We start from the raw sequence: 56,834 nt of genomic DNA on the forward strand, positions 1-56,834 counted from the left end.
ACGTCGACGACGCCCTGACCGAGACGCTCGAGATGAACAACGTGAACTCGCTCTTCGGCCTGCACCGCCGGCTGCGGGGCGCGGCGATGGGCCACCTCGCCGTGTTCGAGATGACGAGCTCGATCCCCTCGCGCAAGATGACGCAGGGGCTCGAGCGGCTCGGCCTGGACGGCCCGATGTCGCTCTACTACGACGAGCACGTCGAGGCCGACGCGGTGCACGAGCAGCTCGCGGCGCGCGGCATCTGCGGGACCCTGGCCGAGGACGAGCCGGACCAGGTGCCCGAGATCCTCTTCGGCGCGTTCAGCTGCCTCGACACCGAGGCCCGCTTCGCGACCGCACTGCTCGCCTCCTGGGGACGCTGATGGAGGTCCAGGACTTCGACCACCCCGAGGTCGAGCTGTGCCCGCACGGCCCGATGCTGCTGCGTGGCGCGCGCACGGTGGTCGACGAGCACGGCACCGTCCACCCCGTCGAGCGTCCGGTCGTGGCGGTGTGCCGGTGCGAGAAGTCGAGCCGGATGCCGTGGTGCGACGGCACCCACAAGGTTATCCCGCGGAGCGGTCGATCCTGACCACGACCCCGCGGACGAACTGACGGACCTCGGACACCTCCAGCCCGTCGGTGCCGGGCAGCGCCGAGCGCACCTCGTCGGCCTGGCCGGTCGTCCCGAGCTGGAGCAGGGCGGTGCCTCCCGGGAGCAGGTGACCCGCGACGACCTCGAGGCAGGCGCGGGCCACGTCGAGGCCGTCGTCGCCGCCGTCGATCGCGGTGAGCGGGTCCTCGGGGAACCGTCCGGTCTCCTCGCGCGGGACCCACGGCGGGTCGGCCAGCACGAGCGCGAACCGCTCGTCGGGTCCCACCGCGTCCTGGAGCCGGGCGTGACGCACCTCGACGAGGTCGGCGAGTCCGGCCGCGGCGGCGTTCGCGCGGGCGAAGTCGCAGGCCACCTCGCTCGCGTCGACGCAGACCAGGCGGCGTCCGGTGCCGGCGACGGCGAGCAGGCCGATGTGACCGGCGCCCGCGCACAGTTCGAGCACGGGCCCGGCCGGTGCGTCCGCGAGCAGCTCGGTGCCCCACGTCGACTGCCCGGCGGTCCATCCGCGTGGTTGCAGCACCCGCTCGTCGTAGGTGATGGACAGGTGGCCGAACGTGGTGACGTCGGTCATCGGCGGGCTCCCGGGGCGAGGCGGCGGAGACGGGTGCGGTCGTGCCACAGCACGGCGTGGGCGGCGTTCGCGCCGGCGGAGCCGTGCACGCCGCCGCCGGGGTGGGCGGAGGCGGAGGCGAGGTAGAGGCCGTCGACGCCGGTGGCCGGTCGGCCTCGCATCGACGGGACGGGCCGGAAGAACAGCTCCTGGTGCAGCTGGGAGGTGCCACCGTTGACCGCGCCGCCGACGAGGTTGGCGTTGCGGGACTCGAGCTGGTGGGGGCCGAGCACCCGGCGCGCGAGCACGCGGTCGCCGAACCCGGGGGCGAGCGCCTCGAGGCGCGCCTGCATGCGGTCGGCGAACCGCTCGCAGTCGTCGTGGTCCCAGGCCCCGGAGACCTCGCCGGCGGCATCGGCGCGCGTGGCGCCCGGCTGCGGGACGTGCGTGTAGGCCCAGAACGACTCGGTGCCGGCGGGGGAGCGGGTGGCGTCGCTCGTCGTCATCTGCCCGGTCAGCAGGAACGGCCGATCGGGCACCACGCCGGAGCCCACCTGGGCGAGCGCCTGGGTCATCTCCTCCACCGAGTCGGCCACGTGCACGGTGCCGGGGACGGCGTCGGGACGGTTGCGCCACGGGACCGGACCCGAGAGGGCCCAGTCCACCTTGACGGTGCCGGGGTCGAGTTCGAAGTCACGCATGCCGCGCACCACGCCCGCGGGCAGCTCCGAGGCGGGCACGAGCCCACCGAAGAGGTGCGTGGCGGACACGTCGGCGAGCACGGTGGTGCAGGCGACGGCCTCCCCGTCGCGGGTGCGGACGCCGCGGACGCGACCGTCGCGGACGTCGACGGCGTCCACCTCGACCCCCGTCCTCAGCTCACCGCCCCGCGAGAGCAGCCGCGAGACCAGGGCGTCGGTCAGCTGCTGCGCACCGCCGCGCGGCACGGGGAACCCGACGGTCTGGCCCAGCATGGTCATCAGCACGCCGAAGACGCCCGACCCGGGCGACGTCAGCGGGAAGTCGGCGTGCCCGGCGTTGCCGGCGAGCAGCAGCGGCGCCGCGGGACCCGCGAACATCCTCCGGCCGAGCGAGGCGACCGGCGTCGCCAGCTGCTTCACCGTGTCGAGCCCGCCGGCGCGGACCATGGCCGGGACGAGGCGGGCTCCGGCGCGCACGGGTGGGAAGGGCGAGGTCAGCGCCTCGACGAGCGGGTCGCCGATCCGGTCCCACGTCCGGCAGAGGCCGAGCCATGCCTCGCCGTCGCCCGGGTGGAGGGCGTCGAGGCCGGCGGCCGTCAGGTCGCGGTCGCGGTGCAGGACGGCCCACTGCCCGTCGCCGAACGGGTGGCCCAGCACCGCGGGTGCGTGCTCCCACTGCAGGCCGTGCTCCTCGAGCCGCAGCGGGAGCATCGCGTGCGAGGCGACCGCGAGCGGGTAGAAGGCGCTGAACGTGTCGTGCACGAAGTCGGGGTGCAGCTCGCGGTCGCTGCGCACCGCGCCACCGGCCGTGGGCTGCGCCTCCAGCACCAGCACCCGCCGGCCCGCGTCGGCGAGCACGTTGGCGGCCACGAGCCCGTTCGGGCCGGCGCCGACCACGACCGCGTCGTACGTCACCTCGTGCGGCCCTCGACCACGTAGGCGAGGCGCTGGAGCGCCTCGACGTTGCGCACGTGGAGCTGGGCGTCGCGCAGGGGCTTGGGCATCAGCAGGGCGGGGCCACCGGTGGCGTCCTCCTCGATCGTGACGAGGGTGCCGCCGTCCTGGGGCTCGAGGTGGAAGTCGACCTGGGCGCGACCCGCGGGCCAGCCGCGCGCCTCGAGGCTGAGGTGGCGGTGGTCCTCGCGGGCGAGCACCTCGGTGGTGTCGTCGATCAGCAGCGGCCAGGTGCCGACGCTGTGGTGCAGCAGCGAGCCCACGGCCGGCCACGTGTCGTCCACGTCGCGCATCCGTGAGGCGCCGACGACGAACAGCGGGTAGAGCCAGCCGTCGGACAGCACCTCCCAGACCTGCTCGGGGGTCGCCTCGATCCTGCGCTGCGTGGTGCTCATGCGCTCTCCTCCTCGTAGGTCGCGTCCATGTCGACCATGTCGTCCACGTCATCCATGTCGACCCGTACCCAGTCCGGCCCGGTGCACCGCACCAGACCCATCGCGGCCATCGCCTCCAGCCACCCGGTCATCGGCCAGAAGCCCCAGCGGGCGTGGAAGGTGCGGCCGTTGCGGAGGATGTCGTCGAGGTGCTCGACCGGCGGGCGGCTGACGGGGTGGTGCTGGTGGTAGGCGCGCGCTCCACCGGTCACCGACAGGCCGAGCCCGCGGGCGACCACGGAGCGGCCGAGGTCGGTGTCCTCCGCGCCGTAGCCGGTGTAGTCCTCGCAGAACCCGCCGACGTGGTCCCAGGCCGGGGCCGACACGGCGAACGACAGCGACCAGAAGAGGTCCGGGTCGAGGTCGCGGACCACCTCTCCGGCGCGGGGCCGGGGCCGCCCGCGGTGCGGGTCGTCCCAGCCCGCGAGGTGGGCCGGGTGGTAGGGGTAGCCGGTGGCGGGCGGGGGCGGCAGGTAGGTGACCGGCCCCGACCACACGACCCAGGGATCGGCGGCGACGACCTCGGCGTAGGCCTCGACCAGGTGCTCGCCGGCGAGGCAGTCGACGTCGAGCAGGACGACCACCTCGGCCCCCCGGGCGATCGCGGTCCGGACCCCCTGGTTGCGGGCCGCCGCCAGCGGCAGCCGGCCGTCGGCGCGGCCGATGCGCTCCACCGTGCTCGACAGGCCGAGGTCCGTGCTCGGCACGAGGGACGGGTCGTCCATCGCGACGACGACGTAGTGGTCCGGACGGCGCGAGCCGAGGGCGAGCGAGCGGTGCTGGGCGGCCAGGTGCTCGCGGCGCCCGTGGGCGATCGTCACGACGGCGACCTCCGGACCGCTCACGCCGGCACCGCCACGGGGACGCGGCCGCAGGTGGCGAGCACGAGGTCGGCGAACCGGTCCGCGGCGCGGCCGTCGCACCACTGCTCCCAGCGCGAGGCGTCGAGCCCGGCGGCGCGCTCGAGCACGGCGCCCCAGCCGTGGTCGGGCCACCCTCCCAGCACGACGGCCGGCCAGCCGCGGGCAAGCACGCGACCCGTCGTGGCCTGCTCGTCGTGCGGGCGGTCCTGCGGCAGGACGACGGCGGGACGGCGGGCGGCGGCCGTCTCGGCGAGGGCGTTCTGCCCGGCGTGGGTGACGACGACGTCGCTGGCGGCGAGGGCCGCGGACGGGTCGGACACCCACGTCGCGCGGTCGGCGCCGAGGACCTGCCAGTCCCACCCGGGGGTGTCGGCGCGTGCCGCCGCGAGGCGCGCGGGGGTCACGTCGTGCCCGCCGCTGCCCAGCATGAGCGTGACCGAGCGTCGTCCCGAGCCGCGCGGCGCGGGCTGCCCGGCGGGGCGGACCGGGTGGCGCGACAGAGCGCCGACCGGCACCAGGCGCGCAGCCAGCGCGTCCGGGAGCCCGGGCGACATTCCCTGCGCCTCCCGCGGCCAGAACCCCACGAGGGCCTCGGCGGTGCCGAGGCCGAGCAGGTGGGCCGGGTCGTCGCGCCGTCCGGGGAGCACGACCCCGACGGTCGGCACCCCGTGCAGGCGGGCGAGCAGGAGGACCTCGACAGAGACGTCGACCACGAGCGCGTCGGGCCGCGCCTCCTCGATCCAGGCGGAGATGCACGCCGCGCGCGCCCGGGTGCCGTCGTGCCGCAGCGGCGCCCAGTGCAGGTGGCCGCGGGCGGTGACGTCGACCGGAGTGCCGTCGTCGTCGCGCGGCAGGGTGACCCAGTCGCCCTCCCAGGCCGCGGGTCGCGCGAGCGAGGACAACCCGGTGACCCGGGTGCCGACCGAGGCGAGGCGCTGTGCGAGCACGGTGGCGCGGTGCAGGTGCCCGCTCCCGACGTGGTGGACGTAGTAGCCGACGACGCGGCTCACGCTGCCGCCGCCTCGCCCGCCAGCGCGGCGTACTGCCGCAGGTAGCCCTCGACCATCGCGTCCGCGCTGCAGGTCGCCTCGGCGTGGGCGCGCACCGCGCCGCGGTCGAGGTCCCGTGCCGCGAGGACGGCGCCGGCGAGCGCCTCGACGTCGCCGGGCGCCGCCAGCACCCCCGACTCGGGGGAGAGCACCTGGGGCAGGCCGCCGCGGGCGAAGGCCGCCACGGGCGTGCCGCTGGCCAGGGCCTCCGCGGCGACGAGGCCGTAGGGCTCGTCCCACATCGGGGTCACGACCGCGACGGAGGCGGTGCGCACCACCTCGGAGAGCTGGGCCGCGGTGAGGTGGCCTGCGTAGTGGACGCCGTCGCCGAGGCGCGGTGCCACCTGCTCGGCGAAGTACGTGGGGTCCTGGGCTGCCGGGCCGGCCAGGACGAGCGGCACCCCGGCGGCGCGGCACGCGTCGATCGCGAGGTGCGGGGCCTTCTCGCGGACCAGCCGGCCCGACCAGACGGCCGGGCCACCGCCGTCGCCGACGGGCCAGTCGCGCAGGTCGAGGCCGTTGAGCACCACGTCGCTGTCCACGACGTGCCGCCACGCGGCCGCGGTCCAGTCGCTCACGGCCACGAAGCGCGGCGGACGCGGGCTCAGCGCGAGCGCGGACTCGAGCATCGGCAGGGGTGGGGTGTGCAGCGTGGTCAGGACCGGCACGTCGAGCGCGGAGGACATCGCCACCGGCAGGTGGTGGAGGCTGTTGTTGTGCACCACGTCGTAGTCGTCGGCACCGGTGCGGGCGAGCGAGAGCATCAGGCCGAGGTACGCGTGGTGGTCCACCAGCCACTCCAGCCCGGGCGCCCAGCGGTCGGCCATCGCCGCGTCGCTCACCTCGACGCGCGCCAGCGGGAGCAGCCGCACGCCGTCCGGCACCTGCGAGCCCTCGCCGGCGAAGAGCGTCACCTCGTGACCGCGCTCGGCGAGGCCCCGCGCCATCGTGTGGGTCATCGACTCGAGCCCCCCGGCGAACGGCTCGCGGATCGGGTAGCGGTTCGAGGCGATGAGGCAGACCCTCACTGCTGCCCGCCCGTGAGGGAGCGGTAGAGCGCGTCGTGCGCGGCGGCGACCTGCGCGCGCTGGATCCTCCGCTCCTCCACCGTCGGCCCCGGCTCCACGTGGCCGGAGTATGCCGCGCGCACCGCGTCGACGAGCCCGGCGGCGTCGAGGCCACGCTCGTCGTGGCCGTAGGACAGCACAGGTCCCTGGTCGGCGTAGTAGCCGCAGCTGGGGGCGATGACGGCGGTGCCGAGGTCGCGGCACGCCTCCATCCAGCCGCTGTGCGTGCCGAAGCGGTAGGGGAGGACGGAGACGTCGAGGGAGGAGAGGTAGGCCCAGAGCGCGTCGTCGTCGAGGAAGTCGTGCACGTGCAGGTCGATCTCGCCTCGCGCGGCGTGGTCGCGCAGCGCCTCGGCCAGGGCTGCGTCATAACGGGCGCCGCCGGGCTCGAGGACGTCGCGGTGCCCGTTGACCTGCAGCACCGCACCCGGTAGGTCGCGCACGGCGTCGACGAGCACCGGGACGAGGGGGTGCGGGTGCATGCCTGCGCGGAGGCTCTTCACGTGGAGGCCGACGCGGAACTCGCGTTCGCGCGCGCCCCGGCTGCGCACCTCGCGCATGGCGGCGGTGCGCCGCATCGTCTCGAACGGCACCACGTGGGGGTGCGGCACCACGAGCGCCTCGCGGCCCCACCGGGCGCGGATCTCGGCGGCGGCGCCCGGGGTGAGCGTGACGAGCGCGTCGGCCGCCGGAACCAGGACGTCGAGCTGCGCGTCGTGGGCAGCGCGGTCCTGGTGGTGCGGGTTGCGCAGGTCGTGGACGGTCAGGACCAGGGGCTTGCCGCGGCGGCGCAGCGCCGCGACGAGGTCCTCGAGCTCCGCGACGGTCCGCGCGTCGAAGCCGAAGTGGAGGTGGAAGACGTCGAAGTCGTGCTGCTCGACCCAGTCGGCCTCCAGCATCACCGGCGGCCACCACTGCTGGGACGCGGCGGCGACGCCACGCGGGCGGGGGTCGGGCAGGCGGAGGGGCCCGGACCCGTCCTCGGGGGCGATGTGGCGGACGTAGACGTGACCGGACGGCACCGAAGCGACCACGGTCCGAGAAGTACGCGGGCGCGGGACGGAAGGTGCCGGAGAAACGCCGGCACCGGCTTCGGAGATGCTCACGCCGGCGCTGTACCCCGTCGACGCGTCCGCATGCGCGGCGAGCGTGGTCAGCCGGGCAGCGCGCCCGTGTCGAGCACGTGCTCGGCGACCAGGCCGATCTTGCTGCGCCGGCTCCTGGCCGCGCCCCGCAGGGCGTTGAACGCCGCCACCGCATCGAGCTGCTGGCGCGCCATCAGGTAGCCGACGGCACGCTCGATCACGACGCGGTAGTCGAGGGCGTACTGGAGCTGGCGCGCGAGCTCACCGGCGGTGTGCGCCTGGAGCGCGGCCGTGAGGGTGGTCGCGATGACCTCGGCGTAGCGGGTGAGGGCCGCGACCTCGCTGTCGTCCCACTCGTGCTCGTCCTCGCAGTAGACGTCGAGGGTGCCGACGGGCACGCCGCCGAGGCGCACCGGGACGCCCAGCACGGCGCGGACGGGCAGGTCGGCCATCGTCTTGGCCAGGATCGGCCACCGGTCGTGCTCGGCGGTCACGTCGCTGCTCGTCACCACCCGCGAGGTCACGTAGGACTCGGTGCAGGGACCCTCGCCGGCACTGGCCTCGGTCTCCTCGAGGACCCTGCCGGGCCCGTCGCTGGCGGCGACGTAGCGCAGCAGGTCCTGCTCGTCGGCGATCATCAGGCCGGCTCCACCGATGCCGAAGAGGTCGACGCAGGCCTGGACGACGTTCTCCAGCACCGACACGACGCTCCCGTTGTCCTCGCGGGACGTGGCCAGGCGGCGCAGGCTCTGGGCGAGGGCGAGGTCGTCGATGCTCATGGGGACCGATCCTGCTCGACCGGGGGCCCGGATGGCCAGCCCGACGCGGGCAGGTGGGCGGCGAGCGAGCGCAGTGCCTCGTGGTCGGCCGGCCCGGCGGTGCCGTCGTGGACGCTCACGAGCACCCGCGCGACCGTGCGGACCTTGGTGTTGCTGTCCTGCGAGATCCGCAGGATCGTGCGCCAGGCCTGCTCGGTGCTGCACCGGAAGCGTGCCGAGAGCAGCCCGATGGCCATCCCGATGTCACGCTGGCTCAGCATCGCCTCGTGCAGCTGCGCGACCTCCTCACGGAGCCCGTCGTCGGGTCCGCCGGCGTCGCCGGGTACGTGTGTGCCGGACATCGTCACCTCTCCATGACGTAGGTCCGCGGACACAGGGCGGAGCGTGGTGCGTGCTCGGAAAGGCTACAAGAGGCGACCGACGCACCTCCCTAGGGGTGGATCGCGTGGCGCTGGTCTAGAGTTGACGACGGCTCGAGACCACGGGCCGACCCTCAGGCTCCTCCGAAGGGAGGGCTCGTGCAGGATCCCCGTGCGTCACACCGGCCGACCGCGACCTTCGACTTCGAGGGCACCGGCGACGCGGCTCGCCACTGGCTCGACCAGGCCTACGGCTCGTCCCTGGGTCTGCGCGGCCCGATGGGTCAGGTCCGCCACCGGCGGACGAGCACCGACGGCATCGACGTCGACCACCTGCTCGTCGACGCCCCCCTCACGTTCGACGCCGAGCCCCTGCCGGCGCTCGTCGTGGTGGACGTGCTCCACGGTGGGATCGAGTACACCCGCAGCGGCGCCACCGACCAGGCGGTCGACGGCGACACCCTGCTCGCCAGCGGGTGGGGACTCCCCTTCCGCGGCAGCGGACAGGGCTACGAGGTCCGCAACACGAGCGTCTCGGTGGAGATGCTCGACGCCGCGATCCGCGACATCGACCCCGACCGCACGGCCGACGACCTGGCCTTCGAGCGCTTCGTGCCGCACTCGCCCGAGGCAGGTGCGCGGTGGCGGGCCACGCTCGACGAGTTCCGCGCGAGCGCTCCCGTGGACGACGCACCCCTGCTGCGCGGTTCGGCCAGCCGGCTGCTGACCTACACGCTGCTCCACACCTTCCCGAACAACATCGTGCGCGGCACCGAGTCCGGTGACGTCGGGCGTGACCGCCGCGACGCCAGCCAGTCGACGGTGCGACGGGCGCAGGCCTTCATCGAGGGCCGGGCGGCCGACGACCTGTCCGTCGCCGACATCGCCGCCGCGGCAGGCGTGACGCCGCGGTCCCTCCAGTACGCCTTCCAGCAGCACCTCGGCTGCACCCCCCTGGCCTACCTGCGCCGCGTCCGGCTCGACCTGGTGCACCGGTCGTTGCGCACCGGTACGGTCGAGGCCGTCTCCGACGCCGCGGTGCGGATGGGGTTCTTCAACCCGGGACGGTTCGCCGCCGAGTACCGCAAGATCTACGGCGAGAACCCCCGTGACACGCTGCGTCGCGCCACCTCCTGACCCACAGTTCGTTTAGCGGCTGTCCCGCACGGGTGCCCGGTGGAAGAGTCGTCGGTGACTTGTTGGAGACCACGACAGGTTCGCTCTCCACAGGAAGGAACCCGTTGTGGTCCCCCTGTCGCTCGCATCCGATCCCGTCCGTGTCACGGACACCGACCGTCCCACGCCCGACCGGCTGATCCGGGACAACATCCCGGTCGCCCGCTCGATGGCCTCGCGCTACCGCAACCGCGGCATCGACCTCGACGACCTCGAGCAGGTCGCGATGCTCGGACTCACGAAGGCCGCCCACCGCTTCGACCCCGACGCCGGCCACGACTTCCTGTCGTTCGCCGTCCCGACCGTGCGCGGCGAGCTGCGCAAGCACTTCCGCGACTGCGGGTGGACGATCCGCCCGCCGCGCCGCATCCAGGACCTCCAGTCCCGGATCGGCCGCGCCCAGAGCGAGCTCGAGGCGGTGCTCCACCGCCCGGCGGACCCCGGCGAGCTCGCCGACCACCTCGACGAGCGACGCTCCGACGTCGTCGAGGCGCTCACCGCCGACGGGTGCTTCACCCCCACCTCCCTGGACGGCGCCGCCGGCGACGGCACGTCGACCCTCGGCGAGCTGCTCGGCTCGACCGATCCCGGCATGGTGCGCGCGGAGGCGCGGGTCATGCTGGCGCCCCTCGTGGCGGGCCTCGGGGAGCGTGACCGTCGCATCGTGCGGCTCCGGTTCGTCCAGGAGCTGACCCAGCAGGAGATCGCCGAGGACGTGGGACTCACGCAGGCCCAGGTGTCGCGGGTGCTCAGCCGGATCCTGGCCGAGCTCCGCAACGGCCTCGGCGACCTGGCCCCCGCCGCCTGAGCGGCGGGGGCCGGGTCCCCGGTCAGGAGTCGAACCCCAGCCCGGCCCGGTCGAGCACCCGGAGGAAGGCGTTGCGCCGACCCTCGCGGTGGTCGGCCCGGTCGAGCGACCAACGGGTGAGGTTGATGCCCGCGCTGGCCAGGGGCTCGGGGGGAAACGGCAGCGGGCGCTCGCGCACCATCCGCAGCGACGTCCGCTCCGTCTCCGCCCCCGCGAGCCGGTCCAGCAGCACCTCGGCGGCGAAGCGGGTCGCGCCCACCCCGAGACCGGTGAAGCCGGCCGCGTGGGCGACCCGGCCGCCGTGGCTGGTGCCGTAGAACGCGGTGAACTGCGTGCAGGTGTCGATCGCCCCGGCCCACCGGTGGCTGAACCGGACGTCCTCGAGCTGCGGGAACGTCGCGAGGAAGTGCGACGCCAGCCGCGCGTGGCTCTCCGGGCGGTCCTCGTGGCGCACGTGCACCTGCCCGCCCACGGGGTAGACCGCGTCGTACCCGCCCCACAGGATGCGGTCGTCGGCGGTGAGCCGGGCGTAGTGGAACTGGTTGGCCAGGTCGCCCAGGCCGCAGCGCCGCTGCCACCCGATCGAGGCGCGCTGCTCGGCGGTCAGCGGCTCGGTCACGAGCACGTAGTCGTAGACCGGCACCGTCATGAAGCGGTTGCGCCGCAGCAGCGACGGGAACACGTTGGTCGCCAGGGCGACGTCGCGCGAGGTGACGGTGGCGCGGTCGGTCGCGACCTCCACCGCGTCGCCGGTCCGCCGCAGGCCCGTGACGGTCGAGTGCTCGTGCACCTCCACGCCGAGCTCGGCGGCCACGCGGGCCAGCCCGAAGGCCAGCCGGGCGGGGTGCAGCAGCGCCGTGCCCTCGGTGTCGAGGGCGCCGGCGAGGAAGAGCGGGCTGTCGACCTCGGCGCGCACGCCGTCGCGGTCCAGCGCGCCCGGCGACTGCTCCAGCCACGCGACCTGGTGGTCCTCGACGGCCACCTCCAGGGTGCCCGTGCGCTCCCACTCGCAGGCCAGGTCGAGCTCACGCACGTCGGTCTCGAAGTCGTCGAGGTTCTGCGAGCCGAGCCGGGCCAGGTCGTCGTGCTCCTCGGGCCAGCGCGAGCGGCCGTTCTCCTCGCCGTGGGTCAGGGAGGCCTCGCAGAAGCCGCCGTTGCGCCCCGACGCCGCCCAGCCGACGGTCTGCGCCTCCAGGAGCACCACCCGCCGGCCGGGGTCGCGCCGCTTGGCGTGCACGGCCGACCACAGGCCGAGGTAGCCGCCGCCGACCACGGTCAGGTCGGCGCGGGTCGAGGCGGTCAGCGGCGGGTACGTCGCCCCGCTGCCGGCGTCCTCGAGCCAGAACACCGCCTGCCGGCTGCCGGCGAGCGCCCGCTCGACCAGGGCCGGGTCGGGGGCGTGGCGCTCGTAGGCGGTCCGGTGCGGGGCCACGGCGCGGAGCTCAGCCGGCGGCCGCGGTGAGCGCGGCGTCGAGGATCGCCAGGCCCTCGCGGGCCTCGTCGTCGCTCGTCGTCAGCGGCGGCACCACGTGGATCCGGTTGTAGTTGCTGAACGGCAGCATCCCGCGCTCCTGGCATCCCTTCACCACCGCGGTCATCGCCGGGCTGGAGCCGCCGTAGGGCGCGAGCGGCTCGCGGGTCGTGCGGTCGCTGACGAGCTCGAGCGCCCAGAAGGCGCCGGTGCCGCGGACCTCGCCGATCCACTCGTGCTTCGCGGCCAGCTCGGCGAGCCCGGGGCCGAGGACCTCGCGGCCCAGGCGCTCGGCCGCGCCGACGACGTCGTCGTCCTCCATCGCGCGGATGGTCGCGACCGCGGCGGCGCACGCGAGCGGGTGGCCCGAGTACGTCAGCCCGCCCGGGTAGGCACGGTGCGCGAAGGTCGCGTGGATGGCGTCGCTGATCGCGACGCCGCCGAGCGGGACGTAGCCGGAGTTCACGCCCTTGGCGAAGGTCAGCAGGTCGGGCACCACGTCGCCGTGCTCGACGGCGAACCAGCGTCCGGAGCGCCCGAAGCCCGACATCACCTCGTCGGCCACCAGGACGATGCCGTGGCGGTCACAGATCTCCCGCACGCCGGCCAGGTAGCCCGGCGGCGGGACCATGATGCCCGCCGTGCCGGGGATCGCCTCGAGGACGATCGCCGCGACCGTGGCGGGCCCCTCCAGGGCGACGACCTGCTCGAGGTGCTCGAGCGCGCGCTGGCACTCCTCGGCCTCCGTCGTGGCGTGGAACGCCGAGCGGTAGAGGAACGGGCCGAAGAAGTGCACCGTGCCGGTCGAGCCGTGGTCGCTGGCCCAGCGGCGGGGGTCGCCGGTCATGTTGACCGCCAGGTGGGTGCCGCCGTGGTAGCTGCGGTAGGTGGTGAGCACCTTGTGGCGGCCGGTGTGCAGCCGCGCCATCCGCACCGCGTGCTCGTTGGCGTCGGCGCCGCCGTTGGTGAAGAACACGTGGTCGAGGTCGCCCGGCGTGTGGCTGGCGATCAGCCGCGCGGCCTCCGACCGGGTGCCGTTGGCGAACGCCGGGGCGACGGTCGCCAGGTGGCCCGCCTGCTCGCGGATCGCCGCGACGATGCGCGGGTGCTGGTGGCCGAGGTTGGTGAAGACCAGCTGGGAGGTGAAGTCGAGGTACGAGCGGCCCTCACCGTCCCAGACGTGGCTGCCCTCGGCGCGGCTGATCACCATCGGCGACAGCTCGGCCTGGGCCGACCAGGAGTGGAAGACGTGGGCGCGGTCGAGCTCGTAGGCCCGCTGGGCGTCGTACGTGCTGGCGAGGTCGGATGCGGTGGTCAGGTCAGTCATTGCGCGGGAACCCCAGCTCGAGTCCGCCCGCGGGCCGGTTGGCGGGGTCGATCCACCGGGTGGTGACGACCTTGCCGCGGGTGAAGAAGTGCACGCCCTCGGTGCCGTGGGCGTGCGTGTCGCCGAACAGCGAGCGCTTCCACCCGCCGAAGGAGTAGTAGGCCACCGGCACGGGCACCGGCACGTTGACGCCGATCATCCCGACCTGGACGTCGGCCTCGAAGCGGCGCGCGGCGCCGCCGTCGTTGGTGAACACGGCCGTGCCGTTGCCGTACGGGTTGGCGTTGACGAGCGCGACCGCCTCCTCGTAGGAGCCGACGCGGACCACCGACAGCACGGGGCCGAAGATCTCCTCGGTGTAGATCTCCATGTCGGGGGTGACGTCGTCGAAGAGGGTGGGTCCGAGCCAGAAGCCCTCCTGCCCGCCCCGGGCCTGCACGTCGCGGCCGTCGACGACCACCTTCGCGCCGGCCCTCTCGCCGGAGTCGATGAACGAGCTGACCTTGTCGCGGTGGGCGCGGGTCACGAGCGGGCCCATGTCGGCCTCCTTCTCGTCCCCGGTCGCCCCGGGGGCGCCGTCGCCGACCAGCAGGGTGCGGGTCCGGTCGGCGATGCGGGCGACCAGGTCGTCGCCGACCGGGTCGACGGCGACGAGCACGCTGATCGCCATGCACCGCTCGCCCGCGCTGCCGTAGCCGGCGTTGACGGCCGAGTCGGCGGCGAGGTCGAGGTCGGCGTCGGGCAGCACGACCATGTGGTTCTTCGCCCCGCCGAGGGCCTGCACGCGCTTGCCGTGGCGGCTGGCGGTCTCGTAGACGTACTCCGCGATCGGGGTGGAGCCGACGAAGCTGATCGACTGCACGTCGGGGCTGGTGAGCAGCGCGTCGACCGCGGTCTTGTCGCCGTGCAGGACGTTGAAGACGCCGTCGGGCAGGCCGGCCTCCTGCCACAGCGCGGCGAGCCAGTTGGCGGCGCTCGGGTCCTTCTCGCTGGGCTTGAGGACCACCGTGTTGCCCGCGGCGATCGCGAGGGGGAAGAACCACATCGGCACCATCGCCGGGAAGTTGAACGGGCTGATGATGCCCACCACGCCGAGGGGGACGCGCTTGGAGTGCACGTCGACGCCCGTCGAGGCCTCCTCGCTGTGCCCGCCCTTGAGCAGGTGGGACATGCCGCACGCGAACTCCACGACCTCGAGGCCGCGGGCGATCTCGCCCATCGCGTCGGAGTGCACCTTGCCGTGCTCGGCGGTGATGATCTCCGCGAGCTCGTCCTTGCGGCTGTTGAGCAGCTCGCGGAAGGCGAACATCACCTGGGTGCGGCGTGCGAGCGACGTACGGCCCCAGCCCTCCGCGGCGCGCGCGGCGGCGGCGATCACTTCAGCGGCGTCGGCGTCGCTGGCGAGCGCGAGCCGGCCGGTCACCTCGCCGGTGGCGGGGTTGGTCACGTCGGACCACCCGGTGGGCGAACCGGTCAGGGCGGCGCCGTCGGCCCAGTGCACGATCTGTCGGGGCTCGGTGGGGGAGTGCGTCATGGGCCCATCCTGCTCGCGCGCGGGGGCGCGCACGGGTGTCGGATCGTAGGGTTTGGGTCGTCGTCTCCGACACTCCGTCGCCCACACGCGTACGCTGCCCCCGTGGCCGAGACGACCCCGGGTGTGACGCTCACCGAGGCCCTCGCCCTGCCCGCGTTCCGCCGGGCGGCGCCCCACGTCGTCGCCGGCGCGGGCGCCGCCGGCCGTCCGATCCGCTGGGTGCACGCCACCGAGCGGCCCGACGTGGGTGCGCTGCTGCGCGAGGGCGACCTGCTGCTGACCATGGGCACCGGCCTGCCCGACGACGCCGGGGGGCTCGCCGCCTTCGTCGACGAGCTGGTCGAGGTCGGCAGCGCCGGCATCGTCGTCGAGCTGGGGCGCCGCTGGTCCGACGAGCTGCCCACCGCGCTGGTCGAGGCCTGCGAGCGGCACGGCCTGCCCCTGGTCGTGCTGCGGCACGAGACCCGGTTCGCCGCGCTCGCGCAGGAGATCGGCGAGCGGGTCGTCGACCACCAGCTCGCCGAGCTGCGCGAGGCGCAGCGGGTGCACGAGACCTTCACCGAGCTGAGCTTCACCCAGGCGGGGCCGGTCGAGATCCTCCAGGCCGTGCAGCGCCTGGCGAACGGCCCCGTCGTGGTGGAGAACGCCCAGCACCGGCCGCTCGACTACTTCGCGGGTCCCGGCGACGAGGGGGGCTTCCTCGACGGCTGGCCGGCCCGCTCCCGCCGGGTGGAGGTCGCCGGCCGCACCGGCTGGGACGCGGGCAACGGGTGGCTGGTCACCCGCCTCGGCACGGCCGAGCAGGAGTGGGGCCGGTTGGTCATCGGCTCGCCGGGCCGGCCGTCGCAGCGGCTGGTCGCGGTGGCCGAGCGCGCCGCCGCCGCCCTCGCCCTGCACCGCCTGCACGACCGTGACCGCGGCACGCTCATGCGCCGCACCCACCTCGAGCTGGTGACCGGGCTGGTCGAGCAGCCGGCGTCGCCGGAGGTCCGCCGGCGCTGCGAGCTGGCCGGCTTCCCACTGGCCCGTCGCCGGTTCGCCGCCCTCGTCGTCCGGCCCCGCGTCGGCACCGCGGCCCCCGCCGACCTCGACGAGGTGGCGGCCACGGTCGTGCGGGCCGCCCACGCCCTGCGGCTGCCGGCCCTGGTCTGCGAGGTCGAGCGCGACCTGCGGGTGCTGGTCTCCGCGCCCGCGTCGGCCGACCCCGACGACCTGCTCGACCGGGTCGGTGCGCGGGTGCTCGCCCACCACGACGTCGTGCTCGCCGCCGGCCGGGCGGTCGACGACCCGGCGGGCGTGGCACGGGCGGTGGCCGAGGCCGGCCAGGTCGCCGACGCCGCGCCCTCGGCGCGTCGCGAGCAGGACCCCGACGTGCACCGCCTGGCCGACCTGCACCTTCGCGGCCTGCTGGCGCTGCTCGGGCAGGACGAACGGCTCCGGCTCTACGTCGACCGCGAGCTCGCGCCGCTGCGGCAGCACGACCGAGCGGAGGGCTCGCGCACCGACCTGCTGGCCGCGCTGCGCGCGCTGCTGCAGCACCCGGCGAGCAAGACCGAGGCCGCGGCCAGCCTGCACCTCTCGCGCGCCGCGTTCTACGACCGGCTGGCCCGGATCGAGTCCCTCCTCGGGGCCGACCTCGACGACCCCGACGTCCGGGTCTCCCTCCACGTCGCGCTCGTGGCGGACGAAGTGTTCGGCGCCGGCGTCAACTGACGACAGATCGTCGGGTCCTGGCCACCGACGGCCTGCGACGATGGGCGGCGTGTTCCGAGTGCTCGACGTCGACGCCGCCGTCCCGACCGCGCCGCTGGACCCCGCCACGGTGCTGGCGGGTGCCCCGGCGGCCGGCTCGCGTGCCCTCGCCGCGGTGTCCGGGGTCGAGGTCGGGGTGTGGGAGATGAGTCCCGGCACCGCGACCGACGTCGAGGTGGACGAGGTGTTCGTCGTCCTGTCCGGCTCGGGCACCGTCACCTTCGAGGACGGCGAGCGCGTCGACCTCGCGCCCGGCACCGTGGTGCGGCTGCGCTCGGGCGAGCACACCACCTGGGTCGTCCACGAGACCCTGCGCAAGATCTACGTCGCCTGAGGAGCCCCCCATGACAGAGACGGTCCGCAACTTCGTCGACGGCGCGCTCGTCGAGTCCGAGGCCACCGAGCACATCGAGCTCGTCGACCCCACGACCGGGGAGGTCGACGGCCGCTCGCCGGTGTCGACCGCGGCGGAGGTCGACCGGGCGTACGCCGCTGCCGCCACGGCGTCGGAGTCGTGGAAGCGGCTCACCCCCGGCGCCCGGCAGGGCCACCTGCTCGACCTGGCCGCGGCGATCGCGGAGCGGCGCGACGAGATCAGCGCGGTGCAGGCGCGCGACACCGGGCAGCCGGTGCGCTACGTCGCCAGCGAGGAGGTCGACCAGGGCGTCGACCAGCTGCGGTTCTTCGCCGGCGCCGCCCGGCTGCTCGAGGGCAAGTCGGCGGGGGAGTACCTCGCCGGCCACACCTCCAGCATCCGCCGCGAGCCGATCGGCGTCGTCGGGCAGGTGACGCCGTGGAACTACCCGTTCGCCATGGCGATCTGGAAGATCGCGCCGGCGCTGGCCGCCGGCAACACCGTGGTGCTGAAGCCCAGCGACACCACGCCGCGCTCGACGGTCCTCCTCGCCGAGATCGCCGGTGGCGTCCTGCCCGCGGGCGTGCTCAACGTCGTCAACGGCGACGCGAGCACGGGGCGGCACCTCGTCGAGCACCCCACGCCCGGCCTGGTCGCCATCACGGGCTCGGTGCGCGCCGGGCGCGAGGTCGCGCTGTCAGCGGCCCGCTCGCTCAAGCGCGTGCACCTCGAGCTCGGCGGCAAGGCGCCGGTCGTGGTGATGCCCGACGCCGACCTGCCGCGCGCGGCCGGGCTGATCGCGGCGGCGGCCTACTTCAACGCCGGGCAGGACTGCACGGCCGCGACCCGGGTCATCGTGCACCGCAGCGTGCACGACGAGCTCGTCGAGCTGCTGGTCGCCGAGGCCGAGGGCACCCGGCCCGGCCCGCCGTCCGACACCGAGGCCGACTACGGCCCGCTCAACAACGTCGGCCACCTCGCCAAGGTCGAGGCGTTCCTCACCGACCTCCCCGGCCACGCCGAGGTCCGCACCGGCGGCACCCGGCACGGGTCGTCGGGGTTCTTCTTCGCCCCCACCGTCGTGACGGGCGTGCGACAGGACGACCGGATCGTGCAGGAGGAGGTCTTCGGGCCGGTCCTCACCGTCCAGCCCTTCGACACCGAGGCCGAGGCGGTCGCCCTGGCCAACGGGGTGGAGTACGGACTCGCCGGCAGCGTCTGGACCCGTGACCACGGCACGGCCGACCGGCTCACCCGCGAGCTCGACTTCGGGTGCGTGTGGGTCAACACCCACATCCCGTTCGTCTCCGAGATGCCGCACGGCGGGTTCGGGTCGTCGGGCTACGGCAAGGACCTGTCGGGCTACGGCTTCGACGACTACACGCGCATCAAGCACGTGATGACCGCGCACTACTGAGCGGAGCCGTGGTCCTCCGGGACCCCCACGTCGAAGACGTCCAAGAGCTGGGCGAGGGTGCGGTAGTAGCCCACGAGCACGACCAGCTCGGTCACGGTCGTCGTGCCGAGGGCGCCGACCACGTCGGCGTACTCCTCCTCGGTGAGGCGGGAGCGCCCCGCGAGCAGCCGGCGGCAGAGGTCGTACGACGCCTGCTCGCCCGGGTCGTCGGAGGTGAAGCGGCCGGCGGCCAGCGCCTCGAGCTCGGCCTCGCGCAACCCGGCGGCGCGGCCGACCCGCTCGTGGGCGTGCTGCTCGAAGACGGACCCGGTGGCAGCGGCGACCGCGAGGATCGCCACCTCGCGCACGCGGTCGTCGAGGCCGGTGGCGTAGCGGACGGCGCTGCCGAGCTCCTGCAGCGGCGCGCCGAGGGCGGGCTCGTGCAGCATCACGCCGAACGGCCCCGCGAGGGCGCCGTCCGGCGTGGTGAGGTCGAAGTGCTGGGGACCCGCGCCCCGCGGCCCGCCCACGATGCGCTCACGCAGGGCGCGCTGCTCCTCGTCGAGCTGGTCGGGCGTCAGGTCGCGGAGTCGCACGTCGCCCATCCTCTCCCGCGGCCGTCCGGGGGCCGGCGCGGCGCCGGCCCCCGGACGGGGTTCAGTGCCGGAGGGTCACTTCTGTCCTGGGCGACGTTCTCGGCCTTGTCAGCGATACCCGTGACGGGGGTTCCTCTCTCTCGGGGTCGGTGGTGCACGAGTTGGTCGTGCGCAGCGGCCGGATCGTCACGCCGCACCCGGTGTGAGGTGGGTCTCGTCCCGGGCGCGTGCGGCATGCTGGGCGCATGCGCTTCACCGAGCACGAGCTGACCGTCGCCGTCACCTCGGCCGCCCAGGTCGTCGCGGGTGGTCGCAGCCTCCGCCGGGACAAGGGGGAGGCGGCGTGGGAGGCCATGAGCCGTCTCGACCGCTACCACCTGCTCGAGGCGGTCGGGGCCCAGGTGCTCCCCGTGCTGCTCGCCCTCCCTGACGTCGACGTCCCGGCCGGCACCCGGCCCACCTTCACCGACGAGCAGGTCGCCGAGGCCGTCACGGCGACGCTCGGGGAGACCGGGGTCGGCCGGATGCGCCGCAGGGTCGCCGTCACCGCACGCGTGTCGCTCGTGCGCACCGCCCTGGCCCAGCTCCCCGTGCGCCAGGACCCCGACGCGCTGGTGGTCCCCGACCACCTCTGAGCCGTCCGAGGCGGCCCCCGACCCGCTCAGGAAGCGCTCAGGTGGGGTGCGTACCGTCGATGGCGATGACTCACACGACCCGCACCCCCGCCCGCACCCGTACGATCCTCGGCTCGCTCGCCGTGGCTGCCGTCCTCACCCTCTCTGCCTGCGGTGGGGGCGGGTCGGGATCCGACGCCGGCGCGAAGAAGGACGCCAGCGCGTCCGCCGGTGCGTCCGACGGCTCCTCCGCCGCACCCGAGCCCGACCTCGGCGGCATTCCCGACGTGGTGGCCGAGGTCAACGGCGAGGACGTCACCAAGGACGAGTTCGTCCCGATCTACGAGGCGAGCTTCGAGCAGGCGGCCGCGCAGTCGCAGATGACCGGTCAGGCCCCCGACGAGGACGCGCTGAAGAAGCAGACCGTCGACGACCTCGTCGACACCGAGCTGCTCTCGCAGGAGGCCGAGTCGCGCGGGATCGAGGTTAGCGACCAGGACGTCGACGCCGAGCTGGACACGCTGGCCAAGCAGAACGGCATGGGCTCGGGCGAGGAGCTGCTGAAGGCGGTCTCGGCGCAGGGCGTCACCGAGGACCAGGCCCGCGCCCAGGTCGAGACGCAGGTGATGGTCGAGCAGCTGGTGGCCGACGAGGACGGGCCGTTCGACCCGACCACCCAGGACCTCCGCGCGATCTACGCGCAGGCCAAGCAGCAGCAGGCGCAGGCGGGCGAGCAGGCCCAGAAGATCCCGCCGTTCGACCAGGTCCGCGACCAGCTCGAGCAGCAGGCCCGCTCGCAGCAGATCGGCAAGGTCGCCGGCCGGCTCGTCCAGCAGCTGCGCAAGGACGCGGACATCACCGTCAATCTCTGACCGCGGGCCCCGCGGCGCACTAGGGTGGCCGCGTGTCCGAGGTCCTGGAGCTCGAGGACCCCGTCCTTCCGGGCACCGGGCGAGGTCGCGTGCCCCGTCCGGTGAGGGAGCAGCCCCCACTCCCCCTGTCCTGGACCGGCGGGGCCGCTGTGGCGTACGCCGTGGCGGCCGTGCTGGGACGTCTCACGGTCGTGCACGGCCAGACCGTCAGCCTGGTGTGGCCGGGCGCGGGCGTGGCGGTGCTCTGGCTGATGGCCGAGTCCCCGCGCCGGCAGGCGCGGGTGCTGCTGGCACTGCTGGTCATCCACGGCTCGGTGTCCGCGATCACCGGCGCGGCATGGCAGCTCGTGGGCTTCGGCGCCCTCTCGCTGGTCGTGCAGACCTGGGTGGTGGTGCAGCTGCTGCGGCAGTGGTGCCCCTCGCTCCTGGGCGCCGGCGGCAGCGCGAGCTTCCGCTCGCCACGGGTGCTGGCCCTGACCGCGGCCTCCGCCGCCATCGGCTGCGTCGTCGGTGCCGCGATCGGCACCCTGGGGATCTGGCTCTCCGGCGCCCCCGTCGACGCCTGGACGGTGGTGGCCTGGTTCGCGCGCCACTTCACCGGCGTGCTGGTCTTCGGCGGCGTCGGTCACCTCGCGTGGGAGTGGCGCACGCAGTCGGTCGTGCCCCGTGCGCAGGCCGGGAGCCGGCTGGAGCTGGCCCTGCTCTGGGTCGTCTCGCTGCTGGTCGCCTGCGCGGTGTTCCTCCAGCCGTGGCCGCTGTCGTTCCTCGTGGTCGCGCTCAGCGTGTGGTCGGCCGCCCGCTACCCCACCTTCCTCGCCGCCCTCCACGCCGCCGCCGTCGGCTCCATCGGGTTCGTGCTGACCCTCGCCGGGCGTGGGCCCTTCGTCGACCTGTCGGACCCGGTCAAGGAGGTGCTCCTCCTTCAGACCTTCCTCGTCGCGGTCCTGCTCACCGCCCTCGGCGTCGGTGCGCTGGGTGACCGCATCGACGAGCTCGTGGTCAGCCTGACCCGCTCGCGCGCGGACGCGTCCAGCCAGGCCGAGCTGCTCGCCGAGATGACCGAGAGCATGGAGGAGTGCCTGGTCGTCCTCGACGAGGCGGGCCGCGTCGAGCGGAGCAACGGTCCCAGCCTCCGGCTGGCGCACCGGATGAGCCCCGGCGCGGCCGACGCCGACGCGCTCGCGGAGATGGTCGACCGGGTGCTGCACCCCGAGGACGTCCGCACGGCGGGCCGTCCCGAGCTCGGCGTGGGCGACGTCCCGATCCGCCTGGCCTCCGGCGAGGAGGTCGTCCTCGCGGTCTCGCGCACCGACCTCACCCAGCGCCCCGGCGACGCCCGTCGCGGCGGGACGCTCCTCGTGCTGCGCGAGGTCACCGAGCACCGCCGCGGCCTGCAGCCGCTCGCCGGCTTCGCCTCGACCGCCGCCCACGACCTGCGCGGCCCGCTGACGGCGATCCGCTCCTGGATCTCGCTCGCCGCGGAGACGCTCGAGGAGGACCACGAGGCCCAGGAGGGCCTGGCGCGCGCCGAGCGGGCCTCGCTCCAGATGGCCGGCATGATCGACGACCTCCTCACCCACGCCCTCGCCGAGGCCGGCGACCTCGCCCCCCAGACGGTGGAGCTGAGCGGACCGGCGGGCGTGCTGGCGCAGGCCGGCGACCTGCTCGGCCCCGACGACGAGCTCGTCGTGCCCGAGGACCTCCCGGCGGTGCACGCCGACCCGGTCGCGGTGCGCCAGCTGTTCGCCAACCTCGTCGGCAACGGCGCCAAGTACACCCGCGAGGGAGTGCCGGCCCGCGTGGTGGTCACCGCCCGCCGGCAGGGCTCACGCGTGGTGATCGACGTCGAGGACAACGGCGTCGGGGTCGAGGAGTCCGAGCGCACGCTGATCTTCCAGCGCTTCCACCGCAGCGGCGCGGTGCGCGCGCACTTCCGCGGCACCGGCATGGGCCTGACCATCTGCCAGACCATCGTCCAGCGGCACGGCGGCACGATCGAGTGCCTGGCGGCCGACCCGGGTCCGGGCTCGGTCTTCCGCTTCGACCTCCCCGCCGCCACGCCCGACGCTGTCGGCGGCTGACGAGGTCAGGCTCGGCGGCCCCGAGCCCTCCGCGACGAATCAGCCGGCGAGCACGCCCATCGCTCCGGCGCCCAGACCCCCACACGTGTCCGGGATGTGGCCCCTGCGCTGCTGCGCGGAGGGCGACATGTCGGACACGTGTGCCCGACTGGCCGGGCGTCCGTTCGTCGAGGACCGCCGCACGTGCGGCGCCGGTGGCCGTACGTCCGACGGCTCAGACGTTGCGGCGGTACTGGCCCCCGACCTCGAAGAACGCCTCGGTCACCTGCTGGAGCGAGCACACCCGGGCGGCGTCCATCAGCACGGCGAACACGTTCTCGCCGGAGACGGCCGCGTCCTTGAGCCGGGCGAGGGCCTGCTGGGCCTCGGCGCCGTGCGCGGCCTGGAAGGCGCGCACGCGGGAGAGCTGCGACTCCTTCTCGGCCTCGGTGGCGCGGGCAAGCTCGATCTCGTGGGGCTGGGCGTCGGCCGCCGACTCCTTGAGGAACGTGTTCACGCCGATGATCGGCAGCGAGCCGTCGTGCTTGCGGTGCTCGTAGAGCATCGACTCGTCCTGGATCCGGCCGCGCTGGTAGCCGGTCTCCATGGCGCCGAGCACGCCGCCGCGCTCGTTGATCCGGTCGAACTCCTCCAGCACGGCGGCCTCGACGAGGTCGGTGAGCTCGTCGATGACGAACGAGCCCTGCAGCGGGTTCTCGTTCATCGCCAGGCCCCACTCGCGGTTGATGATCAGCTGGATCGCCAGCGCGCGGCGCACGGACTCCTCGGTCGGGGTGGTCACGGCCTCGTCGTAGGCGTTGGTGTGGAGGCTGTTGGCGTTGTCGTAGATCGCGATGAGCGCCTGCAGCGTGGTGCGGATGTCGTTGAAGTCCATCTCCTGCGCGTGCAGCGACCGGCCGCTCGTCTGGACGTGGTACTTCAGCTTCTGCGAGCGCTCGCCGGCGCCGTACTTCTCCTTCATCGTGACCGCCCAGATCCGCCGGGCGACGCGGCCGAGCACGCTGTACTCCGGGTCCATGCCGTTGGAGAAGAAGAACGACAGGTTGGGCGCGAAGTCGTCGATCGCCATCCCGCGGGCGAGGTAGGCCTCGACGTAGGTGAAGCCGTTGGCGAGGGTGAAGGCGAGCTGGCTGATCGGGTTCGCCCCGGCCTCGGCGATGTGGTAGCCGGAGATCGAGACCGAGTAGAAGTTGCGCACCTGCTGCTCGATGAACCACTCCTGGATGTCGGCCATCATCCGCAGGGAGAACTCGGTGGAGAACAGGCACGTGTTCTGGCCCTGGTCCTCCTTCAGGATGTCGGCCTGGACGGTGCCGCGGACGTTCGCGAGCGCGTACGCCCGCAGCTGCGCGCGCTCGTCGTCGTCGGGCTCGCGACCCTCCCGCTCCCGGAACGCGTCGACCTGCTGGTCGATGGCGGTGTTGAGGAAGAACGCCAGCACCGTCGGCGCGGGGCCGTTGATCGTCATGCTCACCGACGTGGTGGGGGCGACCAGGTCGAAGCCGCCGTAGAGCACCTTCATGTCGTCGAGGGTGGCCACCGAGACGCCGGAGGTGCCGACCTTGCCGTAGACGTCGGGCCGGGGGTCGGGGTCGCGGCCGTAGAGGGTGACGGAGTCGAACGCCGTCGACAGGCGCGTGGCGTCGTTGCCCTCGGAGAGGATCTTGAACCGGCGGTTGGTGCGGGCCGGGTCGCCCTCGCCGGCGAACATGCGGGCCGGGTCCTCGTTGTCACGCTTGAAGGGGAAGACGCCGGCGGTGAAGGGGAAGTAGCCCGGCAGGTTCTCGTTGCGCCAGAACCGCACCAGCTGGCCGTGGTCGGTGAACCGCGGCAGGGACACGCGCGGGATCTTGTTGCCGCTCAGCGACTCGCGCGTGAGGCGCGTGGTGATCTCCTTGTCGCGCACCCGGACGACCTGCTCGTCGCCGGAGTAGGACTCCACGACCGCGGGCCAGGCCGCGATCTGGTCGACGACCTCGTGCGGGACGTCCTTGCGCGCGGCCTCGAGCAGCGCCGGGACGCCGCCGGCGTCGCCGTCGGCGAGCTCGGCCGCCACGGCCTCGATCCGCTGCACGCGCGCGGCGGCCTCCGCGAGCTGCTCGGTGCGGGCGTGGTAGCCGCGGACGGTCTCGGTGATCTCGCTGAGGTAGCGCACCCGCTCGGCGGGCACGACCTGGCGGATCCCGGAGGAGTGGCGCACGTCGACGTGGGGGAGCGTGCCCTCGGAGACGGCGAGGCCAGCGTCGGCGAGGGCGTCGCGCAGGTGCTGGTAGAGCGCGGTCACGCCGTCGTCGTTGAACGTCGCGGCGCTGGTGCCGAAGACCGGCATGTCGTGGGGCTGCTTGCCGAACGCCTCACGGTTGCGGACCAGCTGGCGCCCGACGTCGCGCATCGCGTCCTTCGCGCCGCGGCGCTCGAACTTGTTGATCGCCACCGTGTCGGCGAAGTCGAGCATGTCGATCTTCTCGAGCTGCGAGGCGGCGCCGAACTCCGGCGTCATGACGTAGAGGGAGTGGTCGACCAGCGGCACGATGCCGGCGTCGCCCTGGCCGATGCCGGGCGTCTCGACGATCACCAGGTCGTGGCCGGCGGCCTTCATCACCGCGATCACGTCGGCGAGGTGGTCGGGCACCTCGTGGGAGCCGCGGGTGGCCAGCGAGCGGAAGAAGACCCGGTCGCCGTCGAGGGAGTTGGCCCGGATCCGGTCGCCGAGCAGCGCGCCGCCGCCCTTGCGGCGGGTCGGGTCGACCGCGATGACGGCGATCCTGAGCTTGTCCTGCTGGTCGGTGCGGAAGCGTCGTACGACCTCGTCGGTGAGGGAGGACTTCCCCGAGCCGCCGGTGCCGGTGATGCCGAGCACGGGGACCACGCGGCGCGCGGCCGCGGCGTGCAGCTCGGTGAGCACCGACGCGTCGAGGCGGCCCTCCTCGGCGCCGGTGATCGCGCGGGCGACCGCGAACCGGTCGCCGGTGAGCACCTGCTCCACCGTGACCTGCCGGTCGGCCCACAGGTCGATGTCGCAGTCGCGCACCACCGAGTTGATCATCCCGACCAGGCCCATCCGCTGGCCGTCCTCGGGGGAGAAGATGGTGACGCCCGACGCCCTCAGGCGGTCGATCTCGGACGGCACGATCACGCCGCCGCCACCGCCCACGACGCGGACGTGTCCCGCGCCGGCGGCGCGCAGCGACTCCACGAGGTACTCGAAGTACTCCACGTGGCCGCCCTGGTAGGACGACACCGCGACGCCCTGGACGTCCTCCTCCAGCGCCGCGTCGACGACCTCCTGCACGGACCGGTTGTGCCCGAGGTGGATCACCTCGCACCCCTGGCTCATGAAGATCCGGCGCATGATGTTGATCGAGGCGTCGTGCCCGTCGAACAGGCTCGAGGCCGTGACCAGGCGGATCGGGTTCGTCGGCGTGTGCAGGTCGGCCATGCTGCGATAGTAGGACGTCCAAGTAACTACTGGCGAGTCACCACGAAGTCCCCGGACATCCGGGGAAGTCGCCGCTTCGAGGTCGAAGCGTCGCGTACGAAGCGGCAGGTCCGACCTCGAAGTCGGCCGGCCGCCAGCCGTCAGAGGCTCTCGCCGAGCCCGGTCCGCAGCTCGGTCAGCCGGTCGGTCAGCTCCCGCACCCGCCCGCCCGGCAGCCCGGGGGCCTCGAACACCTCGCGGTTGAGGGCGGCGGTGGCCTCCTCCACGGCGTCGCGCCCGGCGTCGGTGAGCACCGCCAGCACCACCCGGCGGTCGCCGTCGCCGCGCTCGCGGCGGACGTAGCCCTGGCCCACGAGCCGGTCGACGGCGCTGGTCACGCTCGTCGGGTGCACCTGCAGCAGCGAGCCCAGCCGCGACATCGGCATCGCCGCGCCGCGGGAGAACGACAGCAGCCGCAGCACCTCGTAACGGGCGAACGTCAGCCCGCGGGGGCGCAGCACCCCGTCGATCCGCTCCATCAGCAGCTGCTGGGCACGCACGACGGAGGTCACCATCGCCATCCCGTCGGCGGCGTCGGCCCAGCCGTGGGCCACCCACTGGCGGTGGGCCTCGCCGATCGGGTCGCGGGTCATGGCTGGAGGGTAGCCAGCAGCGCGTGCGCCTCCACCATGGCCGGGCCGTACCAGGTCAGCAGCCGGCCCGACACCAGCCGCGACGGCGTCGCCAGCGCCTCCGGCCCGTCGTCGGCGGTGAAGACGTAGGGCTCGTCGGGCAGCAGGACCAAGTCGGCGCCGGCCGCGTCGACGTCCGCCGGCGTGACGGTGGGGTAGCGGCCGTCACGGCCGGCCATGGCGTTGACCAGCCCGGCGCGGGCGAGCAGGTCGTCGGTGTAGGTCGGCGCGCCGACCACCATCCACGGGTCGCGCCAGATCGGTACGACGACCCGCACCCGCGGTGCCGCCGGTGCGGCCCAGAGACGGCGGGCCTCGACGAGCCACCCCGGCTCGGACACCGCCAGCGCCTCGGCGAGCAACCGGCCCATGGCGTCGAGCGCCTGCTCCACGGTCTCGATCCGGGTCACCCAGACCGCCACGCCCGCCTCGCGCAGCCGGCGTACGTCGAGCTCGCGGTTCTCCTCCATGTTGGCCACCACGAGGTCCGGGCGCAGGTCGCGCACGGCCGCGAGGTCGGGGTTCTTCGTGCCGCGCACGCGCGGCACGTCGAGATCGACGGGGTGCGTGCACCAGTCCGTCGCCCCGACCAGCCGCTCGGGCACGGTGGCGGCGAGCGCCTCGGTGAGGGAGGGCACGAGCGACACGAGGCGGGTGGCCGGCGCGGTCAGCGGGACGTCGGCGCCGAGGTCGTCGTGCATGGCGGCAGGCTAGGCCAGGTGGGGGGCGTGCGGCCGTCGAGGTGTGGACCGCGGCGCCGACGTGGTGGAGTTGCCCCATGAGCAAGCACGCCCCCGCGCCGGTCGGCCTGCCGATCGACGGGCGCGAGCAGCCGACCGTCGAGGGCTGGACGTTCCCGGCCCGCAACCCGGCCACCGGCGAGGTCCTGTGGCAGGTCCCCGACGCCGGCCTCGCCGAGGTCGACGCGGCGCTGACCGCCGCCCGACGCGCGTACGACGCCACCGGCTGGAGCACCGACACGACGATGCGCGTCGCCGCGGTCCGCTCCTTCCAGGCGGCGCTCGCCGCCGACGCCGACCGGCTCGCGCTGCTGCTCGCGACCGAGACCGGGGTGCCGGTCGCCCTGCGCGAGGAGCACGTCGACGGCCCCCTGGCCGGGCTGCGCGCGGTGCCCCGGCGCCCGACGGCCGGCGTCACCGTCGTGGTGACGCCTGCGACGTCCCCGCTCGCCGTCGCCGTCGCGGAGATCGGGCGGGTGCTGCTGGAGGGCGGCACGGTGGTCCTCAAGCCGGCGCCGGAGGCCGCCAGCGCCGCCCTCGAGATCGGCCGCATCGGCCTGGCCCACCTGCCCCGCGGCGTGCTCAACGTCGTCACCACCCGCGACGTCGACGTCGCGATCGCCCTCACCCTCGACCGGCGCACCGACGAGGTGTCGTTCGCGGGCTCGCCGGTCGCGGGCGAGCGCGTCCGGGCGGCCGCCACGCGTGCGGGCAAGCGGGTGCGCACCGAGCTCGGGGCGCCGCGCCAGCTGCGCGCCCGCGGTGCCGAGCTGGAGCAGGTGGTGACCGGCGCCGCGCTCGCCGTCGCGGCCAACGCCGGACAGGCGCGCGGTGTGCCGAGCAGCGTGGTCGTGCCGATGTCGCGCTACGCCGAGTCGCTCGCGCTGGCCGTCGAGGCGATGGCCTCGGTGGCGGTCGGCGACCCCGCCGACCCCGCGACGCTGTGCGGTCCGCTGCGCTCGCCGGTGGCCCGCGACCGGGTGCTGCGCTACGTCGCGCTGGCGGAGGCCGAGCGCGCCGACGTGGCGCTCGGCGGTCGCAGCCTCGACCGGCCCGGGTGGTGGGTCGAGCCGACGGTGATCGGCGGCGTGGACGCGGAGTCGCGCCTGGTGGTCGAGGAGGTCCTCGGACCGGTGCTCATGCTGGTGCCCGACGCATCGGCACGTGCCTGATGCCGTCCGCGTCGAACTCCGGACCGGAGACCTCGAAGCCCCACCCGGCGTAGAAGCCCGCCAGCGGGGCCTGCGCGTCCAGCCTGGCCTCACGGTCGCCGACGACGTCCATCGCGCGGTCCATCAGCATGGGGGCGAGCCCGCGGCCCCGCCCCTCGAGCGCCAGCACCACGCGCCCGATCCGGCACCACCCGCCCTCGTCGAGCACGCGCAGGGTGCCGATCACGCGGCCGTCGTCGAGCAGCACGACGTGGCGGGTGGTCGCCTCCAGGTCACGGCCGTCGAGGTCGGGATAGGGGCAGTCCTGCTCGACGACGAAGACGTCCTGGCGCAGCCGCCACACGTCGTACGCCGTGCGCACGGGCAGCTCGTCGACGTGCACGTCCAGGACCTCGAGGGGCATGGCGCGAGGGTACCGACGCACTGCGGGGCCGGACGGTCTCCCGTCCGGCCCCGCAACAGGTCGTCGGGTCAGGCGGCCCGGAACGGTGCCTGCTTGCGCACGACGCGCACGTTGCCGGCCTTGTCGGTCGCGGTCGCCTTCACCACGACGAACCTCCGGCCGTCCTTGCGGGTCACCGTGCGGACCTGCACCGTGCAGTAGTCGAGGCCCGAGCGCGGGTCCGAGGCCTTGCATCGGGGCTTCGGCACCGACGTGTAGGTCCGTCGGCCGCTGAAGCCGACGATCTCGGCCTGCGGCCGGCCCTTGTCGATGAAGAGCGTCGTGCTGGTGGTGGTGGAGTCACCGTCGGCCGTGCGGACCACCGCGCGGAACACGACCCGGCCCTGCTGGGCCCGCGGCACCACGCGCGGCGCCGGACAGGCGACCACGGCGCTGCCGTGGCCGTCGCAGGCGTAGGTGATCGTCACGTCCGAGCGGAACCAGCCGTACGACGTCGCCGGGCGCTCCCCGGTGGCCGTGGCGGTGATGGTCGGCCGGCCGACGTTGACCAGCACCTTGCCGGTGGCCGGCGTCGTGTCGGTGTTGCCGGCCGGGTCGGTCGCCCTCACCTCGAAGACGTGGCCGCCGTCGGCGAGGTCGGTGAAGGTCCGCGACCCGCTCGGGCACGACCCCCACGCCGCGGTCCCTCCGGCTGCGGCCAGGCGGCACTCGAACGTGGAGCCGTCCGCGTCGGCGGCGTAGCCGAAGGTCACCGAGCCGGTGCCCACCACGGCGGGCGGGGCGTCGGTCAGCGTCGTCTCGGGGGCCACGGTGTCGATGGTGACGTCCTGCTGCGCGGGGGCGCTGACGTTGCCCGCGCCGTCGACCGCGACGACGACGAAGCGGTGGTCGCCGTCCTCGAGCGCGGCGGCCGTCCAGCCCGAGGCACAGGTCTCGGGCGAGACCTGCTGCGCGCCGACCGGGACGAGGGCGCACTCGAAGTGGTCGACGTCCTGCGACGGCGTCGCCGCGAAGGCGAACGCGGGCGTGCTGTCGTTGGTGGGGGTGCGCGGGCCGGAGGTGATCGACACCGCCGGCGCCACCGTGTCGACGGTGAAGTCCCAGGCGGCGCTGTCACCGACGTTCCCGGCGTGGTCGGTGGCCCGGACCTCGAAGGTCCAGTCGCCGTCGACGAGCTCGTCGGACTCGAAGGAGGTCGCGTCGCACGGGGTCCACACGGCGCGGCCAGTGCCGTGGACGCGGCACTCGACGGAGGCGACGTCGTCGGACGGGTCGAACGCGTAGGTGAACGTCGGCCGCGGGTCGTTGCCGAGCCGGGCGGGGCCGGTGACGATCGCCGCGCCAGTGCTGACGGTGTCGATCGCGAAGTCGTAGGACGTCACGTCGCCGGTGTTGCCCAGGTCGTCGGTGGTGCGGACCGAGAAGGTCCAGTCGCCGTCGCCCAGGGGGCCGAGGTCGTCGGCGTCCGCGCAGTCCCACCACGGCGACGGCTCCCCGCTGTCGGGGCGGTCGAGGTGGCACTCGGACGACGCCGCGTCGGCGTCGGGCGAGTCCCAGGTGAACGACGGTGACGCGTCGTTGCCCAGCACCGCCGGCACGGTCAGCAGGCTGGTCGACGGGCCGGTGGTGTCGACGGTGAACACCTGCGACGCAGGGCTCGCGTCGGTGCTGTAGAACGCGTCGACCGCGCGGACCTCGAAGGTCCAGGTGCCGTCGGCGAGGCCGGAGAAGGACGTCCCCGCGTCCGGGCAGGTGGCGAAGCCCGCGGGCTGCTGGCCCTGCAGGGTGACCCGGCACTCGAAGCGACGGTGCTCGGTCGAGCTGGTGCTGTAGGTGAACGCCGGGGAGCTGCTGGCCGAGCGCGCCACCGGTCCGGTAGTGATGCTCGTGTCGGGCGGCGTGACGCCGATCGGGAACCCGTCGCGGAAGCGGAAGACGTAGCGGCCGAGGACGTCGCTCTCGCGCGAGCCGTGGACGAGGCCGGCCGGGTTGCTGTCGAGGAACGCCCCGGCGACCTGCGAGCCGGGGAGCACGAAGACGTGCTCGGGGTTGTGGTCGGCGGCGCTGAAGCCCACCTGCGCGGCACCGTTGTAGTCGCCGTCGATGCGGCCGTAGTCGAGCACCACGTCGAAGTCGCCCGCGGCGACGTCGGACCGGTCGACCAGCAGCACCTGGAAGTCGTTGGTGGGAGCACCGCCGCTGGCGAAGAAGCCGACGTCGTGCCAGTTCACGCACAGGGCCGGACGACCCTGCCAGGTCACCGCGCCGTAGGTGACCGGGGTGCCGGTCCACGTCGTCTCCAGGTCGGCGAAGAACGGGGCGAGCAGCGGTCGCGGCAGCGTCGAGATGTGACCGGTGAAGTTGTACATCGGTCCGTCGAAGGTGATGTTGCCGTTGTTGTTGACGTAGGCCTCGGTCACCGTGCGGTCGTAGAACGACAGCGGTGACGCGAGCGCGATCGCGCCCGAGCTGTCGTCGTCGTTGAGCGGCAGGCTGTTCGCGGTGCACCCCGGGTCGGCGACGATCGCCGAGGCGGAGGTGACCGCGTCGGCCGCGACCGGGGCGAGGGCGAGCGTGCTGACCGCCGCCACCAGTGCGACGCCGCCGCTGAGGAGCGCACGTGGGACGCGTGCGGAGAGGATGGACATGCGTGCCCTTCGGGTCGTGGGCGCGCCCCCACGGCACGGCCCCCGCAGCGCATCCCACGCCCATCGCGACGCGACCGCGGCCGAACGACCTCTTTGTGGGCGTCCTGTGGGCGAGCTGGTGACCTGTGTCCGTCCCTCAGGACACGAACGACACGACCTGGCCGAAGGCGCGACGGCCCTCGGGCGTGAAGGGCAGCAGGCCGTAGACGTGGATCAGGTCGGGCTCCTCGACGGCGGTCAGGTCCCACCCGGCCTCCTCGGCGCGCCGCACCAGCAGCCGGCAGCCGGGGTGGAGCAGGTCACGGGTGCCGTAGAGCACGAGCGCGCGCGGCAGCCCGGCGAGGTCGGCCAGACCGGGGGACACCTCGGGTCGGGCGAGGTCGTCGGGCGAGCCTGCCCACCACCCGGCGTAGGCGTCGAGCTTGCCGATGAACAGCCACGGGTCGATCGCGTCGGCCGCCTCGGTCTCGGCACGCGTCGAGGTCGTGAGGTCGACCCAGGGGGCGTGCAGGACGAGGTGGGTGGCCGGCGCCAGGCCGCGGTCGCGCACTGACACCGCCAGCGCGAGGGCCAGCCCGCCGCCCGCGGAGTCGCCCGCGAGCACCGCCCCGCCCGGCTCGGCCGACCAGCGCGCGAGGTCGTCGACGAGCGCGTCGTGGGAGTCGCGCCAGGTGTGCTCGGGCGCGAGGGGGTAGTCGGGCACGACCACGCGGGCGCCGGTCGCGTCGGCCAGCCGCGTGGCGTAGCGGACGTGGAAGGCGTCGATCGGAGCCGTGTAGCCGCCGCCGTGGACGTAGTAGAGCGTGCGCGTGACGGGGCGCCCGCGGGGCGTGAGGACGTACGACGGAAAGCCGAGGTCGGCGATCTCAACGTCCCAGCGCCGGGCGAACCCCGGCACCGCCCGGGTCGGCAGCGACCGGTCCAGGGTGCGGTGCCACGCCTCGACCCGGGCCCGCTCCGACGCCTCGTCGTCGAGCTCGCGGGAGCGGCGCAGGCGGGGCACGAGGGTGGCGAGGAGGTCGTGGCGGCGGCTGGGCACGCGCCGACCCTAGAGGGGCCGGTACGCTGGCACCAGAAGACAGGGGAGCACGTGCAGGCGTGCTGAGAGTGCGGACCAGCCGCAGACCCTCCGAACCTGATCCGGTTAGCACCGGCGATAGGGAGTCACGATGAACCGCGTCACCGTCCGCACCTGCCTGGCGAGCGCCACCACGGCCCTGCTGCTGGCCGGCTGCAGCCTCACCGGCGGCGACACCGCCACCGAGACCACGCCCTCCGGAGAGCCGGGGACGAAGGGCGGCGGCACCGTCGTGCTGGTCACCCACGAGTCGTTCCACCTCCCGAAGAAGCTGGTCCGCCAGTTCGAGGACGAGTCGGGCTACCAGGTCGAGGTCCGCGCCTCGGGCGACGCCGGGACCCTCGCGACCAAGCTCAGCCTCACCGCGGACAACCCGATCGGCGACGCCGCCTTCGGCATCGACAACACCTTCGCCTCGCGGCCGCTGGGCGAGGGGGCGTTCGCGCCGTTCACGCCGAGCGCCACCCCGCCGTCGCAGTACGCCCTGCCCGACGGCGGCGACCGCCTGGTGCCGGTCGACTCCGCGAGCGTGTGCGTCAACGTCGACACCGACTGGTTCGACCGCGAGGGGCTCGCGCCGCCGAAGACCCTCGACGACCTCACCGACCCGGCGTACGCCGACCTGACGGTGACGCCCGGCGCCTCGACCAGCAGCCCGGGCATGGCGTTCTTCCTCGCCACCGTGGCGCAGTACGGCGACGACTGGCCCGACTACTGGACCGACCTGCTCGCCAACGGCGCCAAGGTGGTCGACGGCTGGGAGGACGCCTACTACGGCGACTTCACCGCCGGCTCCAAGACGGGCACCCGCCCGATCGTCGTCTCCTACGACTCCTCGCCGGCCTTCACGGTCGAGGGCGGGCGCACCACCACGGCGGCGCTGCTCGACACCTGCTTCCGCCAGGTCGAGTACGCCGGCGTGCTCGCCGGCGCCGACAACCCTGCCGGCGCCGAGGCGCTGGTCGACTGGATGCTCTCCGACGAGGTGCAGAGCGCGCTGCCGGAGTCGATGTACGTCTTCCCGGTGATGCCGGGAGCGACCGTGCCCGACGACTGGGCGCGGTTCGCCGAGCAGCCGAGCGACCCCTACGAGGTCGACCCCGCCGAGATCGCGTCCCACCGCGAGGAGTGGCTGACCGAGTGGACCGACGTCATCTCCCGCTGAGCGCCCGGCGGCTGCTCGCGCTGCTCGCCCTCGCCGCGGGCCCGGTCCTGGTGCTGGGCGTGCTCTTCGTCCTGCCCGTGACCGGGATGCTCCGCGAGGGGTTCGTCGTCGACGGAAGTTTCGCGCCGGGCGGCGTGCTCGAGGTGCTGGCACGTCCGCGGGTCCACCGCGTCGCCTGGTTCACCCTGTGGACCTCGGGCCTGGCCACTGCGCTGTCGGTCGTCCTCGGCCTGCCGGCGGCGTACGCCCTGCACCGCCTGAGGCTGCCGGGCCGCTCGGTGGTGCGCGCGGCCGTGCTGGTGCCGTTCGTGCTGCCGACCGTCGTCGTGGGCGTCGCCTTCCGCCAGCTGCTGGGAGAGGGCGGACCGCTCGGCTTCCTGGGCCTCGACGGGACGCCCGCGGCGATCGTCGCGGGGCTGGTGTTCTTCAACGTGGCGGTCGTGGTGCGCACGGTCGGCGTCGCGTGGGAGTCCCTCGACCCGCGCCCCGGCCAGGCCGCGGCGGCGCTGGGCGCCTCGCCCTGGCAGGTCCTGCGCACGGTCACCTTGCCGGCACTGCGGCCGGCGGTCGTGGGTGCGGCCAGCGTCGTCTTCCTGTTCTGCGCCACCGCCTTCGGCATCGTGCTGACGCTCGGCGGCGTGCGCTACTCCACGGTGGAGACCGAGATCTACCTGCTCACCACCACCGTGTTCGACCTGCGGGCGGCCGCGGCGCTGTCGGTCCTGCAGATCGTGGTCGTGCTGGCGCTCCTCGCGGTGTCGGCGCGGCTGCGCGCCGTCCCCGACCCGACCGCGCAGCGGTCCGTCGTCCCCGCCCGGCGGCCGCGGCGCGCCGACCTGCCGGTCGTCGCCGCGACCGTGCTGGTGCTCGGCGCGATGGTGCTGCCCGTGCTCGCGCTGGTCGCGGGCTCGCTCAGCGTCGGCGACGGCTGGGGCCTGGCCAACTACCGCGCGCTCACGTCGGCGGGGGACGACCAGGCGCTGCTCGCGCCCGTCACCGCCGCGCTCGCCACGAGCCTGCGCACCGCCGTCGACGCGACCTGGATGTCGCTGCTGCTCGGCGGGCTGGTGGCCGCGATCGTCACGCGTCGCTCGCACTCGCGCACCGAGCGCCGGGTGCGCTCGTCCCTCGACGCCTTCTTCATGCTGCCGCTCGGGGTCAGCGCGGTGACGCTGGGCTTCGGCTTCCTGATCACCCTCGACCGCCCGCCGCTCGACCTGCGCGACTCTCCGCTCCTGGTGCCCGTGGCCCAGGCGCTGGTCGCGCTGCCGCTGGTCGTGCGCACGCTGACCCCGGTGCTCGCCGGAGTCGACGACCGGCAGCGCCAGGCGGCGGCGTCCCTGGGTGCCGCTCCGTGGCGCACGGTCCTCACCGTCGACCTGCCGGTCGTGTGGAAGCCCGCGCTGGCCGCCAGCGGCTTCGCCTTCGCCACCTCGCTGGGCGAGTTCGGCGCCACGTCGTTCCTCGCCCGCGAGGAGAGCCCGACGCTGCCGGTCGTGATCTTCCGCCTCATCGGGCACCCCGGCGAGATGAACTACGGCATGGCGCTGGCCGCGTCGGTGGTCCTCGCCGCCACGACGGCGCTGGTCGTGCTGGTCGTCGAGCGCCTCCGGGTGCCGGGCGTGGGGGCGTTCTGATGGGGCTCTCGCTGTCCCACGTCGGCGTGCGCTACGGCGCGACCGCGGCCGTCGACGACGTCTCCCTCGACCTCCCCGACGGCGAGGTGCTCGCGGTGCTCGGGCCGTCGGGCTGCGGCAAGTCGACCCTGCTGCGCGCAGTCGCCGGGCTCGAGCCGCTCACGTCGGGGTCGGTCTCCTTCGACGGCACCGACCTCGCCGCGACGCCCACCCACCGGCGCGGCTTCGCGCTGATGTTCCAGGACGGTCAGCTCTTCGCCCACCTCACCGTCGCGCGCAACGTGGCGTACCCGCTGCGTCTGCGCCGCACCCCGCGCGCCGCGACCGCCGCGCGCGTGCGCGAGCTGCTCGAGCTCGTCGGCCTGCCGGGCTACGCCGACCGGCTGCCCGCGACGCTGTCCGGCGGTGAGCGGCAGCGGGTCGCGCTGGCCCGCGCGCTGGCCGTCGAGCCGCGCCTGATCCTGCTCGACGAGCCGCTCTCCGCCCTCGACGCCGCGCTGCGCGAGCGGCTCGCCAGCGACCTCCGCGGGATCCTGCGCGCCGCGGGCACGACGGCGCTGCTGGTCACCCACGACCACGAGGAGGCGTTCGCCCTCGCCGACCGGCTGGCGGTGATGCGCGCCGGCCGGGTGGTGCAGCAGGGCCCCATCGACGAGGTCTGGCGCGAGCCCGCCGACGAGTCGACCGCCCTCTTCCTGGGCTACGCGCGGGTGCTGCGCGACGAGCCGGCCGCCCGGCTCCTGGGCGCCGCGGGGCTGCCGCCGTCGTACGCCGTCGCCGTGCGCCGCTCGGCCCTCGTCGCCGACCCGGCGGGGCCGGTGCGCGCTCGCGTGGAGCAGGCCCGCGCGACCCCCGAGCAGGTGCGCCTGGTCGTCGCCGCGGAGGGCATCGGCACGCTCGACGCGGTGGCGCCGCTCGGCACGCACGTCGCGCCCGGCGAGGAGGTGGGGCTGCGCGTGGATGTGACACGGCTCGCCGTCCTGCCGATCACGGCGCGCCCTTGACCGATCCCTAGACTGACCCGCGTGCATCGACCGGCCTACGCCCTTCTCGTCGGAGTGGCAGCCCTCATGGGGGCGCTCGCCGTCGCCGCGTCGATCTCGCTCCACCGTCCGCTCGTCGACCCAGAGGGCTTCCTCGGCCCGTCGTGGCTGCGCCTGCCGCTGCTGGTGCTCGGCGCCTTCCTCCTCGACATGCTCCCGCGCACGCTGTGGCAGGCGAGGTTCAAGCCCGCCGCGATGATGCCGGTGGCGCGCGAGCGGGTGCGCACCCACTGGAACCGCGAGCGGATCACTCTCGTGGTGCTGGGCCTGGTGAGCTTCTACATCACCTACGTCTGCTACCGGAACCTCAAGTCGTTCCTCCCCTTCATCATGGGCGAGGACAAGTACGACCGCGAGCTGCACCTCATCGACCGCACGCTGATGTTCGGCCACGAGCCGGCGACGATCCTGCACTCCGTGCTCGGCACCGGTCTCCAGGCGCACTTCTTCTCCACGGTCTACCTGTGGTTCCTGCCGCTCGTGCCGCTCGCGCTCGCGGCCTGGCTGGTGTGGTCGCGCAACATCACCTTCGGCTACTGGTTCGCCACCTCGCAGTGCCTGGCCTGGGCGCTGGGCACCGCTTCCTACTACGCGCTGCCGACCCTCGGCCCCGGCTTCCAGTACAGCTACCTCTACACCGACCTGCCCGACACCGGCTCCAGCGCGCTGATGGAGGCCCTGTCCTACGGACGCTCCACGGTGCTGCGCGAGGGCGTCGAGGGCGCCGTGCAGTCGGTCGCCGGCTTCGCCTCGCTGCACACCGGCATCACGCTCCTCGTCGCGCTGATGGTGCAGTACACGCTGCGCAGCCGGATCCTGAAGATCGTCTTCTGGGCCAACTTCGTCATCACCGTCATCGCCACCCTCTACTTCGGCTGGCACTACATCGCCGACGACCTCGCCGGCGTCGTGATCGCCCTGTTCTCCTTCTGGCTCGGCGGGCTCGCCAGCGGCCAGAAGTTCGATCGCCACGGCCTGGCCTCCCACCCCACCTCGACCACCTCCCAGGTCCCCGTCGACGCCGACTGACTCCCCGCCCCCCGGGGCGTGGGTGCTGGCTGTCTCGAGATCCCCGGATATCCGGGGAAGTTGCCGCTTCGAGGTCGAAGCTTCGCGTACGAAGCGGCAGGTTCGACCTCGAAGTCACGCCCCGATCCGCTTCGTGCGTGACGCCAGCACCGCGCGGATCCGAGCAGCGAGGAGGCCAGGGCGGGCCAGGTCTGCCCACGAGATGCGGATGCAGGTCCATCCGGTGAGGAGGCAGACCAGCTCCTCGCGCTCCTTCTCCCTCATCAGGAACTCCTCGAGGCTCTCGCCGTCACGACGGTGCTCGCGGTACTTCGTCCGCCCGTCGAACTCGAGGAACACGCCGAAGTCCGGCCAGGCGAAGTCGAGGCGCGCCACCAGGCGGCCACGTTCGTCGTTCACCTGCCACTGCGGTTCGGGTCGGGGCAGGCCTGCGGCGTACGCCAGGTAGCTGAAGCGGTCCTCGCCCACCGACTCGAGCCGCGGGTCGGCCAGGCGCAGCACCAGGTCGGAGGTGAGGCTGCCCGGCCAGCGCTGGTGCTGGGCGACCTGGTCCGCGAGCTCGTGGAGCGTCATCGCGCCGACGTGGAGCATGCGGTTGACGACGACGAGCGCCGGCTCGACCGGCGCGATCGTGGTGACCTCGAAGGCTGCGCGCGCCGGGACCGTGACCAGCATGCCGTTGACCAGCTCGACGTCGTCGTCGGTGAGCCTGCCGCGGTGCGGCACCCAGTCAGGGCTCACCCTGCCTGCTCGCTCAGGCTGCTCCCGCGTCGTGTGGACGACTCGCAGGTCCAGGCCCCAGACCGGGATCCCGCGCTCGACCACGGAGGAGACGTGGGTGGCAACGGTCTCCTCGTGTGCGCGGGCCAGCACGGCGCGGCATCGCACGCGGTGTCGATCGGGTGCCGACAGCGCCGCCCAGGCCTTGCCGTCGACGTACGTCCCGTGCCGGATCCGGCAGACGACGCCGGCACGCACGAGGCGCCGGAGCTGCTGGTCGGTCATGCCGGAGGCGATCAGGTCCCGGCGCAGCCGGACGACGCCATCGAGGTCGGGGTGCTCGGTCATGCAGGCCCATCTGCCCGTCGGCGTCCGGCCCGAACCGTAGTTCCGCGCGCCTGTGGACGAAGGGGAACGCACGAGCCTGACCGGCTCTCTTCGAGGTCAGAACCGCCGCTTCGTACGCGACGTTTCCGCCTCGAAGTGGCAACTTCCCCGGATATCCGGGGACTCTCCGAGAATTACACATATGTAGTACGTCAAGGCGACACGCCGGGAAAAAGTGAGAAAGTTGGGGAAAGTGTTCCTTGTGTGACGAAAGTTGATTAGCGTGCCTCGCGTTGCCCGTGCGGTGGGGAAGCCGCACGGGCCTCCGAGACCTCAAGGGGAACGCCCGTGCGCTCAGCGACACCACCCACGCCCGACGCGCGTCGGCAAGCCCGGCGACGTACGACGGTCCGCTGGGCGACCGCGGCCGTGCTGGTCACCGGGCTGGCGCTGGGCGGGGTGCACCCCGTCGCGTTCGCCGACGACGACGCCGTGCCGAGCGAGGCCGACGTCGCCGTCGCGCGGGCGAGGGCGGGCGACAAGGCGCGTGACGTCGACGCCGTGCGCGGCGACCTGATCCGCGCCAACCTCGCTCTCGACGCGGCGGGCGACGTGGCCGCCCAGGCCGCCGAGGCCTACAACGGCGCGCGGTGGCGCGCCGAGCAGGCGCGTGCCGACGTCGAGAGCGCCCGCGTCGCCGCCGACCAGGCCCGCGAGGACGTCGACGCGCAGCGCGAGCTCTACGCCGAGACCGTCGTGCAGTCGTACGAGGAGGCCTCGGAGGTGCAGGGGCTCTCCGCGGTCGTCGAGTCCGACGGCATCGAGTCGCTCATCGACCACTCGGTGACGATGGGCAACACCTCCGACGCGCTCGACAGCCAGTACGACTCCTACACCGCCGCCTCCGCGGTCGCCGAGGTCACCGCCGACGGGGCGGACGCCGCCGCCGGGCGCGCCAAGGAGGCCGAGGCCGAGGCCGAGCAGGCGCGCGACGAGGCCGCTGCCGCCGAGGCGGACGCCGGTGCGCAGGCCCAGGCGATCGCCGTACGCAAGTCCGCCCTCATCGCCGAGCTCGCCGAGCTCGAGGGCATCAGCGTCCGGCTCGCCGAGAAGCGCCAGCGCGCGCTCGAGGCCGCCGCCGCCGAGGCCGCCGCCGCGGCTGCCCAGGCGCAGGCCGAGGCAGCGGCCGAGGCTGAGGCTGAGCAGGCCGAGCAGGAGCAGCAGGAGGCCGCGCCGACCCCGGCCCCCAGCCCCACGCCCAGCCCGACACCCAGCCCGGCGCCGACCGGCAAGCCGAGCCCCAGCCCGACTCCGACCTCGACTCCGACCTCGACGCCGACCCCCGCGCCGACCCCCACCCCGACCCCCAGTCCGACGCCCACGCCGACCCCCGTGCCGACGCCCACGCCGACCCCCACGCCGAGCCCCACCCCTACTCCCACCCCCACGCCGCCGCCCGTCCCGACCCCCGCGCCGAGCGGGGGAGCCGACGCCGCGATCGCGTTCGCGCGAGCCCAGCTCGGGGAGCCGTACCAGTACGGCGCGGCCGGCCCGGACGCCTGGGACTGCTCCGGCCTCACCGCAGCGGCCTGGGCGAGCGGCGGCCGGACGTTGCCGCACTACTCGGTCGCGCAGTACACGCAGTCCACCCGGATCTCCGCCAGCCAGCTGGCACCCGGCGACCTGGTGTTCTGGGGATCGTCCAGCAGCCCGAGCTCGATCTACCACGTGGCGCTCTACGTCGGTGACGGCCAGATCATCCACGCCCCGCGCACCGGCCGGGACGTCAGCATGGAGTCGATGTACTACTGGCGGACCCCGAACTTCTTCGCCCGTCCCTGAGGCGACTTCGAGGTCGAAGCTGCCGCTTCGTACGCGAAGCTTCGGCCTCGAAGCGGCAACTTCCCCGGATATCCGGGGACTTCGGGCGCGCCCCCGGGCTCAGCGCACCTTCCGCGCGAAGCGGGAGGCGAGGTCGGAGGGCGCGAGGTCGCCGTCGAGCACCTGACGGGTGGGCCAGGCGGAGGTGTCGAGGCCGGAGAGCTCCTCGAAGAGGGCGAGGTCGCGGGCGTAGAGCCCGGCCAGGCGGGAGACGTCGTCGGCGGTGGGGGCGGTGCCGGGGACCTGCTCGGCGCCGGCGTGCCAGTTGCGCAGCGGCGGCACCTGCTCGAAGCGCGGGAGGCCGAGGAAGTCGGTGGTGCGGTCGACGGTGGCGTCGAAGTCGCCGAGCATCGCGCGCAGCTCGAGCAGCAGCCACTGGCGCCGGTCGAAGAGCTCGAAGCCGCGCTGCAGCTGCTCGCCGTAGAACCCGCGCGCCAGTCCGGTCATGTGCCGCCAGCGCATCGTGCGCACCACGTCGGGAGGGGGCACCTCGTCGGGCAGCGACGTGTGCGGCCACTCGGTCAGGAAGTCCGGCCAGTCGGGCCAGGCCAGGTTGCGCGAGCGCAGCATCACCCAGTGGGAGAACAGCCGCTCCAGCGGGTCGCGGAAGACCGCGACGAGGGGCATGTCGGGCCGGTAGGCGCGCATCCGCTCCATGGCGTGGGGCCAGTAGAGGTACGTCGGCGACGCGTCCCCGACCCTGCGGTGGATCGGCGCCCGGCGCGGGGCGACGTAGTCGCGGGCGTGGTCGGGGGCGGACCAGTCGATCGACTCGTCGTCGAAGTAGTGCCGCTCCTTCTCCGGGGGCTGGCACACGAGCGGGTGCTGGTTGAGCGTCACCGCCAGGGTCGACGTGCCGCCCTTCTGGACGCCCACGATCGCGAAGTCGTAGGGCATCACGCCCAGAGGGGTGGCAGGGGCGTGCTCGTTCATCGCGGCGAACCTACCCGCCCGACTACGTTGGGGCCATGACCACCGAGAAGGTGCCGCCGATCGCCGAGGAGATGCCCACCGTCGCGCCGGAGGGCGCCCAGGTCGGGGGCGCGGAGGCCGATGCGGCCGGGGTCGCCGGACTCCGCGCGCCGGCGGTCGACGTCGAGGCGATGCGGGTGCTGCTCGACGGCCGCTACCGCGAGGTGCGCGACCTGGTCCGCGCCAACCTCGTCGAGCACGCGGCCGTCCTCGTCGACGCCGAGGAGATGGACCGCGCCGAGTTCCGCGACCGCGTCCGCGACGTCGTGGTGATGATGGCCGAGACCGGTCAGACCGGCATGGGCTTCCCCGAGGAGTACGGCGGCGGCGGCGACATCGGCGCCTCGATCGCCGCCTTCGAGACCCTCGCCTACGGCGACCTGTCGGTGCTGGTGAAGGTCGGCGTGCAGTTCGGCCTGTTCGGCGGCGCGATCCTCCAGCTCGGCACCAAGGTCCACCACGACGCCCACCTCGCCGACCTCGTCGCCGGCCGCACCATGGGCTGCTTCGCGATGACCGAGAGCGGCCACGGCTCCAACGTGCAGGCGCTCGGCACCGTCGCGTCCTACGACGTGGAGGCGCAGGAGTTCGTCATCACCACCCCCGACGACGCCAGCCGCAAGGACTACATCGGCAACGCCGCTGCGCACGCCGAGCTCGCCGTGGTGTTCGCCCAGCTCGAGGTGCCGGGCGAGGAGGGGGTCGAGCGCCACGGCGTGCACGCCTTCGTCGTCCCGATCCGCGAGGGCGGGCGCGTGCTCGACGGCGTCCGCGTCGGCGACGACGGCCCGAAGATGGGCCTCAACGGGGTCGACAACGGCCGGCTCTGGTTCGACGGCGTCCGGGTGCCGCGCACGGCGCTGCTCAACCAGTTCGCCGAGGTCACGCCCGAGGGCCGCTACCTCTCGCCGATCGACAACCCCAACCGCCGCTTCTTCACGATGCTCGGCACCCTCGTCCAGGGGCGCGTGTGCGTCGGCGGCGCGGGCATCAACGCCGCCAAGGTCGCGCTGGCGATCGCCCTGCGCTACTCCGTGCGGCGCCGGCAGTTCGAGGCCACGTCGAGCGAGGAGGAGCAGGTGCTCCTCGACTACGGCATGCACCAGCGCCGGCTGCTGCCGCTCCTCGCCCGCACGTACGCCCTCCACTTCGCGCAGGAGGTCGTCTCGGGGCAGCTCCACGAGGTTTTCTCCGGCCCCGGCCCGACCGAGCCGGGCAGCGACGAGCACGCGCGACGGATGCTCGAGTCGCGCGCCGCCGGCACGAAGGCGCTCGGCACGTGGCACGCCACCCGCACCATCCAGGAGTGCCGCGAGGCCTGCGGCGGCGCGGGCTACCTCAGCGAGAACAGGTTCGCCGCGCTCAAGGCCGACACGGACGTCTTCACCACCTTCGAGGGCGACAACCACGTCCTGCTGCAGCTGGTCGCCAAGGGCCTCCTCACCGACTACGCCGGCGAGTTCGAGGAGATGGACCAGCTCGGCATGGCCCGCTTCGTCGCCGGCCTCGCCGTCGACACCGTCGTGGAGCGCACCGCGGTCCACAAGCTGGTGCAGTCGGTGCGCGACCTGCTGCCCGGCGGCGACTCCTGGGACCAGGAGGCGGGCCTGCTCGACCCGAACTACCAGCTCGCGATGCTGCGCTTCCGCGAGGAGCACATGATCGCCGGCGTCGCCCGCCGCCTCAAGCGCGGCATCGACCAGGGCGGCAACGCCGGAGCGGTGTTCTCCCGCGTGCAGGACCACGTCATCGCCGCGGCGCGCGCGCACACCGAGCGGCTGGTGCTGGAGGCGTTCGTCGCCAAGGTCGCCAGCGTGCCCGACGGCGACCTCAAGGACGCCCTCGGGCTGCTCTGCGACCTCCACGCCCTCGCGACCATCGAGGCCGATCGGGCCTGGTTCATGGAGCACGGCCGCCTGTCCAGCACGCGGTCCAAGGCGATCAGCCGCGAGGTCAACGCCCTGTGCCGCCGGGTGCGGCCGATCGCGGTCGACCTCGCCGACGCGTTCGGCGTCCCCGACGAGGTGCTCCGCAGCCCCGACCTGCTGGGCTGGACCGACACCGGGCCGGTCCGGTGACGTTCGGCGGCCTGCCCACGCGGTGGGAGCCGCCGGGCGCGAGCCGGGGCGTCGCCCTCGTGGCGCCGGGACGGTCGTACCCGCCCACCGCGCCGCTCCTCGACTTCACCCGGGTCGCGCTGCTGCAGCACGGCTTCACCGTCCAGCAGATCTGGTGGGACAGCCTCACCCGCGGCGAGGAGGAGCCGGAGGCGTGGGTACGCCGCCACGTCGCGGCCGCCCACGCCCGGGAGGACGCCGACCGCGTGCTCGTCGTGGGCAAGTCGCTCGGCACCCTCGCCGCGCCGTACGCCGCCGAGCGCGGGCTCGACGCGATCTGGCTGACGCCCCTGCTGACCGACCCGTCGGTGGCGGAGGCGGTCGGCGCCAACGCCGGGCGGCAGCTCCTCGTCGGCGGCCTCGCCGACGCCCTGTGGGACGCGAGCGTCGCACGCGAGCTCGAGGAGGGCGGCTGCCAGGTCCTCGCGGTCCCCGACGCCGACCACGGGATGGGCACCCGCGGCGCGGTTCGCACCGCCGAGATCCACCTCGAGGTGGCCCGCGCGGTCGAGGCGTTCCTCGCGGGGGCCGCGGCCGGGGCCGGGGCCTGACGTGCGCATCCGCGCGGTCGGTCCGTGGAGCGAGGACCCGCTCTGGGCGCGGATCTACCCGCTGCTCGTCGAGCACCCCGTGCTCGGCGCACCGTTCTGGCGGCTCGGGCTCGGCACCGACGTCACCCGGCTCGACGCTGCGGCCGCGGAGATCGGCGAGCTGCCCGACGGCGCGCGCGTGCTCGACGTGCCGACCGGCAGCGGCATCGCGCTGCGCGGCCTGCGTCGCGACGGCCACGTCGACCACGTCGCCACCGACATCTCACCCCGCATGCTCGAGCGCACCCGGGCCACCGCCGAGCGGCTCGGCGTCTCCGGCCAGGTGACCACGACGCTGGCCGACGTGGCCCGGCTGCCGTTCGCCGACGACTCGTTCGACCTCGTCGTCACCCTCACCGGGCTGCACGTGTTCCCCGACCCGCACGCCGCGATCGGCGAGATGGTCCGGGTGCTGCGCCCCGGCGCGACGATCCTCGGCAGCGCCCTCTTCGTCGACGACTTCCGCGGCCTCGAGCGCCGCTACCGACTCGTCCACGCCGCCGGCCGCGCCGGCCGGGTGCTGGGCCCGATGTGCAGCTCCGCCGAGGCAGCCACCTGGCTGGCCGAGGCGGGCGGACGCGACGTGCACGTCGAGATGAGCGGCGGCGTCGGCTGGTTCCGGGCGGTGAAGGGACTGCACTGAGTCCGTCCGTCGCCCGTCTGTCACACCCGCGCGCCGAGCGGTGTCTCCATGTCGTACAGCCCCCCGACGAGGAGATGACATGCCCAGCCAGTTCCGCATCCCGAAGGCGACGATCGACGGTGCCTACGGCGCCCTGATGACCCGCTTCGCGCGCCGCACCTGGGGCCAGGTGCCCGACAACGCCCACGTCCTGTGGCACCACAAGCCGCTGATGCGCGCCGTGCTCGGCTTCGAGCAGAAGGTGGCGAGGTGGGACGCGCTCGACCCGCACCTCAAGGCGTACGCCGAGATGGCGAGCGCCGGCGCGATCGGCTGCTCGTGGTGCCTGGACTTCGGCTACTTCATGGCCCACACCAAGGGGCTCGACGAGGCGAAGGTCCGCGAGGTGCCGCGCTGGCGCGAGTCGGAGGCGTTCACCCCGCTGGAGCGCGAGGTGATGGCCTACGCGGAGGCGATGACCGCGACCCCGCCGCAGGTGAGCGACGAGATGGTCGCCAGCCTCGACGAGCAGCTCGGCCACGCGGCGGTCGTCGAGCTGACGATGATGGTGGCCGTGGAGAACCAGCGCTCCCGCTTCAACTCCGCGATGGGTCTGGCCTCGCAGGGCTTCAGCGACGTCTGCGAGCTCCCGCTCGCGCAGGCTGGGACGATCACGACGTGACACCCACGGAGTCCTTCACCGTCCACCGCCGCCTGCTCTTCACCGTCGCCTACGAGATGCTCGGCTCGGCGGCCGACGCCGAGGACGTGCTGCAGGAGGTCTGGCTGCGGTGGGCCGACCGGGTCGAGCAGGCGGCGGTCGAGGAGGTCCGCGACCCGCGGGCCTACCTCGTCCGGATGACGACGCGGCTGGCGCTCAACCGGCTCCGGACGCTGGCGCGGCGCCGGGAGGACTACGTCGGCACCTGGCTGCCCGAGCCGGTCCTGACCGCGCCCGACGTCGCCGACGACGTCGAGCTGGCCGACAGCGTGTCGACGGCGATGCTGCTGGTGCTGGAGACGCTCCCGCCGACCGAGCGCGCGGTCTTCGTGCTGCGCGAGGTCTTCGACGTGCCGTACGACGAGATCGCCGCCGCGGTCGAGAAGTCCGAGGCGGCCGTGCGGCAGATCGCCAGCCGCGCCCGCGGCCACGTGGCCGAGCGCCGCCCGCGCAGCTCGGTGAGCACGGCCGAGCGGGACGCGGTGATCGAGAGGTTCCGGGCGGCGACCGACGGCGGCGACCTCCAGGCGTTGATGGACGTGCTGGCGCCCGACGTGGTGCTGATGACCGACGGCGGCGGCAAGGTGAAGGCGGCGCTCAACCCGATCTTCGGGCGCGACAAGGTCCTCCGCTTCCTCACCGCCGTCACGCCCGACGCGCTGGACCTGGTGCCGATCTGGCTCAACGGCTCGCCCGCGATCCAGTTCGTCGTCGCCGGCCAGCGCGACGGCGTCGGCACGATGCTGGTCGAGGACGGCGTGGTCACCCGCCTCTACCTGGTCCGCAACCCCGACAAGCTCGGCGCCCTCGGGGAGGCCGTCGGGCTCGCGCGCTGAGGCCGTCCATGGCCCGACTCGAGCGGAGGTATGTCCGCTCGACGCACGCAATAGCGTGCGTCCAGCGTCAACGGCGTGCGTCCAGTCCGACGTTCGCGGTGGGCGAAACCCGATCGGGCACCGAACCGCACGGGCGGGGCGTTGGACCCGACATGACGCAGAACCTGTCCCTCCCGGCCCCGCTGCCGGTGGTGTTCCTCCACGACACGGTCGTGCTCCCCGGCATGGTCGTGCCCATCGAGCTCGACGACTCCTCCCGCGCGGCCATCGACGCCGCGCGCCTCGCGCACGACGGCGCGCAGGACGACCAGCCCACCCGCGTCCTCGTCGCCCCGCGCCTCGAGGACCGCTACGCCACCCACGGCGTCGTCGCCGTGGTCGACCGGGTCGGCCGCTTCGCGGGCGGCAAGCCCGCGGCCGTGCTCCGCGCCGAGCGCCGCGTCGCCATCGGCGCCGGCGTCACGGGTCCCGGCGCGGCCCTGTGGGTCGAGGCCGAGCCCGTGCCCGCCCCCGTCGTGACCGACGAGGTCCGCGAGCTCGCCGAGCACTACCGCACCCTCGTGGTGTCGATCCTCGAGCGCCGCGAGGCGTGGCAGGTCATCGACACCGTCCGGCGCATCAGCGACCCCGACGCACTCGCCGACACCTCGGGCTGGGCGCCGTACCTCACCGAGGACCAGAAGCGCCAGGTCCTCGAGACGCCCGACGTCGCCGAGCGGCTGCGCCTGCTGGTGGGGTGGACGAGGTCGTACGACACCGAGGACGAGGTCACCTCGACCATCAGCGAGGAGGTCCGCGAGGGCCTGGAGAAGACCCAGCGCGAGTTCGTGCTGCGCCAGCAGCTGGCCGCGATCCGCAAGGAGCTGGGCGAGGGCGAGCCCGACGGCTCCGACGACTACCGCGCCCGCGTCGAGGCCGCCGACCTGCCCGAGCCGGTCCGTGAGGCCGCGCTCCGCGAGGTCGACAAGCTCGAGCGCTCGAGCGACCAGAACCCCGAGGCCGGCTGGATCCGCACCTGGCTCGACACCGTCCTCGAGCTGCCGTGGAACGAGCGCACCGAGGACTCCCACGACGTCGCGGCTGCCCGGGCCGTGCTCGACGCCGACCACCACGGCCTCGACGAGGTCAAGGACCGGATCACCGAGTACCTCGCCGTCCGCGCCCGCCGCGCCGAGCGCGGCCTCGAGGTCGTCGGCGGCCGGGGCTCCGGCGCCGTGGTGCTGCTCGCGGGTCCTCCCGGCGTCGGCAAGACCTCGCTGGGCGAGTCCGTCGCCCGAGCCCTGGGCCGCAAGTTCGTCCGCGTCGCGCTCGGCGGCGTGCGCGACGAGGCCGAGGTCCGCGGCCACCGGCGGACGTACGTCGGCGCGCTCCCGGGCCGCATCGTCCGCGCGATCAAGGAGGCCGGCTCGATGAACCCGGTCGTCCTGCTCGACGAGGTCGACAAGGTCGGCGCCGACCACCGCGGCGACCCGGCGGCGGCGCTGCTCGAGGTGCTCGACCCGGCGCAGAACCACACGTTCCGCGACCACTACCTCGAGCTCGACCTCGACCTCTCCGACGTGCTCTTCATCGCCACCGCCAACGTCGTCGAGCAGATCCCCTCCGCGCTGCTCGACCGCATGGAGCTGGTGACGATCGACGGCTACACCGAGGACGACAAGGTCGCCATCGCGCGCGACTTCCTGGTGCCCCGCCAGCTCGAGCGGGCGGCCCTGACGCCCGAGGAGGTCACGGTGTCGGAGGAGGCGCTCGGCGAGCTCGCGGCCAACTACACCCGCGAGGCCGGCGTACGCCAGCTCGAGCGGCTGCTGGCCAAGGCGTTCCGCAAGGCCGCGACGCGGCTCGCGACCGGGGAGGCCGAGCGGGTCGACGTGGACCTCGAGGCACTGAAGGACCTCGTCGGCCGGCCGCGCTTCACCCCGGACAGCCACGAGCGCACCGACGTCCCCGGCGTGGCGACCGGGCTCGCGGTGACGGGCCTGGGCGGCGACGTGCTCTACGTCGAGACCTCCGTCGCCGAGGGCACCGCCGGGCTCACCGTCACCGGCCAGCTCGGCGACGTGATGAAGGAGTCGGCCTCCATCGCGCTGTCGTGGGTGCGCGCGCACGCCGGCGAGCTGGGCCTCGACCCGGCCGCGCTGGACCGCTCGATCCACGTGCACTTCCCTGCGGGCTCGATCCCCAAGGACGGCCCGTCGGCCGGCGTCACGATGGTGACCGCGCTGGTCTCGCTGCTGACCGGGCGCCCGGTGCGCTCCGACGTCGGGATGACCGGCGAGGTCACGCTGTCGGGCCGGGTCCTGCCGATCGGCGGCGTGAAGCAGAAGCTCCTCGCCGCCCAGCGGGCCGGGCTGTCGACGGTCTACGTGCCCGAGCGCAACCGCCCCGACCTCGACGACGTGCCGGCCGAGCTGCTCGCCGCGCTCGACGTGCGTCCCGTCGGCCGGGTGACCGACATCCTCGCCGAGGCCCTCGAGCCTGCCGGCGCCTCGGCTGGATCGACGGGATCGGCGGTCAGCGCCGCCTGAGGGACCCGTGAATGACGCGACTCGAGCGGACCAGTGTCCGCTCGAGTCGTGTCATGGCGTGCGTCCAGCGTCGACATCGTGCGTCGAGCGTCGATCTCTCCGCTCGAGTCGCCCCGTCGACGGGGCGTGGGTCAGGCGTCCTCGCCGAGGCTGTCGTCGGCCAGGTTGTCCAGGTCGTTGCCGTGGCCCTCGGTCTTGAAGCGCTCGAAGGAGGCGTGGACCTCGGCCTCGGCCTCGGTGCGGCCGACCCAGTCGGCGCCCTCGACGGACTTGCCGGGCTCGAGGTCCTTGTAGACCTCGAAGAAGTGCTGGATCTCCAGGCGGTCGTACTTGGAGACGTGGTTGATGTCGCGCAGGTGCTCCAGACGCGGGTCGTGGCTCGGCACGCAGAGGACCTTGTCGTCGCCGCCGGCCTCGTCGGTCATCCGGAACATGCCGATCGCGCGGCACTCGATGACGCAGCCCGGGAAGGTGGGCTGCTGGAGGATCACGAGCGCGTCGAGCGGGTCGCCGTCCTGGCCGAGGGTGTTCTCGATGAAGCCGTAGTCGGCGGGGTAGGCGGTGGAGGTGAAGAGCATCCGGTCGAGGCGGATCCGCCCGGTCTCGTGGTCGACCTCGTACTTGTTGCGCTCACCCTTGGGGATCTCCACCACCACGTCGAACGTCAGCACGTCTTCCTCCACACTCCTGCGGCACGCCGTCGGGCCGCGTCTGCCGCGCCCGGGCAGGAGCCCGGCGCGTTGTCCTCGGGGCAGTGTCGCGCACAATGACCCCGATGCGCGAAGCGAGAGTGTCGAAACGGCGAGGACGTGACGTACGCCACTCCCGGTGGCGGTGGGTGCGCACGGGACTCCCGGTCGTGCTCGTCGTGGCGCTGCTCGCCGCCGGTGTCGGGGCGTACCGGTTCGAGTGGGGACCGCGCTACCTGCCGGGCCTCGTGGCCGACCCCGCGACCGAGCCGGAGGCCGTCCTGCCTCCCGCGGGGCTCGAGCTGCCGGCGTGGGCGGAGCCCGCCCCGGTCGCCCAGCCGCTCGCCTCCGCCGGCACCCTCGACCCCGACCGGGTGGCCCGCGCGCTGCGCCGCCCGCTCGCCGACCCCGACCTCGGGCCCCACGTCGTTGGCGCGGTGTCCACGCTCGACCCGGCCTCGCCGACCTGGTCGACCGCGGACGACACCTACGTCCCGGCGTCCACCACCAAGCTCCTGACGATGGGCGCCGCGCTCGCCACCCTCGGCCCCGACCACCGGTTCACCACCCGGGTCGTGCGCGGCGACCGGCCGCGCGACGTCGTGCTGGTCGGGGGCGGCGACCCGCTGCTCGCCAGCCAGCCGCTGACCGTCGAGGAGAGGGCGGCGACCTACCCGGAGCGGGCGGACGTCGCGACCCTCGCCCTCGCCACCGCCGAGGCGCTCGGCGGCAGCGGCCGGGTGCGGGTGCGCTACGACGACGGCCTGTTCACCGGGCCCACCGACAACCCGGCCTGGCGCCGCGACTACGTCCCCGACGACGTCGTCAGCCCGATCACCGCGCTGATGGTCGACGGCGGCCTCGAGCCCGACGGCGACAGCCGCTCCGACGACCCCTCGCTGGCCGCCGCGCGCGCCTTCGCCGACGCCCTCCGCGCGGCCGGCATGACGGTCGCGGGGGAGCCCCGCCCCGCGACGGCGCCCGACGGCGCCGACCAGCTCGCGTCGGTCGAGGGCGCCCCCCTCGGGGAGGTGGTCGAGCGGATCCTCGACGTCAGCGACAACGAGGGCGCCGAGGTGGTGGGCCACCAGGTCGGCCTCGCGGTGTCGGGGGAGGGCTCGTTCGCAGCCGGCGCGTCCGCGGTGCTCAGCACGCTGGCGGGCCTCGGCGTCGACACCTCCGGCGACCAGGTCCTGGACGGCTCGGGGCTCTCACGCCGAAACCGGGTCACCACCGCGACCATGCTCGGCCTGCTCCGGCTCGCGGCCGGCCCCGGCCACGACGACCTCCGCAGCCTGGTCACGGGGGTGCCCGTCGCCGGCTGGACCGGCTCGCTGACCTACCGCTTCTCCGACGGCCCGCCCGTCGCGCTGGGCCTGGTGCGCGCCAAGACCGGCACCCTGACCGGCGTCCACGCGCTCGCCGGCCTGGCGGTCGGCCGCGACGGCGTGCCGCTCGTCTTCGTCCTGGGCGCCGACCGGGTGGCCGCGGAGGACGGGCTGGCCGCCCAGGACGCGCTCGACCGTGCCGCCGGCGCCCTCGCCGCCTGCCGCTGCGCGGCCGCCTCCGGCTGACTCCTCGTCGGTCGAGGTGCGAGCGCAGCGAGCCTCGGGACCACCGGGCCCCGGCTAGGGTCGGGGCATGGATCTGGTCGACTGGGACTTCGCCGTCACGGTGGGCTCGCGGCTCACCGGCCCCGGCCCGCAGGTGGGGGCCGACGAGGCCCACGCGGTCGTCGCGGAGCTGCGCGAGGCCGCGGACCGCTCGACCCCGCTGGTGCGCGAGTTCACCGGGCTGCACGCCGAGGGCGGCAGCGCCCCGGTGCTGGTCGTCGACCGGCCCGGCTGGGTGCGCGCCAACGCCGACGGGTTCGCCCGCATCATGGCGCCGATCTCGCAGAAGCTGCTCGAGCGCAAGGGCCCGCCGTCGCCGTTCGCCGAGGCCGTCGGCTCGCGCGTGACCGGCGCCGAGGTGGGGCTGATGCTGGGCTTCCTCAGCGGCAAGGTGCTGGGCCAGTTCGACCCGTTCGCCGAGCCGCACGGGCGGCTGCTCCTCGTGGCGCCCAACATCGTCCAGGTCGAGCGCGAGCTCGGCGCCGAGCCCCACGACTTCCGTCTCTGGGTCTGCCTCCACGAGGAGACCCACCGGGTGCAGTTCACCGCCAACCCGTGGCTCGGGCGCCACCTGATGGACCAGATGCAGGCCGTCGCCGACACCATCGAGCCGGCCGCCCTCGCCGAGGGGCTGCGTCGCGCCACCGACCTGGTCCGCGGCAACGGCTCCCTGCTCGACGTCGTCACCACGCCCGAGCAGCGCGAGGTGCTCGACCGGGTGACCGGCGTGATGTCGCTGCTCGAGGGACACGCCGACGTGGTGATGGACGGCGTCGGCCCGACCGTGGTCCGGTCCGTCGACGACATCCGTCGCAAGTTCGACGTGCGCCGCAAGGGCGTCGGCGGCCTCGACCGCCTGCTGCGGCGGCTGCTCGGCCTCGACGTGAAGATGGCGCAGTACCGCGACGGCGCGACCTTCGTGCGCCACGTGGTCGACAAGGTCGGCATGGACGACTTCAACGTCGTGTGGTCCGGCCCGGAGACGTTGCCGTCGAAGGCGGAGATCGAGGACCCCGCCGCCTGGGTCGCACGCGTCCTGTGAGCCTGCACCCGTCGGTCGCCGCCGTCCGGCTGCCGGTGCGGGCCGGGCTCGCCGACCTCGACGCGGCCGAGGCCGTGGCGGTGGCCTGCAGCGGCGGTCCCGACTCGGTCGCGCTCGCCTCGGCCGCCGTCTTCGAGGGCCACAAGCGTGGGCTCCGCGTCGTCGGGGTCACGGTCGACCACGGCCTCCAGGACGGCTCGGCCGACCAGGCCGACCGCGTGGTGCGCCTCCTCGCCGCGCTGGGCGTCGACGAGACGCTGACCGCGCGCGTCGCGGTCGACCCCGGCAGCGGGATGGGGCCCGAGGCGGCCGCGCGCGAGGCGAGGTACGCCGTCCTGGAGCAGGTCGCGACGCACCTCGGCGCCGTGCGGGTGCTGCTCGGCCACACCCTCGACGACCAGGCCGAGACCGTCCTGCTCGGGCTGGCCCGCGGCTCGGGCGGACGCTCGCTGCGCGGGATGCGGCCGGGCTTCGGCGTCTTCGCGCGCCCGCTGCTCGGCGTACGCCGCGACGACACCGTCACCGCCTGCCAGGTCGAGGGGCTCGAGGTCTGGGACGACCCGCACAACCACGACCCCGGCTACACCCGGGTCCGGGTGCGCAGGCGGGTGCTGCCGGTGCTGGAGGACGAGCTCGGCCCGGGCGTCGCCGAGGCGCTGGCCCGGACCGCCGAGCAGCTCCGCGACGACACCGCGCTGCTCGAGGAGCTCGCCGACGGGCTGCTCGACCGTGCCCGCCGCGAGGGCGGCCTCGACGTCGCGACGCTCGCGGGAGCGCCCCCGGCGCTGCGCCACCGCGTCCTCCACCGCGCCGTGCTGGAGGCCGGGTCGCCTGCCGCCGAGGTGACCCGCGGGCACGTCCTCGAGGTGGACCGGCTGCTGGTCGACTGGCGCGGGCAGCGCTGGATCGACCTGCCGGGCCCGCGACGGGCCGCGCGCCGCGACGGCCTGCTGGTGGTCGGGCCGGCCTGAGACCCTAGGCTGCAGCCCATGGACACGTCCCACGTGGAGCACGACCTGGTCAACGTCCTCTTCACCGAGGAGCAGATCCAGCAGCGGCTGGCCGAGATGGCCCACCAGATCACCGCGGACTACGAGGGACGCGACCTGCTGGTCGTCGGCGTCCTGCGCGGCGCGGTCATGGTGATGGCCGACCTCGCGCGCTCGATGCCGCGCCACCTGGAGATGGACTGGATGGCGGTGAGCTCCTACGGCTCGGGCACCAAGTCCAGCGGCGTGGTCCGCATCCTGAAGGACCTCGACACCGACATCAGCGGGCGCGACGTGCTGATCGTCGACGAGATCATCGACACCGGCCTGACCCTGAGCTGGCTGGTCAACAACCTGTCGAGCCGCAACCCCGCGAGCGTCGAGATCGCCACCCTGCTGCGCAAGCCCGAGGCGCTCTCGATGCCCGTCGAGCCCAAGTACGTCGGCTGGGACATCCCCAACGAGTTCGTGGTCGGCTACGGCCTCGACTACCGCGAGCGCTACCGCAACCTGCGCGACATCGGCACCCTCGCGCCGCACGTCTACTCCTGACCCACCCGCCGCCCACCCACCCGCTCAGCCTGCCGCCGGACGTCCGCGGGTCGCCCCGCTTCACCCCGGCTGGAAGAATGTGGGTCCGGGCGACCGGTAGTGTCGCCTCCTCAACTCCGAACCGGTGAAAGTTGCCTGTGAAGCGCATATTCAAGGGCCCTTGGCTGTGGATCGTCCTGTCCGCCTTCGCGGTGCTGCTGGCGATCCAGTTCTTCGCGCCCAACGACGGCTACGACGAGGTCGAGACCTCGACCCTCTCCCAGTACATCGCCCAGGGCGAGGTCAAGGACATCGAGTTCAACGGTGTCGACCAGGAGATCAGGGCGACGCTCGACGCCGGCACCCGTGACGGTGGCGACAAGGTCGTCACCCACTACATCGACGGCGAGCAGCAGACCATCCTCGCCGCGGTGCAGGAGCAGGTCGACGCCGGCACGATCGAGAAGTCGAACTCGACCTTCCCGCAGCCGAGCTTCCTCGGCTCGCTGATCGCCACGCTGCTGCCCTTCGCGCTGATCATCTTGCTGTTCATCTTCTTGATGAACCAGGCCCAGGGCGGTGGCGGCCGCGGCGTCATGCAGTTCGCCAAGTCCAAGGCCAAGCTGATCACCAAGGACATGCCGAAGACGACGTTCGGCGACGTCGCCGGCTGCGAGGAGGCGATCGAGGAGCTCGGCGAGATCAAGGAGTTCCTCACCGACCCCGCCAAGTTCCAGGCGGTCGGCGCCAAGATCCCCAAGGGCGTGCTGCTCTACGGCCCGCCCGGCACCGGCAAGACGCTGCTGGCCCGTGCGGTCGCGGGCGAGGCCGGCGTCCCGTTCTACTCCATCTCCGGCTCCGACTTCGTCGAGATGTTCGTCGGCGTCGGCGCCAGCCGCGTGCGCGACCTGTTCGAGCAGGCCAAGGAGAACCCGCCGGCCATCGTCTTCATCGACGAGATCGACGCCGTCGGCCGTCACCGCGGCGCCGGCATGGGCGGCGGTCACGACGAGCGCGAGCAGACCCTCAACCAGCTCCTGGTCGAGATGGACGGCTTCGACGTGCGCGGCGGGGTCATCCTGATCGCTGCCACCAACCGGCCCGACGTGCTCGACCCGGCGCTGCTGCGCCCCGGCCGGTTCGACCGGCAGATCCAGGTCGACGCCCCCGACCTCAACGGTCGCCACAAGATCCTCCAGGTCCACTCGCGCGGCAAGCCGATCGCGCCCGACATCGACCTGCTCGGCATCGCCCGGCGCACCCCCGGCTTCACCGGAGCCGACCTGGCCAACGTGCTCAACGAGGCCGCCCTACTCACCGCGCGCGGCAACGCCAAGCTCATCACCGACGGCGCACTCGACGAGGCGATCGACCGCGTCATCGCCGGTCCGCAGCGTCGTACGCGCCTGATGAGCGAGCGCGAGAAGCTCATCACCGCCTACCACGAGGGTGGCCACGCCCTGGTCGCGGCGGCGCTGCCCGGCACCGACCCCGTGCACAAGGTGACGATCCTGCCGCGCGGCCGTGCGCTGGGCTACACGATGGTGCTGCCCGACCGCGACAAGTACAGCCAGACCCGCAGCGAGATGCTCGACTCCCTGGCCTACATGCTCGGCGGCATGGCCGCCGAGGCGCTGATCTTCCACGACGTCACCTCGGGTGCCGGCAACGACATCGAGAAGGCGACCAACCTCGCCCGCGCGATGGTCACCCAGTACGGCATGACCGAGCGCCTCGGCGCGGTCAAGCTCGGCGACAGCAGCTCCGAGCCGTTCCTGGGCCGCGACATGGGCCACACCCGCAACTACTCCGAGGAGACGGCCGCCGCGGTCGACGAGGAGGTCAAGGCGCTGCTGGGCCACGCCCACCAGGAGGCCTTCGAGATCCTCGAGAACAACCGCGACGTGCTCGACGCGCTGGTGCTGGCCCTGCTCGACAAGGAGACCCTCGACAAGGGCGAGATCGCCGAGATCTTCGCCCCGCTCAACCGGCGCCCGGCACGTCCGGCCTGGACCGGCTCGCCCGAGCGGCTCCCGTCCGCCATCCCGCCCGTCGACATCCCGCAGGAGATCCGCGACCGCGCGCTCGCCGGCAGCGCTCCCGAGGAGGAGGGCGCCGGCGCCGTGCTGACCCCGCCCGGGGCCGGTGGCGACGTGCACGGCGCACCCGAGGTCGGCCCGCCGACGACGACGCCGACGCCGCCGAGCCCGGAGGCGTGATGACCGACCCGATCACGGTGCCCGAGCGGGACCCGCGCGACGTCCCCCAGTTCGACCACGCCCGCGCCGAGGCCGCCGTGCGCGAGCTCCTGTTCGCGATCGGGGAGGACCCCGACCGCGAGGGGTTGCTCGACACCCCCGCGCGGGTCGCCCGGGCCTACGCCGAGCTCACCCAGGGCCTGCGGCAGCGGGCCGAGGACGTGCTCACCACCACCTTCGACCTCGGCCACGAGGAGATGGTGCTGGTGCGCGACATCGAGCTGTGGTCGATGTGCGAGCACCACCTCGTGCCGTTCACGGGGGTGGCCCACGTCGGCTACATCCCGGCCGAGACCGGCAAGATCACCGGCCTGTCCAAGCTCGCCCGGCTCGTCGACGTCTACGCCAAGCGCCCCCAGGTGCAGGAGCGGCTCACCACCCAGGTCGCCGACTCCCTCATGGAGATCCTCGAGGCCCGCGGCGTCATCGTGGTGATCGAGGCCGAGCACCTGTGCATGACGATGCGCGGCGTCCGCAAGGCCGGCGCGCGCACGATCACCTCCGCGGTGCGCGGCGCGTTCCTCACCAGCCAGGCCACCCGTTCGGAGGCGATGTCGCTGATCCGCTCGGGCACCAGGTGACCGAGGCGTCCCAGCCGCGCCGGCCCGGGTCACCCCGGGTGATGGGGATCGTCAACGTCACCCCCGACTCCTTCTCCGACGGCGGCCGCTGGGACACCACCGAGGCGGCCGTCGCCCACGGGCGGGCGCTGCTGGCCCAGGGCGCCGACGTGCTCGACATCGGCGGCGAGTCCACCCGCCCCGGCGCGACCCGGCCGCTGGTGGCCGAGGAGCTCGACCGCGTGGTGCCGGTCATCCGCGAGCTCGCCGCCGACGGCGCCACCGTCTCGGTCGACACGATGCGAGCCGAGGTCGCCGAGGCGGCCCTGGCCGCCGGCGCCCGGATCGTCAACGACGTGTCCGGAGGGCTCGCCGACCCGGCCGTCCTCGAC

General features: G+C 74.0%; 51 protein-coding genes and 1 riboswitch (1 of these 52 running past the window's edge). Of the genes, 29 read left to right on the top strand and 22 right to left on the bottom strand.

Going from position 1 to position 56,834, the window contains the following annotated elements; translation table 11 throughout:
• Positions 1–365, top strand: a 365-nt coding sequence (locus ACFFJG_RS12375; protein ID WP_378519032.1) for an iron-containing redox enzyme family protein, incomplete at its 5' end; no start/stop codon positions are given.
• The gene (locus ACFFJG_RS12380; RefSeq protein WP_378519033.1) at positions 365–574 is read left to right on the top strand and encodes a CDGSH iron-sulfur domain-containing protein; all 210 of its coding nucleotides are present in this window, start codon (positions 365–367) and stop codon (positions 572–574) included. The genes ACFFJG_RS12375 and ACFFJG_RS12380, both read left to right, overlap by 1 nt.
• Here ACFFJG_RS12380 and ACFFJG_RS12385 read toward each other — a convergent pair.
• The 9 genes from ACFFJG_RS12385 to ACFFJG_RS12425 all read right to left on the bottom strand — a co-directional run bounded on the left by ACFFJG_RS12385 (position 549) and on the right by ACFFJG_RS12425 (position 8,421).
• Positions 549–1,169 (bottom strand): methyltransferase, encoded by a 621-nt coding sequence (locus ACFFJG_RS12385; RefSeq protein ID WP_378519034.1) that lies wholly within the window; start codon positions 1,167–1,169, stop codon positions 549–551. The genes ACFFJG_RS12380 and ACFFJG_RS12385 overlap by 26 nt on opposite strands.
• Positions 1,166–2,764 carry a phytoene desaturase family protein gene (locus ACFFJG_RS12390; RefSeq protein ID WP_378519035.1) on the bottom strand — a complete coding sequence of 533 codons (1,599 nt, stop codon included), beginning with the start codon at positions 2,762–2,764 and terminating at the stop codon, positions 1,166–1,168. Before ACFFJG_RS12390 ends, ACFFJG_RS12385 begins: the two co-directional genes overlap by 4 nt.
• Positions 2,761–3,198 carry an SRPBCC family protein gene (locus ACFFJG_RS12395; protein WP_378519036.1) on the bottom strand — a complete coding sequence of 146 codons (438 nt, stop codon included), beginning with the start codon at positions 3,196–3,198 and terminating at the stop codon, positions 2,761–2,763. The genes ACFFJG_RS12390 and ACFFJG_RS12395 overlap by 4 nt, the downstream gene beginning before the upstream one ends.
• On the bottom strand, positions 3,195–4,082 hold the full coding sequence (locus ACFFJG_RS12400) for a glycosyltransferase family 2 protein (protein ID WP_378519037.1): 888 nt from the start codon (positions 4,080–4,082) through the stop codon (positions 3,195–3,197). Before ACFFJG_RS12400 ends, ACFFJG_RS12395 begins: the two co-directional genes overlap by 4 nt.
• Entirely contained in the window at positions 4,079–5,110 is a 1,032-nt protein-coding gene (locus ACFFJG_RS12405) for a glycosyltransferase (protein WP_378519038.1), read from the bottom strand. The genes ACFFJG_RS12400 and ACFFJG_RS12405 overlap by 4 nt, the downstream gene beginning before the upstream one ends.
• Positions 5,107–6,177 (bottom strand): glycosyltransferase, encoded by a 1,071-nt coding sequence (locus ACFFJG_RS12410; RefSeq protein WP_378519039.1) that lies wholly within the window; start codon positions 6,175–6,177, stop codon positions 5,107–5,109. Before ACFFJG_RS12410 ends, ACFFJG_RS12405 begins: the two co-directional genes overlap by 4 nt.
• The gene (locus ACFFJG_RS12415; protein WP_378519040.1) at positions 6,174–7,250 is read right to left on the bottom strand and encodes a glycosyltransferase family protein; all 1,077 of its coding nucleotides are present in this window, start codon (positions 7,248–7,250) and stop codon (positions 6,174–6,176) included. Before ACFFJG_RS12415 ends, ACFFJG_RS12410 begins: the two co-directional genes overlap by 4 nt.
• A 119-nt stretch (positions 7,251–7,369) precedes the next feature.
• Positions 7,370–8,080 (bottom strand): GAF and ANTAR domain-containing protein, encoded by a 711-nt coding sequence (locus tag ACFFJG_RS12420; RefSeq protein WP_378519042.1) that lies wholly within the window; start codon positions 8,078–8,080, stop codon positions 7,370–7,372.
• The gene (locus ACFFJG_RS12425; protein ID WP_378519043.1) at positions 8,077–8,421 is read right to left on the bottom strand and encodes an ANTAR domain-containing protein; all 345 of its coding nucleotides are present in this window, start codon (positions 8,419–8,421) and stop codon (positions 8,077–8,079) included. Before ACFFJG_RS12425 ends, ACFFJG_RS12420 begins: the two co-directional genes overlap by 4 nt.
• Before the next feature lie 177 nt (positions 8,422–8,598).
• Here ACFFJG_RS12425 and ACFFJG_RS12430 point away from each other — a divergent pair, with 177 nt between their 5' ends.
• Entirely contained in the window at positions 8,599–9,576 is a 978-nt protein-coding gene (locus ACFFJG_RS12430) for an AraC family transcriptional regulator (RefSeq protein ID WP_378519044.1), read from the top strand.
• A 106-nt stretch (positions 9,577–9,682) separates the two neighbouring features.
• Positions 9,683–10,423 (top strand): sigma-70 family RNA polymerase sigma factor, encoded by a 741-nt coding sequence (locus ACFFJG_RS12435; RefSeq protein ID WP_378519045.1) that lies wholly within the window; start codon positions 9,683–9,685, stop codon positions 10,421–10,423.
• A 22-nt stretch (positions 10,424–10,445) separates the two neighbouring features.
• Here the strand turns inward: ACFFJG_RS12435 and ACFFJG_RS12440 are convergent, their stop codons facing one another.
• Genes ACFFJG_RS12440 through ACFFJG_RS12450 form a run of 3 tightly spaced genes read right to left on the bottom strand, consistent with a single transcriptional unit; the run spans position 10,446 to position 14,755 of the window.
• A complete protein-coding gene (locus ACFFJG_RS12440) occupies positions 10,446–11,855 on the bottom strand; it encodes an NAD(P)/FAD-dependent oxidoreductase (protein WP_378519046.1) in 1,410 nt (469 codons plus the stop codon).
• 10 nt (positions 11,856–11,865) lie between these two features.
• Positions 11,866–13,221, bottom strand: a complete 1,356-nt coding sequence (locus ACFFJG_RS12445) for an aspartate aminotransferase family protein (RefSeq protein ID WP_378519048.1) — start codon at positions 13,219–13,221, stop codon at positions 11,866–11,868.
• The gene (locus tag ACFFJG_RS12450; protein ID WP_378519049.1) at positions 13,214–14,755 is read right to left on the bottom strand and encodes a CoA-acylating methylmalonate-semialdehyde dehydrogenase; all 1,542 of its coding nucleotides are present in this window, start codon (positions 14,753–14,755) and stop codon (positions 13,214–13,216) included. The genes ACFFJG_RS12445 and ACFFJG_RS12450 overlap by 8 nt, the downstream gene beginning before the upstream one ends.
• 102 nt (positions 14,756–14,857) lie before the next feature.
• On the opposite strand from ACFFJG_RS12450, the gene ACFFJG_RS12455 reads away from it, so the two are divergent.
• The 3 genes from ACFFJG_RS12455 to ACFFJG_RS12465 are packed head-to-tail and all read left to right on the top strand — an operon-like array spanning position 14,858 to position 18,279.
• Positions 14,858–16,468 carry a PucR family transcriptional regulator gene (locus ACFFJG_RS12455; RefSeq protein WP_378519050.1) on the top strand — a complete coding sequence of 537 codons (1,611 nt, stop codon included), beginning with the start codon at positions 14,858–14,860 and terminating at the stop codon, positions 16,466–16,468.
• A 49-nt stretch (positions 16,469–16,517) separates the two neighbouring features.
• Positions 16,518–16,841 carry a cupin domain-containing protein gene (locus ACFFJG_RS12460; RefSeq protein ID WP_378519051.1) on the top strand — a complete coding sequence of 108 codons (324 nt, stop codon included), beginning with the start codon at positions 16,518–16,520 and terminating at the stop codon, positions 16,839–16,841.
• A gap of 10 nt (positions 16,842–16,851) precedes the next feature.
• Positions 16,852–18,279, top strand: a complete 1,428-nt coding sequence (locus ACFFJG_RS12465) for a gamma-aminobutyraldehyde dehydrogenase (RefSeq protein ID WP_378519053.1) — start codon at positions 16,852–16,854, stop codon at positions 18,277–18,279.
• Here the strand turns inward: ACFFJG_RS12465 and ACFFJG_RS12470 are convergent.
• A complete protein-coding gene (locus ACFFJG_RS12470; protein ID WP_378519054.1) occupies positions 18,273–18,854 on the bottom strand; it encodes a carboxymuconolactone decarboxylase family protein in 582 nt (193 codons plus the stop codon). The genes ACFFJG_RS12465 and ACFFJG_RS12470 overlap by 7 nt on opposite strands.
• 245 nt (positions 18,855–19,099) lie before the next feature.
• Here ACFFJG_RS12470 and ACFFJG_RS12475 point away from each other — a divergent pair, with 245 nt between their 5' ends.
• From ACFFJG_RS12475 to ACFFJG_RS12485, 3 genes are all read left to right on the top strand, one after another.
• Positions 19,100–19,489 (top strand): hypothetical protein, encoded by a 390-nt coding sequence (locus ACFFJG_RS12475; RefSeq protein ID WP_378519055.1) that lies wholly within the window; start codon positions 19,100–19,102, stop codon positions 19,487–19,489.
• A gap of 65 nt (positions 19,490–19,554) precedes the next feature.
• Positions 19,555–20,340, top strand: a complete 786-nt coding sequence (locus ACFFJG_RS12480) for a SurA N-terminal domain-containing protein (RefSeq protein ID WP_378519056.1) — start codon at positions 19,555–19,557, stop codon at positions 20,338–20,340.
• Positions 20,341–20,372: 32 nt separating this feature from the next.
• Positions 20,373–22,421: a sensor histidine kinase gene (locus tag ACFFJG_RS12485; protein ID WP_378519057.1), complete on the top strand. Its 2,049-nt coding sequence runs from the start codon at positions 20,373–20,375 to the stop codon at positions 22,419–22,421.
• A gap of 214 nt (positions 22,422–22,635) precedes the next feature.
• On the opposite strand, the gene icmF is transcribed toward ACFFJG_RS12485, so the two are convergent.
• The 3 genes from icmF to ACFFJG_RS12500 form a co-directional block, all read right to left on the bottom strand.
• A complete protein-coding gene (gene icmF / locus ACFFJG_RS12490) occupies positions 22,636–25,860 on the bottom strand; it encodes a fused isobutyryl-CoA mutase/GTPase IcmF (RefSeq protein ID WP_378519058.1) in 3,225 nt (1,074 codons plus the stop codon).
• A gap of 140 nt (positions 25,861–26,000) precedes the next feature.
• Entirely contained in the window at positions 26,001–26,492 is a 492-nt protein-coding gene (locus ACFFJG_RS12495) for a MarR family winged helix-turn-helix transcriptional regulator (protein WP_378519060.1), read from the bottom strand.
• Entirely contained in the window at positions 26,489–27,232 is a 744-nt protein-coding gene (locus tag ACFFJG_RS12500; protein ID WP_378519061.1) for a helical backbone metal receptor, read from the bottom strand. Before ACFFJG_RS12500 ends, ACFFJG_RS12495 begins: the two co-directional genes overlap by 4 nt.
• Before the next feature lie 77 nt (positions 27,233–27,309).
• Here ACFFJG_RS12500 and ACFFJG_RS12505 point away from each other — a divergent pair, with 77 nt between their 5' ends.
• Entirely contained in the window at positions 27,310–28,443 is a 1,134-nt protein-coding gene (locus ACFFJG_RS12505; protein WP_378519062.1) for an aldehyde dehydrogenase family protein, read from the top strand.
• Here the strand turns inward: ACFFJG_RS12505 and ACFFJG_RS12510 are convergent.
• From ACFFJG_RS12510 to ACFFJG_RS12520, 3 genes are all read right to left on the bottom strand, one after another.
• Positions 28,409–28,846 (bottom strand): GNAT family N-acetyltransferase, encoded by a 438-nt coding sequence (locus ACFFJG_RS12510; RefSeq protein ID WP_378519063.1) that lies wholly within the window; start codon positions 28,844–28,846, stop codon positions 28,409–28,411. The two genes, ACFFJG_RS12505 and ACFFJG_RS12510, sit on opposite strands and share 35 nt — an antisense overlap.
• Before the next feature lie 68 nt (positions 28,847–28,914).
• Entirely contained in the window at positions 28,915–31,494 is a 2,580-nt protein-coding gene (locus ACFFJG_RS12515) for an Ig-like domain-containing protein (protein ID WP_378519064.1), read from the bottom strand.
• 136 nt (positions 31,495–31,630) lie between these two features.
• Positions 31,631–32,533 (bottom strand): alpha/beta hydrolase fold domain-containing protein, encoded by a 903-nt coding sequence (locus ACFFJG_RS12520; RefSeq protein ID WP_378519065.1) that lies wholly within the window; start codon positions 32,531–32,533, stop codon positions 31,631–31,633.
• Positions 32,534–32,564: 31 nt separating this feature from the next.
• Positions 32,565–32,674: riboswitch (TPP riboswitch) on the top strand.
• Between ACFFJG_RS12520 and ACFFJG_RS12525 the strand changes: the two genes are divergently transcribed.
• From ACFFJG_RS12525 to ACFFJG_RS12540, 4 genes are all read left to right on the top strand, one after another.
• Positions 32,664–33,737, top strand: a complete 1,074-nt coding sequence (locus tag ACFFJG_RS12525) for a thiamine ABC transporter substrate-binding protein (protein ID WP_378519066.1) — start codon at positions 32,664–32,666, stop codon at positions 33,735–33,737. It overlaps the preceding riboswitch by 11 nt.
• A complete protein-coding gene (locus ACFFJG_RS12530) occupies positions 33,713–35,374 on the top strand; it encodes an ABC transporter permease (protein ID WP_378519067.1) in 1,662 nt (553 codons plus the stop codon). The genes ACFFJG_RS12525 and ACFFJG_RS12530 overlap by 25 nt, the downstream gene beginning before the upstream one ends.
• On the top strand, positions 35,374–36,378 hold the full coding sequence (locus ACFFJG_RS12535) for an ABC transporter ATP-binding protein (RefSeq protein ID WP_378519068.1): 1,005 nt from the start codon (positions 35,374–35,376) through the stop codon (positions 36,376–36,378). The genes ACFFJG_RS12530 and ACFFJG_RS12535 overlap by 1 nt, the downstream gene beginning before the upstream one ends.
• Before the next feature lie 21 nt (positions 36,379–36,399).
• Entirely contained in the window at positions 36,400–37,446 is a 1,047-nt protein-coding gene (locus ACFFJG_RS12540) for a phosphatase PAP2 family protein (RefSeq protein WP_378519069.1), read from the top strand.
• Positions 37,447–37,560: 114 nt separating this feature from the next.
• Here ACFFJG_RS12540 and ACFFJG_RS12545 read toward each other — a convergent pair whose 3' ends face one another.
• Positions 37,561–38,514 (bottom strand): type IV toxin-antitoxin system AbiEi family antitoxin domain-containing protein, encoded by a 954-nt coding sequence (locus tag ACFFJG_RS12545; protein ID WP_378519070.1) that lies wholly within the window; start codon positions 38,512–38,514, stop codon positions 37,561–37,563.
• Between the two features lie 327 nt (positions 38,515–38,841).
• Here ACFFJG_RS12545 and ACFFJG_RS12550 point away from each other — a divergent pair, with 327 nt between their 5' ends.
• Positions 38,842–40,335, top strand: coding sequence for a C40 family peptidase (locus ACFFJG_RS12550; protein ID WP_378519071.1), 1,494 nt, complete (start codon positions 38,842–38,844; stop codon positions 40,333–40,335).
• 99 nt (positions 40,336–40,434) lie between these two features.
• Here ACFFJG_RS12550 and ACFFJG_RS12555 read toward each other — a convergent pair whose 3' ends face one another.
• Positions 40,435–41,307, bottom strand: coding sequence for a sulfotransferase domain-containing protein (locus tag ACFFJG_RS12555; protein WP_378519072.1), 873 nt, complete (start codon positions 41,305–41,307; stop codon positions 40,435–40,437).
• A 35-nt stretch (positions 41,308–41,342) separates the two neighbouring features.
• Here ACFFJG_RS12555 and ACFFJG_RS12560 point away from each other — a divergent pair, with 35 nt between their 5' ends.
• From ACFFJG_RS12560 to lon, 6 genes are all read left to right on the top strand, one after another.
• On the top strand, positions 41,343–43,424 hold the full coding sequence (locus ACFFJG_RS12560; protein WP_378519073.1) for an acyl-CoA dehydrogenase family protein: 2,082 nt from the start codon (positions 41,343–41,345) through the stop codon (positions 43,422–43,424).
• Positions 43,421–44,014, top strand: coding sequence for a hypothetical protein (locus ACFFJG_RS12565; RefSeq protein WP_378519074.1), 594 nt, complete (start codon positions 43,421–43,423; stop codon positions 44,012–44,014). The genes ACFFJG_RS12560 and ACFFJG_RS12565 overlap by 4 nt, the downstream gene beginning before the upstream one ends.
• A gap of 1 nt (position 44,015) precedes the next feature.
• Complete coding sequence (locus tag ACFFJG_RS12570) at positions 44,016–44,696, top strand: class I SAM-dependent methyltransferase (RefSeq protein ID WP_378519075.1); 681 nt, start codon at positions 44,016–44,018, stop codon at positions 44,694–44,696.
• Positions 44,697–44,775: 79 nt separating this feature from the next.
• Positions 44,776–45,357: a carboxymuconolactone decarboxylase family protein gene (locus ACFFJG_RS12575; protein ID WP_378519076.1), complete on the top strand. Its 582-nt coding sequence runs from the start codon at positions 44,776–44,778 to the stop codon at positions 45,355–45,357.
• On the top strand, positions 45,354–46,232 hold the full coding sequence (locus ACFFJG_RS12580) for an RNA polymerase sigma-70 factor (protein ID WP_446686227.1): 879 nt from the start codon (positions 45,354–45,356) through the stop codon (positions 46,230–46,232). Before ACFFJG_RS12575 ends, ACFFJG_RS12580 begins: the two co-directional genes overlap by 4 nt.
• Positions 46,233–46,384: 152 nt before the next feature.
• Positions 46,385–48,760, top strand: coding sequence for an endopeptidase La (gene lon, locus ACFFJG_RS12585; protein ID WP_378519077.1), 2,376 nt, complete (start codon positions 46,385–46,387; stop codon positions 48,758–48,760).
• A 131-nt stretch (positions 48,761–48,891) separates the two neighbouring features.
• On the opposite strand, the gene ACFFJG_RS12590 is transcribed toward lon, so the two are convergent.
• Positions 48,892–49,428, bottom strand: a complete 537-nt coding sequence (locus tag ACFFJG_RS12590; protein ID WP_378519490.1) for an inorganic diphosphatase — start codon at positions 49,426–49,428, stop codon at positions 48,892–48,894.
• Between the two features lie 170 nt (positions 49,429–49,598).
• Between ACFFJG_RS12590 and dacB the strand changes: the two genes are divergently transcribed.
• From dacB to folP, 7 genes are all read left to right on the top strand, one after another.
• A complete protein-coding gene (dacB, locus tag ACFFJG_RS12595) occupies positions 49,599–51,023 on the top strand; it encodes a D-alanyl-D-alanine carboxypeptidase/D-alanyl-D-alanine endopeptidase (protein WP_378519078.1) in 1,425 nt (474 codons plus the stop codon).
• A 67-nt stretch (positions 51,024–51,090) separates the two neighbouring features.
• Entirely contained in the window at positions 51,091–52,104 is a 1,014-nt protein-coding gene (locus ACFFJG_RS12600) for an Rv3626c family coenzyme F420 biosynthesis-associated protein (RefSeq protein WP_378519079.1), read from the top strand.
• Positions 52,101–53,075 carry a tRNA lysidine(34) synthetase TilS gene (gene tilS / locus ACFFJG_RS12605; RefSeq protein WP_378519080.1) on the top strand — a complete coding sequence of 325 codons (975 nt, stop codon included), beginning with the start codon at positions 52,101–52,103 and terminating at the stop codon, positions 53,073–53,075. Before ACFFJG_RS12600 ends, tilS begins: the two co-directional genes overlap by 4 nt.
• 18 nt (positions 53,076–53,093) lie before the next feature.
• Positions 53,094–53,645, top strand: coding sequence for a hypoxanthine phosphoribosyltransferase (gene hpt, locus ACFFJG_RS12610; RefSeq protein ID WP_378519081.1), 552 nt, complete (start codon positions 53,094–53,096; stop codon positions 53,643–53,645).
• A gap of 137 nt (positions 53,646–53,782) precedes the next feature.
• A complete protein-coding gene (gene ftsH / locus ACFFJG_RS12615; protein WP_378519082.1) occupies positions 53,783–55,843 on the top strand; it encodes an ATP-dependent zinc metalloprotease FtsH in 2,061 nt (686 codons plus the stop codon).
• Positions 55,843–56,463 (top strand): GTP cyclohydrolase I FolE, encoded by a 621-nt coding sequence (gene folE, locus ACFFJG_RS12620; protein WP_378519083.1) that lies wholly within the window; start codon positions 55,843–55,845, stop codon positions 56,461–56,463. The genes ftsH and folE overlap by 1 nt, the downstream gene beginning before the upstream one ends.
• Before the next feature lie 41 nt (positions 56,464–56,504).
• Positions 56,505–56,834, top strand: the beginning of a protein-coding gene (gene folP, locus ACFFJG_RS12625; protein WP_446686234.1) for a dihydropteroate synthase. The gene runs 537 nt beyond the window's last position; only the first 330 of its 867 coding nucleotides appear in the window; the start codon lies at positions 56,505–56,507; its stop codon lies off the right edge, out of view.

It is taken from the genome of Nocardioides zeicaulis (genome assembly GCF_042432345.1).
GTDB lineage: Bacteria > Actinomycetota > Actinomycetes > Propionibacteriales > Nocardioidaceae > Nocardioides > Nocardioides zeicaulis.

Excerpts from the sequence above, each read along its gene's own strand:
- ACFFJG_RS12420 (WP_378519042.1), bottom strand. The coding sequence starts at position 8,080 with ATGAGCATCGACGACCTCGCCCTCGCCCAGAGCCTGCGCCGCCTGGCC.
- ACFFJG_RS12385 (WP_378519034.1), bottom strand. The coding sequence starts at position 1,169 with ATGACCGACGTCACCACGTTCGGCCACCTGTCCATCACCTACGACGAG.
- ACFFJG_RS12545 (WP_378519070.1), bottom strand. The coding sequence starts at position 38,514 with ATGACCGAGCACCCCGACCTCGATGGCGTCGTCCGGCTGCGCCGGGAC.
- ACFFJG_RS12525 (WP_378519066.1), top strand. The coding sequence starts at position 32,664 with ATGAACCGCGTCACCGTCCGCACCTGCCTGGCGAGCGCCACCACGGCC.
- ACFFJG_RS12505 (WP_378519062.1), top strand. The coding sequence starts at position 27,310 with ATGAGCAAGCACGCCCCCGCGCCGGTCGGCCTGCCGATCGACGGGCGC.
- ACFFJG_RS12475 (WP_378519055.1), top strand. The coding sequence starts at position 19,100 with ATGCGCTTCACCGAGCACGAGCTGACCGTCGCCGTCACCTCGGCCGCC.
- ACFFJG_RS12450 (WP_378519049.1), bottom strand. The coding sequence starts at position 14,755 with ATGACGCACTCCCCCACCGAGCCCCGACAGATCGTGCACTGGGCCGAC.
- ACFFJG_RS12380 (WP_378519033.1), top strand. The coding sequence starts at position 365 with ATGGAGGTCCAGGACTTCGACCACCCCGAGGTCGAGCTGTGCCCGCAC.
- ACFFJG_RS12555 (WP_378519072.1), bottom strand. The coding sequence starts at position 41,307 with ATGAACGAGCACGCCCCTGCCACCCCTCTGGGCGTGATGCCCTACGAC.
- ACFFJG_RS12480 (WP_378519056.1), top strand. The coding sequence starts at position 19,555 with ATGACTCACACGACCCGCACCCCCGCCCGCACCCGTACGATCCTCGGC.
- ACFFJG_RS12575 (WP_378519076.1), top strand. The coding sequence starts at position 44,776 with ATGCCCAGCCAGTTCCGCATCCCGAAGGCGACGATCGACGGTGCCTAC.
- ACFFJG_RS12560 (WP_378519073.1), top strand. The coding sequence starts at position 41,343 with ATGACCACCGAGAAGGTGCCGCCGATCGCCGAGGAGATGCCCACCGTC.
- ACFFJG_RS12445 (WP_378519048.1), bottom strand. The coding sequence starts at position 13,221 with ATGACTGACCTGACCACCGCATCCGACCTCGCCAGCACGTACGACGCC.
- ACFFJG_RS12600 (WP_378519079.1), top strand. The coding sequence starts at position 51,091 with ATGGATCTGGTCGACTGGGACTTCGCCGTCACGGTGGGCTCGCGGCTC.
- ACFFJG_RS12535 (WP_378519068.1), top strand. The coding sequence starts at position 35,374 with ATGGGGCTCTCGCTGTCCCACGTCGGCGTGCGCTACGGCGCGACCGCG.
- ACFFJG_RS12465 (WP_378519053.1), top strand. The coding sequence starts at position 16,852 with ATGACAGAGACGGTCCGCAACTTCGTCGACGGCGCGCTCGTCGAGTCC.
- ACFFJG_RS12425 (WP_378519043.1), bottom strand. The coding sequence starts at position 8,421 with ATGTCCGGCACACACGTACCCGGCGACGCCGGCGGACCCGACGACGGG.
- ACFFJG_RS12510 (WP_378519063.1), bottom strand. The coding sequence starts at position 28,846 with ATGCCCCTCGAGGTCCTGGACGTGCACGTCGACGAGCTGCCCGTGCGC.
- ACFFJG_RS12500 (WP_378519061.1), bottom strand. The coding sequence starts at position 27,232 with ATGCACGACGACCTCGGCGCCGACGTCCCGCTGACCGCGCCGGCCACC.
- ACFFJG_RS12495 (WP_378519060.1), bottom strand. The coding sequence starts at position 26,492 with ATGACCCGCGACCCGATCGGCGAGGCCCACCGCCAGTGGGTGGCCCAC.
- ACFFJG_RS12395 (WP_378519036.1), bottom strand. The coding sequence starts at position 3,198 with ATGAGCACCACGCAGCGCAGGATCGAGGCGACCCCCGAGCAGGTCTGG.
- lon (WP_378519077.1), top strand. The coding sequence starts at position 46,385 with ATGACGCAGAACCTGTCCCTCCCGGCCCCGCTGCCGGTGGTGTTCCTC.
- hpt (WP_378519081.1), top strand. The coding sequence starts at position 53,094 with ATGGACACGTCCCACGTGGAGCACGACCTGGTCAACGTCCTCTTCACC.
- icmF (WP_378519058.1), bottom strand. The coding sequence starts at position 25,860 with ATGGCCGACCTGCACACGCCGACGAACCCGATCCGCCTGGTCACGGCC.
- folE (WP_378519083.1), top strand. The coding sequence starts at position 55,843 with ATGACCGACCCGATCACGGTGCCCGAGCGGGACCCGCGCGACGTCCCC.
- ACFFJG_RS12515 (WP_378519064.1), bottom strand. The coding sequence starts at position 31,494 with ATGTCCATCCTCTCCGCACGCGTCCCACGTGCGCTCCTCAGCGGCGGC.